This is a genomic window from Bradyrhizobium sp. WSM4872 (genome assembly GCF_055811715.1).
Map to the genome: position 1 here is coordinate 1 of NZ_JBVVPT010000043.1, position 45,421 is coordinate 45,421.

General features: G+C 64.1%; 45 protein-coding genes. 25 read left to right on the top strand and 20 right to left on the bottom strand.

The features are described 5' to 3' along the window. Positions 1-201: 201 nt before the first annotated feature. Together AC0L3C_RS33765 and AC0L3C_RS33770 are read right to left on the bottom strand one after the other, a co-directional pair. Complete coding sequence (locus tag AC0L3C_RS33765) at positions 202-1,260, bottom strand: YeiH family protein (RefSeq protein ID WP_473410155.1); 1,059 nt, start codon at positions 1,258-1,260, stop codon at positions 202-204. 149 nt (positions 1,261-1,409) lie between these two features. Beyond that, positions 1,410-1,628 carry a hypothetical protein gene (locus AC0L3C_RS33770; RefSeq protein WP_473263225.1) on the bottom strand — a complete coding sequence of 73 codons (219 nt, stop codon included), beginning with the start codon at positions 1,626-1,628 and terminating at the stop codon, positions 1,410-1,412. Positions 1,629-1,829: 201 nt separating this feature from the next. Here AC0L3C_RS33770 and AC0L3C_RS33775 point away from each other — a divergent pair, with 201 nt between their 5' ends. Then, positions 1,830-2,465 (top strand): DsbA family protein, encoded by a 636-nt coding sequence (locus tag AC0L3C_RS33775; RefSeq protein WP_473277785.1) that lies wholly within the window; start codon positions 1,830-1,832, stop codon positions 2,463-2,465. Positions 2,466-2,474: 9 nt separating this feature from the next. Here the strand turns inward: AC0L3C_RS33775 and ald are convergent, their stop codons facing one another. Further along, positions 2,475-3,590: an alanine dehydrogenase gene (gene ald, locus AC0L3C_RS33780; RefSeq protein ID WP_473410156.1), complete on the bottom strand. Its 1,116-nt coding sequence runs from the start codon at positions 3,588-3,590 to the stop codon at positions 2,475-2,477. 134 nt (positions 3,591-3,724) lie between these two features. On the opposite strand from ald, the gene AC0L3C_RS33785 reads away from it, so the two are divergent. From AC0L3C_RS33785 to AC0L3C_RS33800, 4 genes are all read left to right on the top strand, one after another. Beyond that, positions 3,725-4,204, top strand: a complete 480-nt coding sequence (locus AC0L3C_RS33785; protein ID WP_473263222.1) for an Lrp/AsnC family transcriptional regulator — start codon at positions 3,725-3,727, stop codon at positions 4,202-4,204. 149 nt (positions 4,205-4,353) lie between these two features. Continuing rightward, positions 4,354-4,845 (top strand): (2Fe-2S)-binding protein, encoded by a 492-nt coding sequence (locus AC0L3C_RS33790; protein WP_473410157.1) that lies wholly within the window; start codon positions 4,354-4,356, stop codon positions 4,843-4,845. Beyond that, positions 4,842-5,858 (top strand): FAD binding domain-containing protein, encoded by a 1,017-nt coding sequence (locus AC0L3C_RS33795; RefSeq protein ID WP_473410158.1) that lies wholly within the window; start codon positions 4,842-4,844, stop codon positions 5,856-5,858. The genes AC0L3C_RS33790 and AC0L3C_RS33795 overlap by 4 nt, the downstream gene beginning before the upstream one ends. A gap of 7 nt (positions 5,859-5,865) precedes the next feature. Continuing rightward, a complete protein-coding gene (locus AC0L3C_RS33800; protein WP_473410159.1) occupies positions 5,866-8,070 on the top strand; it encodes a xanthine dehydrogenase family protein molybdopterin-binding subunit in 2,205 nt (734 codons plus the stop codon). Between the two features lie 52 nt (positions 8,071-8,122). Here the strand turns inward: AC0L3C_RS33800 and AC0L3C_RS33805 are convergent, their stop codons facing one another. Together AC0L3C_RS33805 and AC0L3C_RS33810 are read right to left on the bottom strand one after the other, a co-directional pair. Further along, a complete protein-coding gene (locus AC0L3C_RS33805) occupies positions 8,123-8,335 on the bottom strand; it encodes a hypothetical protein (RefSeq protein ID WP_007608382.1) in 213 nt (70 codons plus the stop codon). A 155-nt stretch (positions 8,336-8,490) separates the two neighbouring features. Next, on the bottom strand, positions 8,491-9,540 hold the full coding sequence (locus AC0L3C_RS33810) for a hydroxyacid dehydrogenase (protein WP_473410160.1): 1,050 nt from the start codon (positions 9,538-9,540) through the stop codon (positions 8,491-8,493). A 266-nt stretch (positions 9,541-9,806) separates the two neighbouring features. Here AC0L3C_RS33810 and AC0L3C_RS33815 point away from each other — a divergent pair, with 266 nt between their 5' ends. The 3 genes from AC0L3C_RS33815 (at position 9,807) to AC0L3C_RS33825 (ending at position 11,441) form a co-directional block, all read left to right on the top strand. Next, entirely contained in the window at positions 9,807-10,373 is a 567-nt protein-coding gene (locus tag AC0L3C_RS33815) for a thiamine pyrophosphate-binding protein (protein ID WP_473410161.1), read from the top strand. Between the two features lie 11 nt (positions 10,374-10,384). Further along, the gene (locus tag AC0L3C_RS33820; RefSeq protein ID WP_473410162.1) at positions 10,385-10,987 is read left to right on the top strand and encodes a thiamine pyrophosphate-dependent enzyme; all 603 of its coding nucleotides are present in this window, start codon (positions 10,385-10,387) and stop codon (positions 10,985-10,987) included. Between the two features lie 76 nt (positions 10,988-11,063). Beyond that, on the top strand, positions 11,064-11,441 hold the full coding sequence (locus AC0L3C_RS33825; RefSeq protein ID WP_473410163.1) for a VanZ family protein: 378 nt from the start codon (positions 11,064-11,066) through the stop codon (positions 11,439-11,441). A 43-nt stretch (positions 11,442-11,484) separates the two neighbouring features. On the opposite strand, the gene AC0L3C_RS33830 is transcribed toward AC0L3C_RS33825, so the two are convergent. The 11 genes from AC0L3C_RS33830 to AC0L3C_RS33880 all read right to left on the bottom strand — a co-directional run bounded on the left by AC0L3C_RS33830 (position 11,485) and on the right by AC0L3C_RS33880 (position 24,451). Further along, on the bottom strand, positions 11,485-11,868 hold the full coding sequence (locus tag AC0L3C_RS33830; protein WP_007593296.1) for a DUF1236 domain-containing protein: 384 nt from the start codon (positions 11,866-11,868) through the stop codon (positions 11,485-11,487). 114 nt (positions 11,869-11,982) lie between these two features. Next, complete coding sequence (locus AC0L3C_RS33835; RefSeq protein ID WP_473277774.1) at positions 11,983-12,870, bottom strand: 2-hydroxy-3-oxopropionate reductase; 888 nt, start codon at positions 12,868-12,870, stop codon at positions 11,983-11,985. Positions 12,871-12,882: 12 nt separating this feature from the next. Further along, positions 12,883-13,668: a hydroxypyruvate isomerase gene (gene hyi / locus AC0L3C_RS33840; protein ID WP_473263213.1), complete on the bottom strand. Its 786-nt coding sequence runs from the start codon at positions 13,666-13,668 to the stop codon at positions 12,883-12,885. 12 nt (positions 13,669-13,680) lie between these two features. Beyond that, positions 13,681-15,471: a glyoxylate carboligase gene (gcl, locus tag AC0L3C_RS33845; protein WP_473263212.1), complete on the bottom strand. Its 1,791-nt coding sequence runs from the start codon at positions 15,469-15,471 to the stop codon at positions 13,681-13,683. A 153-nt stretch (positions 15,472-15,624) separates the two neighbouring features. Next, positions 15,625-17,427 (bottom strand): adenine deaminase, encoded by a 1,803-nt coding sequence (locus tag AC0L3C_RS33850; protein WP_473410164.1) that lies wholly within the window; start codon positions 17,425-17,427, stop codon positions 15,625-15,627. An 84-nt stretch (positions 17,428-17,511) separates the two neighbouring features. Continuing rightward, positions 17,512-18,312 (bottom strand): NYN domain-containing protein, encoded by an 801-nt coding sequence (locus AC0L3C_RS33855; protein ID WP_473263210.1) that lies wholly within the window; start codon positions 18,310-18,312, stop codon positions 17,512-17,514. A 52-nt stretch (positions 18,313-18,364) separates the two neighbouring features. Continuing rightward, positions 18,365-19,864 carry a tripartite tricarboxylate transporter permease gene (locus AC0L3C_RS33860; protein WP_247359822.1) on the bottom strand — a complete coding sequence of 500 codons (1,500 nt, stop codon included), beginning with the start codon at positions 19,862-19,864 and terminating at the stop codon, positions 18,365-18,367. Further along, positions 19,864-20,349, bottom strand: coding sequence for a tripartite tricarboxylate transporter TctB family protein (locus AC0L3C_RS33865; protein ID WP_473263209.1), 486 nt, complete (start codon positions 20,347-20,349; stop codon positions 19,864-19,866). The genes AC0L3C_RS33860 and AC0L3C_RS33865 overlap by 1 nt, the downstream gene beginning before the upstream one ends. Next, the gene (locus tag AC0L3C_RS33870) at positions 20,346-21,314 is read right to left on the bottom strand and encodes a Bug family tripartite tricarboxylate transporter substrate binding protein (RefSeq protein ID WP_473277770.1); all 969 of its coding nucleotides are present in this window, start codon (positions 21,312-21,314) and stop codon (positions 20,346-20,348) included. Before AC0L3C_RS33870 ends, AC0L3C_RS33865 begins: the two co-directional genes overlap by 4 nt. A 104-nt stretch (positions 21,315-21,418) precedes the next feature. Beyond that, positions 21,419-22,261 carry an IclR family transcriptional regulator gene (locus AC0L3C_RS33875; protein ID WP_473410165.1) on the bottom strand — a complete coding sequence of 281 codons (843 nt, stop codon included), beginning with the start codon at positions 22,259-22,261 and terminating at the stop codon, positions 21,419-21,421. 60 nt (positions 22,262-22,321) lie between these two features. After that, on the bottom strand, positions 22,322-24,451 hold the full coding sequence (locus AC0L3C_RS33880) for an acetate--CoA ligase family protein (RefSeq protein WP_473410166.1): 2,130 nt from the start codon (positions 24,449-24,451) through the stop codon (positions 22,322-22,324). A 348-nt stretch (positions 24,452-24,799) separates the two neighbouring features. Here AC0L3C_RS33880 and AC0L3C_RS33885 point away from each other — a divergent pair, with 348 nt between their 5' ends. From AC0L3C_RS33885 to AC0L3C_RS33900, 4 genes are all read left to right on the top strand, one after another. Then, on the top strand, positions 24,800-25,492 hold the full coding sequence (locus AC0L3C_RS33885) for a GntR family transcriptional regulator (protein WP_162496371.1): 693 nt from the start codon (positions 24,800-24,802) through the stop codon (positions 25,490-25,492). Between the two features lie 79 nt (positions 25,493-25,571). Beyond that, on the top strand, positions 25,572-27,305 hold the full coding sequence (gene oxc, locus AC0L3C_RS33890; RefSeq protein WP_473263205.1) for an oxalyl-CoA decarboxylase: 1,734 nt from the start codon (positions 25,572-25,574) through the stop codon (positions 27,303-27,305). 63 nt (positions 27,306-27,368) lie between these two features. After that, complete coding sequence (gene frc, locus AC0L3C_RS33895; protein ID WP_007608365.1) at positions 27,369-28,646, top strand: formyl-CoA transferase; 1,278 nt, start codon at positions 27,369-27,371, stop codon at positions 28,644-28,646. A gap of 375 nt (positions 28,647-29,021) precedes the next feature. Next, positions 29,022-29,204: a hypothetical protein gene (locus tag AC0L3C_RS33900; protein WP_007608360.1), complete on the top strand. Its 183-nt coding sequence runs from the start codon at positions 29,022-29,024 to the stop codon at positions 29,202-29,204. A gap of 66 nt (positions 29,205-29,270) precedes the next feature. On the opposite strand, the gene AC0L3C_RS33905 is transcribed toward AC0L3C_RS33900, so the two are convergent. From AC0L3C_RS33905 to AC0L3C_RS33915, 3 genes are all read right to left on the bottom strand, one after another. Further along, the gene (locus tag AC0L3C_RS33905; protein WP_473263204.1) at positions 29,271-29,495 is read right to left on the bottom strand and encodes a hypothetical protein; all 225 of its coding nucleotides are present in this window, start codon (positions 29,493-29,495) and stop codon (positions 29,271-29,273) included. Between the two features lie 54 nt (positions 29,496-29,549). Continuing rightward, positions 29,550-29,792: a hypothetical protein gene (locus tag AC0L3C_RS33910; RefSeq protein WP_027516998.1), complete on the bottom strand. Its 243-nt coding sequence runs from the start codon at positions 29,790-29,792 to the stop codon at positions 29,550-29,552. Between the two features lie 98 nt (positions 29,793-29,890). Then, positions 29,891-30,100, bottom strand: coding sequence for a cold-shock protein (locus AC0L3C_RS33915; protein ID WP_007593324.1), 210 nt, complete (start codon positions 30,098-30,100; stop codon positions 29,891-29,893). Between the two features lie 580 nt (positions 30,101-30,680). Between AC0L3C_RS33915 and pcaB the strand changes: the two genes are divergently transcribed. The 3 genes from pcaB (at position 30,681) to AC0L3C_RS33930 (ending at position 33,763) form a co-directional block, all read left to right on the top strand. Next, positions 30,681-32,060 (top strand): 3-carboxy-cis,cis-muconate cycloisomerase, encoded by a 1,380-nt coding sequence (pcaB, locus tag AC0L3C_RS33920; protein WP_473263203.1) that lies wholly within the window; start codon positions 30,681-30,683, stop codon positions 32,058-32,060. 6 nt (positions 32,061-32,066) lie between these two features. Then, complete coding sequence (locus tag AC0L3C_RS33925) at positions 32,067-33,056, top strand: Bug family tripartite tricarboxylate transporter substrate binding protein (protein ID WP_473263202.1); 990 nt, start codon at positions 32,067-32,069, stop codon at positions 33,054-33,056. A 263-nt stretch (positions 33,057-33,319) separates the two neighbouring features. After that, positions 33,320-33,763 carry an SRPBCC family protein gene (locus AC0L3C_RS33930; RefSeq protein WP_473263201.1) on the top strand — a complete coding sequence of 148 codons (444 nt, stop codon included), beginning with the start codon at positions 33,320-33,322 and terminating at the stop codon, positions 33,761-33,763. A 217-nt stretch (positions 33,764-33,980) separates the two neighbouring features. Here the strand turns inward: AC0L3C_RS33930 and AC0L3C_RS33935 are convergent, their stop codons facing one another. Further along, complete coding sequence (locus AC0L3C_RS33935) at positions 33,981-35,312, bottom strand: Hsp70 family protein (RefSeq protein WP_473263200.1); 1,332 nt, start codon at positions 35,310-35,312, stop codon at positions 33,981-33,983. 279 nt (positions 35,313-35,591) lie between these two features. On the opposite strand from AC0L3C_RS33935, the gene AC0L3C_RS33940 reads away from it, so the two are divergent. The 10 genes from AC0L3C_RS33940 to AC0L3C_RS33985 all read left to right on the top strand — a co-directional run bounded on the left by AC0L3C_RS33940 (position 35,592) and on the right by AC0L3C_RS33985 (position 44,920). Then, a complete protein-coding gene (locus AC0L3C_RS33940; protein WP_473263199.1) occupies positions 35,592-35,729 on the top strand; it encodes a hypothetical protein in 138 nt (45 codons plus the stop codon). Between the two features lie 244 nt (positions 35,730-35,973). Next, entirely contained in the window at positions 35,974-37,260 is a 1,287-nt protein-coding gene (gene oxlT, locus AC0L3C_RS33945; RefSeq protein ID WP_473263198.1) for an oxalate/formate MFS antiporter, read from the top strand. A gap of 255 nt (positions 37,261-37,515) precedes the next feature. Continuing rightward, entirely contained in the window at positions 37,516-38,838 is a 1,323-nt protein-coding gene (gene oxlT, locus AC0L3C_RS33950) for an oxalate/formate MFS antiporter (RefSeq protein WP_473263197.1), read from the top strand. 176 nt (positions 38,839-39,014) lie between these two features. Further along, entirely contained in the window at positions 39,015-39,440 is a 426-nt protein-coding gene (locus tag AC0L3C_RS33955; protein ID WP_007593342.1) for a CBS domain-containing protein, read from the top strand. A 104-nt stretch (positions 39,441-39,544) separates the two neighbouring features. Continuing rightward, the gene (locus AC0L3C_RS33960; RefSeq protein WP_473410167.1) at positions 39,545-40,564 is read left to right on the top strand and encodes a 2-dehydropantoate 2-reductase; all 1,020 of its coding nucleotides are present in this window, start codon (positions 39,545-39,547) and stop codon (positions 40,562-40,564) included. Beyond that, positions 40,561-41,349: a fumarylacetoacetate hydrolase family protein gene (locus AC0L3C_RS33965; protein WP_473410168.1), complete on the top strand. Its 789-nt coding sequence runs from the start codon at positions 40,561-40,563 to the stop codon at positions 41,347-41,349. Before AC0L3C_RS33960 ends, AC0L3C_RS33965 begins: the two co-directional genes overlap by 4 nt. A 229-nt stretch (positions 41,350-41,578) precedes the next feature. Then, positions 41,579-42,985 (top strand): hypothetical protein, encoded by a 1,407-nt coding sequence (locus AC0L3C_RS33970; RefSeq protein ID WP_473410169.1) that lies wholly within the window; start codon positions 41,579-41,581, stop codon positions 42,983-42,985. A gap of 129 nt (positions 42,986-43,114) precedes the next feature. Next, positions 43,115-43,828, top strand: a complete 714-nt coding sequence (locus AC0L3C_RS33975; RefSeq protein ID WP_473263192.1) for a hypothetical protein — start codon at positions 43,115-43,117, stop codon at positions 43,826-43,828. A 171-nt stretch (positions 43,829-43,999) separates the two neighbouring features. Then, positions 44,000-44,200 carry a hypothetical protein gene (locus AC0L3C_RS33980; RefSeq protein ID WP_007608336.1) on the top strand — a complete coding sequence of 67 codons (201 nt, stop codon included), beginning with the start codon at positions 44,000-44,002 and terminating at the stop codon, positions 44,198-44,200. Positions 44,201-44,269: 69 nt separating this feature from the next. Then, on the top strand, positions 44,270-44,920 hold the full coding sequence (locus AC0L3C_RS33985; protein ID WP_473410170.1) for a hypothetical protein: 651 nt from the start codon (positions 44,270-44,272) through the stop codon (positions 44,918-44,920). The last annotated feature ends 501 nt before the right edge of the window (positions 44,921-45,421 follow it).

The window sequence follows — 45,421 nt, forward strand, 5'->3', positions numbered from 1 at the left end:
CTTGGCCGGTGGCCACCGGCCAAGGCGCTAAGTCACTTCCATCGCACAAATGCTGGCCGTGCAGATACAAGGGGTATGCGTCCGCGCGCTCCCTGCTACAGATTGACTCGCGGATAGAACCCCTCACCCGTCTCGCCGCTGCGCGGCGAGCCACCCTCCCACAAGGGGAGAGGGTGCACTGCCATCGCCGCGCGATTGCTTCTACTTGAACCAGTGCACCAGCGCGATGCTGATGCCGAGCAGCAGCAGCAGCGACAACGTCACGGCCGCCGTCACCCGCCCCCCGACATTGGCAAGCACCTTCACATCGACACCCAGGCCCAGCGCCGCCATCGACACCACCGTGAGAAAGCTGGTGATCTTCGTCACCGGACCGACCACCGTGCCTGGCACGATCTCGAGGGATCGCAGGGTCGCCAGCGCAAGGAAGCCGAGGATGAACCAGGGGACCAGGCGGAAAAAGCCGACACTGGTCTTCTTGGCCTCGTTGTGCCAGCGCGAGGCCGTCAGCGAGAGGCCGACGACCACCGGCCCGAGCATCAGCACGCGCATCAGCTTGACGAGCGTGCCGATCTGCGTCGAGACGAGCCCGGCCGGCACCGTCGCGGCCAGCACCTGCGGCACGGCATAGACGGTGAGGCCTGCGAGGATGCCGTATTGCGTGGCCGATAGCTGCAGCAGCGGGATCAGCAGCGGCAGGCCGAGCACCATCATCACGCCGAGGATCGCGGTGAAGGAGATCGAGGATGCGATCTCGTCATTGTTGGCGCCGATGATCGGCGCCACCGCGGCAATCGCCGAATTACCGCAGATCGAGTTGCCGCAGGCGATCAGGATCGAGAGCCGCGTTGAGAGACCGAGCAGGCGGCTGATGCCGAAGGAGACGCTGAGCGCGATCACGACGATGGCTGCGATCGAGGCCAACAGCGCGACGCCGGACGCCGCGATAGCAGCAAAGCTGATCGAGGCCCCCAGCAGCATGACGGCGACTTCGAGCAGTTGCTTGGCGCTGAAGGCGATGCCGGACTGCCAGCGCGGCGCGGGCTTCCAGAAGCTGCGCACGGCCATGCCGAGCAAGATCGCCATCACCAGCGCCTCGACATAGGGATGCTCGAAGACGCCCAATTCCGCCCGTTCGAGCAGGGCCGAAACACCGGCCACGGCGATACAGAGGAGGATCCCGGGAATCAGCGCGACGATGCGGCCAGTGGCCGTGGTCGGCTTGGCGTCGGCCGGGCTGGATGCTTGATTCTGCGACACAAATCTCTCCCCAAGGAGAAGGATTTATACGCAGCGCCATCCGATTGGGAAATAAGTTTTCGACATATCAGGGCAGAGGGAAGTTCTATCCTCGGCCCGGAATAATCTGGCTCTGAAGGTCAGGCGCCCTTTAGAAGATCAGGCGCGCCTTAGAAGATAAGATCCTTGGCCAGCGAGGCGACACGGCTGAAGCCGTCATAGACGCCGGGCTCGAAGAAGGCCGCGCGCGCCAGCACGATGCCGGCGACCAGCGACCAGAACAGGCCAGTGCCGACCCGCAGCAGCAGCTTTGACCCGCGCGAGCGCGGCTGGGTGTCCGTTGCGGACACCAATTGCTCGCCGAAGGGCTCAAACCTGGTGCGTTCCATAGCAGTCAATCCATCAATTTCTGATGGAAATGTCGTCGTTTCGGCCCCAAACAGCAATGGAAGCGATTGGCTTTTTTGCCTCCCGGAGGGGAAACTCCTTCCGCCGAACGGACCCGAGGCAATAGTTTTCTTCTTCCGGCCTATCTGAGCACCCGCGCCCCGGTTAGCAGGTCCCGCTGCGCGTATGAAAGGAATCTGCCTATGCCAAACCCCCGCGTGCGCATCTACACGGATTACAAGAGCCCCTACGCGTTCGTCGCCAACAAGCGCCTGTTCGAACTGCAGGAGACGCACGGCGTCGAGCTCGAATGGCTGCCCTATACGCTACGCGTCGCCGAATTCATGGGGACGGTCGAGGAGCGCACGCCGCATTTCTGGCGCAAGGTGCGCTATGCCTATATGGACGCACGGCGCTATGCCAATGCGCAGGGGCTCGTCATGAAAGGGCCCCGGCGGATCTACGACGCGTTCTATTCCAGCGTCGGCATGCTATTCGCCCAACAGCACGGCTTCTTCCGTCCGTATCACGACACGGTCTTTCGTCGGTTCTGGAGCCATGAGCTGGAGATCGACGATCTCGCCGCAATCGCCGACGTCATCACGTCGTGCGGTGGCTCAGCCGGTCAGTTCAAAGCCTACGTCCATGGCCCCGCACGCGCCGAACACGACCGCATCATCGACGAGGCCGAAGCGCTCGGCGTGTTCGGCGTGCCGACCATGGTGTTCAACGGCGAGCTGTTCTGGGGCGGCGACCGCATCGACATGCTGATCGAACGCATCGAGAAGCCTGAGACGATCGAGGCCGCGCTCGGCAGCCGCCATCGCAAGCCGGTATGAGCAGCAACGCTACGCCGCCAGACCGCTCCCCACCGGAGCAAACTCCAGCCCGAGGCTTTCGGCCACCGCTTTGTTGGTGATGCGGCCGCGATGCACATTCAGCCCGTTCCGCAGATGTGGATTTTCCAGCACCGCCGCGAAACCCTTGTTCGCGAGCATCAAGCCGAACGGCAGCGTCGCGTTGTTCAGCGCCTGGCTCGACGTCACCGGCACCGCGCCCGGCATATTAGCCACGCAATAATGCACGATGCCGTCAACCAGATAGGTCGGATCGACATGCGTGGTCGGGTGCGAGGTCTCGAAGCAGCCGCCCTGATCAATCGCGACGTCGACCAGCACGGCGCCCGGTCGCATCGACGTCAGCATCGCACGCGTGACGAGCCGGGGCGCACTCGCGCCCGGCACCAGCACCGCGCCGATCACGACGTCGGCAGCGAACACCTCCTCCTCGACCGACTCGATGGTGGAGAAGCGGGTGCGCACGCGCCCGGCAAAGAGATCATCGAGTTCGCGCAGGCGGGGGATCGAGCGGTCCATCACGGTGACCTCGGCGCCAAGGCCGGCGGCCATGCGCGCGGCTTGCGTTCCCACCACGCCGCCGCCGAGCACGACGACCCGCGCCGGCTGCACGCCGGGAACGCCGCCCAGCAGCAGCCCGCGGCCGCCAGCCGATCGCTTGAGCGCGGCGCCGGCGGCCTCGATGGCGAGGCGGCCGGCGACTTCGCTCATCGGCGCAAGCAGGGGGAGGCGACCGGCCGCGTCGGTGACGGTTTCGTAGGCGATCGCAGTACAGCCGGAGGCGAGCAAACCCCTGGCCTGTTCGGGATCCGGCGCGAGATGGAGATAAGTGAACAGGATCTGGCTGTCGCGGAGCTGGGCCCATTCGCTTTTCTGGGGCTCCTTCACCTTCACGATCATGTCGCACTTCACGAAGATGTCGCGCGCGCTGTCGGCAATGGTGGCCCCTGCCCGCCTATAGACTTCGTCGGAGGCGCCGATGCCGCCACCCGCGCCCGTCTCGACCGTCGCCTCGTGCCCCGCCGCGACATATTCGCGGACCGCACCCGGGGTGAGCCCGACGCGATATTCCTGCACTTTGATTTCCTTAGGCACACCGACGCGCATCCCGGGCCTCCCTTTGATTCACCTCATGATCGTAGCGACGTGCCCGGTTTGGTTTCGTGCAAATATCCGCTAGCTTTGGCCTCGCCGCGCCGGTTTCCGGCGCTCAAACGCCCTTTCACGCTGGAAACGAAACCTTGGCCCTCGACCGGAAAGATCTCGCCATTCTCGCGGAACTCACGACCAATGCGCGGGCCAGCCACACCGAGCTCGCCAACAAGGTTGGGCTGTCCAGCACCGCGCTCGCGCGGCGGCAGAAGGCGCTCGAGGACGACGGCTACATCCAGGCCTATCAGGCCGCGCTCGACCTCGCGCAGTTCGGCCTCACCACCACGGTGCTGGTCCGCATCGCGCTGGAAAGCCAGAGTGACGAGGCGTTGAAGGCGTTCGAGGCGGAGGTGGTGAAATGCCCGTCCGTCGTGCGCTGCTTCCTGATGTCGGGGACCGACGACTACATCCTGATCGTGCTCGCCCGCGACATCCAGGATTTCGAGCGCATCCACCGCACCGAGCTGTCGCGCCTGCCGCGCGTTGCGCGGGTGCAATCCAGCTTCGCGCTGCGCGAGGTCGTCAACCGCGCGGTGCCGAATGTGGTGTTCGGCGAAGCAAAGCGCTGATCGCCGCCTCTCGGAAAGGCGAACTGCCTGCAAGGACTCAAAAGGAACCAACCGGCCGGTGGTCCGTTGGGCGCTATCGGCCGGCGAAGGCGTGCCCCAGCGTCAACACGGCTGACGTCCGGCACGGTCGCCGTCGCAGGGAGCAGGACATGGGCGATGTCACGCATCAGATTTCCGAACGAATCCCGATCCATCTTGTCGTCAACGGCGTCAGTCACACGCTGGATCTCGTGCCATGGACAACGCTGCTCGACGCCTTGCGGGACCATCTTGCACTGAGCGGCACCAAGAAGGGCTGCGATCATGGTCAGTGCGGCGCCTGCACGGTGCTGGTGGACGGCCGGCGCATCAATTCCTGCATGACGCTCGCGGTCATGAAGGATGGTGCCGAGATCACAACCATCGAAGGCCTTGCCAAAGACGGCCCGCTGCATCCCCTCCAACGGGCTTTCATTGACCATGACGCCTTCCAGTGCGGCTATTGCACGCCGGGACAGATATGTTCGGCGGCCGGACTGCTCGCCGAAGGCCGTGCCAAAGATACCGACGAGATCCGGGAGTTGATGAGCGGAAACCTCTGCCGCTGCGGCGCCTATCCGAACATCGTCGCCGCCATCCAGCAGGCAATGGGTCAACCATGAACAATTTCCAGTACGCCCGGGCCAATGATGTCGCCGACGCGATCCGCCTGCTCGCCGCCGATCCCGGCGCCAAGCTGATTGCCGGCGGCACCAATCTGATCGACCTGATGAAAGAGAATGTCGAACGCCCCACTCGGCTGATCGACATTTCCCGCCTGCCGCTGCGCAAGGTCGAGGAGACACCCGGCAGGTCCTTGCGCATCGGCGCCCTGGTGCCGAACTCGGACCTCGCCTACCATCCATTGATCGAGCAGCGCTATCCCCTGCTCGCCAGCGCCATCTTGGCCGGCGCCTCGGCGCAATTGCGCAACATGGCCTCCGTTGGCGGCAATCTGATGCAGCGAACGCGCTGCGCTTACTTCTATGACACGGCCACGCCCTGCAACAAGCGACATCCCGGCAGCGGTTGCTCGGCGATGGACGGCCTCAACCGCAACCATGCGATCCTGGGCACGAGCGCCGCCTGCATCGCGACCAATCCATCCGACATGAGCGTGGCGCTTGCCGCGCTCGATGCGCTCGTGCACATCGCGGGTCCCTCCGGCGAACGCACCATCGCGCTGACCGATTTCCATCGGCTGCCCGGCGACAAGCCTCATGTCGATACCAATCTCGGCACCGGCGAGATCATCACGGCGATCGAGCTGCCGCCGCGCGGCTTTGCTCGAAACTACAGCTACCTGAAAATTCGCGACCGCATGTCCTATGCTTTTGCTCTGGTCTCGGTTGCCGCCGCGCTCGAATTGCAGGGCAACGCGATCAGCGGGGCACGCGTGGCGCTCGGCGGCGTGGCTCACAAGCCCTGGCGCAGCCTCGAAGCCGAAGCGGCGTTGCGCGGCCAGGCCGCGACGCCCGATCACTTCTCACACGCCGCGGATCTCTTGCTCCAGGGAGCAACGGCCCGCTCACATAACGGCTTCAAGGTCGAACTCGCACGCCGCGCCATCGTGCGGACGCTGACACAGGCGGCGAACGCCACGCCGCAATCCCAGGCCCACAAGAAGATCGCGTGAGGACCCTATGAACGCTTATGTGGGAACGCCGACGTCGCGTGTCGACGGACGGGCCAAGGTCACCGGGGCCGCCAAATACGCCGGCGAATTCCCGGCCGACAGGCTCCTCCATGGCTTCGTCGTCGAGGCCACCATTCCATGCGGGCGCATTGCCCGCCTCGACACCGATGCGGCGCTGCAGGTCGAGGGCGTGCTCGACGTGCTCACGCATGCGAACCGCCCGCCGCTCGCGGACAAGGACGAGGCCTGGAAGGACGAGGTGGCGCCCGAAGAAGGCTCGCCTTTCCGTCCGCTTTACGATGACACGATCAAGTTCAACGGCCAGCCGATCGCACTGGTCGTCGCGGAGGACTGGGAGACCGCGAAATTCGCCGCGACGCTCGTGCGGGTCGAATATGAGCAGCATGGTTTTGCGACCGACCTCGAAGGCGAGCGCAGCAACGCTGCCGAAAAGGACAAGCCGCACAAGCCGCGGGGAGACGCCGCAGCCGCCCTTGCGGGAGCTGATGTGCGCCATGAGGCGGACTACGTGATACCGACCGAGCATCACAACCCGATGGAGCTATATGCGACCACGGCGGTCTGGGACAGCAATGGCAAGCTCACGATCTATGACAAGACGCAGGGCGTCCAGAACGTCCACAAATTTCTATGCGGTGTGTTCGACAAGAAGTCGGATGACATTCGTGTAGTCTCGCCATACGTCGGCGGCGCCTTCGGTTCCGGCCTGCGGCCGCAATATCAGGTGGTGCTGGCAACGCTCGGCGCGCTCGCGCTGAAGCGGTCCGTTCGCGTCGTGCTGACGCGGCAGCAGATGTACGGGCTCGGCTACCGGCCGATGACCATCGAGCGCGTCTCGCTCGGCGCAAAATCCGACGGTACGCTCGACGCGGTCGCGCACGAGGCCATTGCCGTCACCTCGCGCTACGAGGATTTTGCCCGCAACGATACCGGCTGGGCCGAACAGCTCTACAAGACCCCGAACAGCCGCTTCTCCCACAAGCTGGTGCACCTTGACGTCTCCACGCCGTGCGACATGCGCGCACCGGGCGCGGCGTCGGGCGTCTGCGCGCTCGAATGCGCGATGGACGAGCTCGCCGTGGCACTCAAGCTCGACCCCATCGAACTGCGGCTGAAGTGCTACTCGGATCGCGACCAGAGCGAAAACCTGCCCTACACCAGCAAGCAGTTGCGCGAATGCTACGCGCGCGGCGCGGACGCTTTCGGCTGGAGCAGACGCAATCCCGCACCGCGCTCGATGCGCGACGGCAAGGATCTTGTCGGCTGGGGCATGGCGACAGGCGTGTGGGAAGCACTGCAGATGCCGGTCGCCGTCCGTATCGTGCTGACATCGAACGGACATGCCGAGGTGTCATGTGCAGCATCCGACATCGGCACCGGCACCTACACCATTGTCGCACAGGTCGCAGCCGATGCGCTCGGCCTTCCGATCGAGAACATCAGCGTCAGGCTCGCAGATTCCAGTCTGCCGCAGGCGCCTGTCGAGGGCGGCTCCTGGATGGCCGCCTCGAGCGCACATGCGGTGCTCGCAGCCGCCGAGGAAGTGCGCAAGGAGCTGTTAGCTCTGGCCGGGAAGATGCCAGGCTCGCCGCTCGCCGGCGCCGAGCTTGCCCATACGGTGCTGACCGACGGCAGCATTGCCAGCGCCAGCGACAACAGCCGCGCGGTCTCGATCGCCGACGCGATGTGCCATGGCGGCGTCGAACGTATCGAGAAGGAAAAGCTCAACCAGTTCGGCGAGGACAAGAAGCACGCGCGCAACACCCATTCGGCCGTCTTTGCCGAGGTCAAGGTGGACGAAGAGCTAGGCGTCATTCGCGTCACGCGCGTGGTCAGCGCCGTCGCGGCCGGGCGGATTCTCAACACCAAGACGGGTCGCAGCCAGATCATGGGCGGCGTGGTCTGGGGGATCGGGATGGCCCTGCACGAGGAGACGGTGATGGATCACCGCTTCGGCCGGATCATGAACGCCAACATCGCCGAGTACCACATTCCCGTGAATGCGGATGTTCACGACATCGACGTGATCTTCGTCGACGAGCCGGACAATCGTATCAACAAGCTCGGCATCAAGGGGCTGGGCGAGATCGGCATCGTCGGCGTCCCCGCCGCGATCGCGAACGCCGTCTATCATGCCACCGGCAAACGCATCCGCCGCTTCCCGATCACACTGGACAAGCTACTCGACTGAGATGGTGCAGCGGTCCGCTCGGCGCCGGCGGCACCTCGCGGCGCCCGGCCGCTCACGATGGAAAGTCAGCCGGTCTGACCTGGATGCGGTCGGCATGCAACGACCAGTGGTGCAACGCCTGGTCCTCGCAAAACCTCGCCTTCGCCCGCTCTCTGGCTTCGTCCTCGTCGGAAGCGTCGATCTCGAGCGTGCCCTGGCACACCTCGATCTGCCGGCCGTACTGGCCGAGCACGTCCTTCATGAACCTGACCACATAAGTTGACATGGGACCTCCTGCCTGCCCCGGCGGCGCTCACTCTAATCCCATTTAGACGGAATCCGGGAGGGAGATTTTGACGCGGATCAAAGTCGGGCGCGGTTCCCCCCGCCGATCATTAGGCGGCAGGAGCGCCGCCCACGGAAGGACAAAGCGACAGCCGACTACGCCGGCGTCACACCAAACGCCTGCTTGAATCGCTCCGCATAGCGTGGCCAGACCTCGGGATTGATGATGCGCGGCGGGCGCTTGCCGTCGAGCGTCTGCAGCACTTGCTCGGCGGCGATCCGGCCCATGTTCTGCCGCGCCTCGATCGTGACGCCCGCGGTATGCGGGCTCGCCAGCACGTTGTCGAGCTGGAGCAACGGATGCTCCGGCGGCGGCGGCTCCTTGGACCAGACGTCGAGACCGGCGCCCGCAATGCGCTTGTCACGCAACGCCTGGAGCAGCGCATCTTCATCGTGGATGAAGCCACGCGCCGTGGTGATAAAGTACGCATGCGGCTGCATCAGCCCAAACTCGCGCACGCTGATCATATTGCGGCTGCCCTTGTCGAGCGGACAGGAGATCGAGACGAAGTCGGCGCGGCGCAAGAGCTCGTCGAGCTCGACCTTCTCGCCGCCCCGCTCGGCCATTACCTCGGCCGTCAGGTACGGATCGTAGGCCAGCACCTTCATGCCGAACAGGCCCTTGCACAACGCGGCGATGCGGCGACCGACATTGCCGAGGCCGATGATGCCGACGGTCTTGTGCTCGATCTCGTTGCCGACGAGTTCGTTGCGGTTGACGTTGGATTCCCTGCGGAGCTTGCGATCGGACTGGATGATGCGCTTGGACAGCGTCAGCATCATCGCCAGCGCATGCTCGGCGACCGAGTGGGCGTTGCCGCCGGACTGGTTCACGACCAGCACGCCGGCATCGGTGCATGCCTCGACGTCGACAGGATCGAATCCCGCGCCGTTGCTGGAGACGAGCAGCAGGTTCGGCGCGCGCTTCAGGAAGGCAGCATCGACATGGAAGTGCGGGGCCAGTTCGTCACGGGCGGCGCCGATCTGGTAGACGTGAGCCGCTTCGATGATCGGCGCGAAATAATCCTCGGGGCTCTCGTTCTCGATGCGATCGAGCCGAACGTCGGGCCGCGCCTTCAAGATGTCGATGTAGATCGGGTTGGCCAGATATTTGACGTAGAAGACGCGCTTGCTGTTGACGGACATCAGGACCCTTCCGGCTCTCTCCAGGAGATCCGCAGGGCCAGCGCTTCGCGCGCTCCTGTCATGCGTTCCTCCGTTCTCTTGTTGTTACCGCTTATGACACGGCGGCACCGGCCGCGGCAGGCCGTCTGGCGCAGATCACGGTGCAGCCCGGACATGTTGACAATCCCGCTGCCTGCGTCAAGTTCGGCAGACCGCCGCGACGGCCAAGACGATGGCAGACAATGGCAAAAGACCAAGAAAGCATGCGCGGCCGAAGGGAGAACGCAATGCCGATTGCGGAGCAACAGACCTCGTCCGAGGCGGCGCAGACCTCCAGTGACAAGAGCTGGCACGGCATCGTCCTGCAAACCCTGAAGCGGAACGAGATCAGCCTCGTCCCTTACGTGCCCGACCGCGTGCTGACGCCGCTGATTAAGAACCTGCACGCCGATCCCTTCTTCGCCACCTTTGCCACTGCCCGCGAGGAGGAGGCCGTCGGCATCGTCTCGGGCGCCTGGATGGGCGGACGGCGGGGCGCGGTGCTGATGCAGACCTCGGGCTTTGCGACGCTCGCCAACGTGCTGGCCTCGCTCGCGGTGCCCTACCAGATTCCGCTGATCATGTTCGTGTCTGAGCGCGGCACGCTCGGCGAGTTCAACTACGGCCAGGCACTGGTCTGCCGCACCATGCGTCCGGTGCTGGATTCGCTGGCGCTGGAGCATCACACCATCACCCGGCTCGACGAGCTCGAATTCATTGCCGACCGTTCGATCAAGCAGGCCGTCACGACGCAGGCGCCGGTGGCCCTGATCCTCAACCCGCTGCTCACGGGCGGCAAGGTGTTCGACAAGTGAGGCCGGCCCAAATGAATACAGACGTGCGCAACACCAAAGTGATGAACCGCTTCGACGTCACCTCGCGCCTGATCGCGAAACTCGAGCACGAGGAAGCCGTGATCGGCGGCATCGGCAACACCAATTTCGACCTCTGGGCCGCCGGCCACCGTCCGCAGAATTTCTACATGCTCGGCAGCATGGGGCTCGCCTTCCCGATCGGGCTGGGCGTGGCGCTGGCGCAGCCGGACCGGCGCGTCTTTGCGCTCGAAGGCGACGGCTCGCTGCTGATGCAGCTTGGCGCGCTCTCGACGATTGCGGCGTTGAAGCCGAAGAACCTCGCGATGATCGTGATGGACAACGGCATCTATCAGATCACCGGCGCGCAGCCGACACCGGCCGCGAACGTGGCTGACGTCGTCGCCATCGCGACCGGCTCCGGGCTTGCCAACAGCGCCTGGGCCGCGGACGAGGAGGATTTCGAGCGTCTGGTCGAGGAAGCCATGTCGGCTGGCGAGCCGAGCCTGATCGCCGTTCGTATCGATGACAAGCCCGGCGTCGGCGCCACTCGACGCGATCCCGTACAAATCCGGGAACGCTTCATGCACGGCCTTGGCGTGCGGGAGCCACTTTAACGTTTCGTCATTAACTACACGGCGATCTGATCCTGGCGCCTCGGCAGGCTGCTGCAATCCGTGCTAAGCGGTTCGGATGTCCATTTTGGTTCGCTCCTCTGCCTGGCTGCTTGCCGCCGCCGTCGCCTTTGCAACCCTCGGCCCGCCCGGCCTGCGGCCCCATTCCGACCTCGGCCAGGACGGCGAACATGCCCTCGCCTTCGTCCTGGTGGGACTAGCCTTCGGCCTCGCCTATCCGCGCCGCCGCCTGTCGGCCGCAGCGATCGCGGTGGTGCTGATCGGCCTGCTCGAACTGATGCAATTCTGGGCACCGGGACGGCATGCGCGGCTGGAGGACTTTCTGGTCGATGCCGGCACCACCTGCATCGGCTTCGCGCTCGCGGCCGTCGCCGATTGGGTTGTAACGCGGTTTCGCGCAAGCTCGGCCCTCTCGAGCCAAGGCCCCGCGGAGTGACGCTCCGCAGGGCCCGTGTCTTCAAAGCTCACGCTCCGAGCGATCAGTCGATGATCTTGACGACGCGGCGCGTGCGCGGCTCCACGATCACGCGGCGATCGTTCACGACCGCATAGCGATATTCGGTGTAGTTCGGCACGGGCCGCAGCACCACGGTCGGCGGCAATGGCTCGCCGACCACGACGCGCTCGTGAACCACGACGGAATCATCGCGCGGAATTCCGCCGAGGATCGCATTCGGGATTTCCAGACCAGCGCCGACCGCCGCACCGACGGTACCGCCGACCATCGCGCCGACCGGACCGCCGATGTCGCCGCCCGCGCGTGCACCGTTCCTGGCGCCTTCTTCGGTCGTCGACTGAGCAAAGGCCGCACTCGACGCCAGCAGCGACGCGGCAGCCAACGAAATCGCAAGACGGGTTTTCATGTGCTTATGTCTCCAGTGATTATTGTGCGCCTTCAACCGCGGGGCCGGATCATTGTTCCGGTTCCCGCCGGATCTAGGCAGAACTACAAGTGGAGACTGTTACCCGGTAACAGTTCAGGCTGCGGCGATCTCGTGCCCCGCCATCAGTTCCAGCGCGCGCACCATCGCCGAATGATCCCAGCCCTTGCCGCCATGCGCGGTGCAGGACGAGAACAATTGCTGCGCCACTGCCGTGCTCGGCAGCGACAGGCCGAGCGCGCGGGCGCCTTCAAGCGCGAGGTTGAGATCCTTCTGGTGCAGCTCGATGCGGAAGCCGGGATCGAAATTGCGCTTCACCATGCGCTCGCCATGCACTTCGAGAATCCGCGAAGACGCAAAGCCGCCCATCAGGGCCTGCCGCACCAGCGCCGGATCCGCACCGGCTTTCGACGCGAACAGCAGCGCTTCGCTGACCGCCTCGATCGTCAACGCGACGATGATCTGGTTGGCGACCTTCGTCGTCTGGCCGTCGCCATTGGCGCCGACGCGGGTGACATTCTTTCCCATCCTGTCGAAGATCGGCTTCATGGTGTTGAAGGCGCGCTCGGGGCCACCGACCATGATGGTGAGGCTTGCCGCCTTGGCACCGACCTCCCCGCCTGACACCGGTGCGTCGAGATAATCCGCGCCGAGCGCCTCGATCTTCTTCGCAAACTCCTTGGTCGCCAGCGGCGAGATCGAGCTCATGTCGACCACGATCTTGCCCTTGGAAATGCCGCCCGCGACGCCGTCCTTGCCGAACAGCACGGCCTCCACATGCGGCGTATCCGGCACCATGATGATGACCGCATCCGCCTCCTCTGCCACGTGCTTGCTTGACTTGCAGTCAACGCCGCCGACGGCGATCAGCTCGGGTGCGACCGGCCCGACATCATGCAGGAGAACGCGATGGCCTGCGGCCAGAAGATGGCCGGCCATCGGCCGTCCCATGGTGCCAAGTCCGATAAAGCCGATGTCGATCATGTCAAAGTTTCCTCAGGTCTCGAAAGTCTGCGCGGCGTGCCAGGACAGGCCTTCCAGCGTCGTGGTGCGCGGCTTGTATTCGCAACCGATCCAGCCGCGATAGCCGATCGCGTCGAGATGGCGGAACAGGAAGGGATAGTTGATCTCGCCGGTGCCGGGCTCGTGGCGGCCGGGATTGTCGGCGAGCTGGATGTGCGCGATCTGCGGCAGATATTCCTGCATGGTACGGGCGAGATCGCCCTCCATGATCTGCATGTGATAGATGTCATACTGGACGAACAGATTGTTGGAGCGCACCTCGGAGATCAGCTGCACGGCCTGCTCGGTGCCGTTGAGAAAGAAGCCGGGAATGTCGAGCGTATTGATCGGCTCGACCAGAAGCTTGATGTTCTCGCGCGCCAGGGTCGAAGCCGCAAAGCGCAGATTCCCGACCAGCGTTTCGTTGAGCTCGCGCGGGTCGGCATCGACAGGCGCGATGCCGACGAGACAGTTGAGCTGCTCGCAATCGAGCGCCTTGGCATAGTCGATGGCGCGAAACACGCCGTCCCTGAACTCGCTGATACGATCAGGCAGGATCGCGATGCCGCGCTCGCCTGCCGCCCAATTGCCGGCCGGCAGATTATGCAGCACCTGTGTCAGCCCATGGCTGTCGAGTTGCTCGCGTAGCTGCGCCTTGTCGAATTCATAGGGAAAGAGGTACTCGACCCCGCCGAAGCCCGCTGCTTTGGCCGCTGCGAAGCGGTCCACGAACGGCATTTCGTTGAAGAGCATGGTGAGGTTGGCTGCGAATTTCGGCATGACGCTATCTCCCTATTCCGCCGGCTGCAGCACGCCGGGCCGCGCGGTCGCGACCTCGTCGAGCGGCAGATCCAGCACCTCCTCGAATTCGACGATGTTGTCGATCTCGGTGCCCATCGCGATGTTGGTGACACGTTCGAGGATAAACTCGACTACGACAGGCACGCGGTGCTTCGCGATCAATTCGCGCGCAGTCGCGAACGCGGCCTGCGAGTCCTTGGGGTCGGTGACGCGGATCGCCTTACAGCCGAGCCCCTCGGCCACGGCGACATGGTCGACGCCGTAGCCGCCGAGCTCCGGTGCGTTGATGTTCTCGAACGAGAGCTGGACGTGGTAGTCCATGTCGAAACCGCGCTGGGCCTGGCGGATCAGGCCGAGATAGGAATTGTTCACGACGACGTGGATGTAGGGCAGATTGAACTGTGCGCCGACCGCGAGCTCCTCAATCAGGAACTGGAAGTCGTAATCGCCGGACAGCGCGACGATCTCGCGATCCGGGCACGCGGCGCGCACGCCGAGCGCCGCGGGTAGCGTCCAGCCGAGCGGTCCCGCCTGCCCGGCATTGATCCAGTTGCGCGGCTTGTAGACGCCCAGGAACTGCGCGCCGGCGATCTGCGACAGGCCGATCACGGAGACGTAGCAGGTGTCACGGCCAAAGGCCTTGGTCATCTCCTCGTAGACGCGTTGCGGCTTGATCGGGACATTGTCGAAATGGCTCTTGCGCAACATTGTCTTCTTGCGGTCGCGGCAGGCGGCGGGCCACGCTTGGCGCTCGCGCAACCTGCCGGACCGGCGCCACTCTCTGGAGACGGCGACGAACAGTTCGAGCGCCGCCTTCGCGTCCGAGACGATGCCGAGATCGGGATTGAACACGCGCCCGATCTGCGTCGGCTCGATGTCGACATGCACGAAGGTGCGACCCTTAGTGTAGGTCTCGACCGAGCCCGTGTGGCGGTTTGCCCAGCGGTTGCCGATGCCGAGCACGAAATCGGATTCGAGCATGGTGGCATTGCCGTAACGATGGCTGGTCTGAAGACCGACCATGCCGGCCATCAACACGTGGTCGTCGGGAATAGCCCCCCACCCCATCAGCGTCGGCACGACCGGCACGTTAGCGATCTCGGCGAATTCCACCAGCAAATCCGAGGCGTCGGCATTGATCACGCCGCCGCCTGCCACGATCAGCGGCCGTTCAGCCGCATTGAGCATCTCCAGCGCTTTCTCGACTTGCTTGCGCGTGGCGGTAGGCTTGTAGACCGGCAGCGGCTCATAGGTCTCGTCGTCGAACTCGATCTCGGCGAGTTGCACGTCGAGCGGTATGTCGATCAGCACCGGTCCCGGCCTCCCTGAGCGCATCACATGAAACGCCTGGCTGAACACGCGCGGCACCAGCGCGGGCTCGCGCACCGTCACCGCCCATTTGGTCACGGGCTTTGCGATCGACTCGATATCGACCGCCTGGAAATCCTCCTTGTAGAGTCGCGCGCGCGGCGCCTGCCCGGTGATGCAGAGGATCGGGATGGAATCGGCGATCGCCGAATAGAGCCCGGTGATCATGTCGGTGCCCGCCGGCCCCGAGGTTCCGATGCAGACGCCGATATTGCCGGCCTTGGCCCGCGTATAGCCCTCGGCCATGTGCGAGGCGCCCTCGACATGCCGCGCCAGGATATGGCGGATCGAGCCGCGCTTCTTCAGCGCCGAGTAAAGCGGATTGATCGCGGCCCCGGGAACGCCGAAGGCAGTCGAGATGCCTTCCTTCTCCAGAATTCGCACGGCAGCATCGATGGCTCGCATCTTCGCCATATCGGACCTCGCTTGAGTTGCATTGGCTCGAGCGAGATCATCAGGCCCGCGAGGGCTGCACTCAACGAGATCGATTTTATTTTCCACGATGCGGCAGCCGCGGAAAAATCGCGGCAGCTTCAGTAAGTTAGGGCGAGACACGCGTGAAAGCGATCACTCGAACAGGGGCGCCAGCTCCATCTGCGGCACCAGCACGAGGCCCTTGTCGGTGATACGAATTTCCGGAATGACCGATAGCGGAATCAAATTGAAGCCCATGTAGGGGATGGTGCAGCCGGCTTCCGCCCATTCCTTCTTCAGCACCTTGACCTCTTCGGCCACCTCGGTGACGCGCTTGTCGGACAAGAGCCCAGCGATTGGCAGCGGCACCAGCGCCCTCACCTTGCCCTCGGCGACGAGGCAGACGGCGCCCTGTTGCTCCTTGATGGCGGCCACCGCGACCTGCATGTCGGGCTCGTTGGTGCCGGCAACGATGATGTTGTGGCTGTCGTGCCCGACGCTGGAGGCGACCGCGCCGCGCTTGAGGCCAAAGTCCTTCAACAGGCCATAGGCGACATTGCCGGCCGATTTGCCATGGCGCTCGACCACCGTGACAAAGCACAGGCCGTAGCGCGCAAACAATTCCGGCCAATCCTTGGCCGGCTCGATCGCGATCTTCTCATGGATCAGCATGATGCCGGGCAACGCGGTCTTGATGGCGTTGACGGTGCAGGGCTTCGCCGGCAGCTCCGGCGTCAGCTTCAGCTTCTCCGGCAGCTTCACAGTCGCGTAGGCCGCCTGCGGGTATTGATAGCGCTGCGACAGCGCCTGATCGAGCTTCGGCGTGATCTTGCGGTTCTCGACCACGAGCTCGCCGCCATACCAGGTGCATTGCGGCTTCAAATTGTCGTCCATCAGCACCAGATCGGCGCGGCGCCCGCCACCGAGCCCGCCGATATCGCTGTCCATGCCGAAGCGCGTCGCGCCATGCAGCGAGCCCATCGACCAGGCCTGCTCCGGGGACATCCCCGCCTTCACGGCTTCGCGCACCACCCAGTCTAGCCCAAACAGCAGGAGATCGTCGGCATCGCGATCGTCGGTGCACACGGCCGTGCGCTTGTGCGAAGCGCCGAGCTCGGTGATGGTGCGGATCGCCTGCGGCAGCGAGTGCCACGGTGTGGTCGGCGGTCCCCCGCGCAGGAAGACCCAGACCCCGGCATCGAGCAGATCGTCGGCGATGTCGCGCTCGATCGCCTCATGGGTGTCGGTCACGCCGCTCGCCGCATAGGCCGCAACGAACTCGCGGCCATAAACATGACCGGATACCGGCCGCCCGCGCTTCAGGGCGGCGGCGAGGATGGCGTGGCTTCGCTCGTTGCCCATGGTGACAGGCACAAAGTCCATCTTCTCGCCGAGCCCGACAGCCTCCGGCCAGCGGTCGAACAGGCCGGCGATCTTCTCGGGCGTGAGGTCGCCGCCCGCGGTCTCGAGTGCGGCTGAGGTGGCCGGCACCGTGCTTGGCACAGTCAAAAAGATCGACAACGGCGCCTCGCGCGCGTCCTCCAGCATCGCCTCGACGCCGGCGACGTCCATGACGTTGCCGATCTCGTGGCTGTCGCAGAAGATCGCGGTAGTGCCGTTGAGCAGCGCGGCCTCGGCATAGGCGCAGGCCGTCACCATCGAGGATTCGATGTGGATGTGCGGATCAACCAGGCCCGGCGCGACAATGCCGCCAGCCGCGTCGTAAACCGGCACGTTGCTGAAGACTTTCTTCGCAGCACCGGCCGGCTTCACCGCAGCAACGCGGCCGCCGGTGATCCAGACCTCGCGGCTCGCGTGGATACGCTCCGAATAGGTCGAGAGCACCCGCGCGCCGGTGACGACGAGATCCGGCGCGAGACGCGCCGAGGCCACATCGGCGAGACGCCGGGTCATCGAATGCAACGGTGCGACGGCGAAGCGGGTAAGTCTGGTCATCGGACCCTCGCGTGGCGTTATGGCCCTGCGATGGTTACGCCCTGCGCCAGACCGGGCAAGCGCAAATATAACGGCACGCCCTGCTTACGCTTTAGGCGGCGAAGCGCCTGCCGCCCCCGACCTCACGGGTCGGCGCGAGTTCCGTCGTCTCGGGGCCGCTGCGGCAGCGGGTTTGACCCGAATCCGCATCGACCTCCCGTTCTGCTCGTCGATCTCGAACGCATTCGTCTTGCGTACGAGGTCACTCAGTTTGCGGAAGCCGAACGTTCTCGGATCGAAGTCGGACGCGAGATTGGCGAGCTGGCGGCCGACTTCTCCAAGTGTCACCCAGCCGTCCTCGCTCTCCATCTGGGTGATGACCTTCTTGATGATGGGAGTTGCGGCATCGAGCGGCTGAAGCGAGGTCGATCGCGAGGCGGCGTCCTGGGTATTCGCCGGGGCGGCCAGCAGGTTCTCCGTGTAGACGAACCTTCGGCAGGCTTGCCGAAAACTTTCCGGCGTTTTGTGCTCGCCGAACCCAAAGACATCAACGCCCTGCTCCCGGATCCGGGCGGCGAGACGGGTAAAATCGCTGTCCGACGACACCAGGCAAAAGCCGTCGAACCGGCCGCTGTGAAGCAGGTCCATCGCGTCGATGACCAGGGTGATGTCGGACGCATTCTTTCCCGTTGTGTAGGCGAACTGCTGCTGCGGGATGATGGCGTGTTTGGACAGGATGTCGGCCCACCCCCTGGACCGCGCATTGGAGAAATCGCCGTAGATGCGGCGAACGCTGGCCTCGCCGATCTTGGCAATCTCCTCGAACAGTCCATCGGCGATCTTTGCCGAAGCGTTGTCCGCGTCGATCAGGACAGCGAGACGGGGCGAACGGAGCTCTGACGGCATGACTTTTCCCACGAGATGAACATAGCATTACAAAACACTCGCGTCGGGATGGCTAGTCCTCGTTCGCCTTGAAGCGTCCCATCCCTTTCAGCACGAAGGGTGCCAGCAGCGCGATCAACGCCAGCGCAAGCAGCGTCGCCGAGATCGGGCTCTGGAGCAGCGTCATGGGATCACCGAGACTGATCGCGAGCGCGCGCCGCAGCTGGCTCTCGGCGATCGGGCCGAGGATCAGGCCGACGACGACGGGCGCGATCGGAAAATCGAACCGCCGCATCAGAAAGCCGAGCACGCCGAAGCCGGCCAGCATCGACAGTTCGACCACGGACGGCTTTGCGGCGATGGTGCCCATGGTCGCGAACACGAGGATGCCGGCATAGAGCCACGGCTGCGGGATCGCCAGCAGCCGCACCCACAGGCCAACCAGCGGCAGATTGAGCACCAGCAGCATGCAATTGGCGATGAACAGGCTCGCGATCAGGCCCCACACGAGGTCGGGCCGCTCGGCGAACAGCAGTGGCCCCGGGTTGAGGCCGTATTGCTGAAAGCCCGCCAGCATCATCGCGGCCGTCGCCGAGGTCGGCAATCCCAGCGTCAGGAGCGGCACCAGCGTGCCCGCAGCCGAAGCGTTGTTGGCGGCCTCCGGTCCCGCGACGCCTTCGATCGCGCCCTTGCCGAATTCTTCCGGGTATTTGGTCAGCCGCTTCTCGCAGGAATAGGACAAAAAGGTCGGGATCTCCGCGCCGCCGGCGGGCAGCGCACCGATCGGGAAGCCGAACATGGTGCCGCGCAGCCACGGCTTCCACGATCGCTTCCAGTCTTCCTTGGTCATCCACAGCGAGCCGCGCACCGGCTCGAGCTTCTCCTCGGTGTGGTGGCGGCGCGATGCGACGTAGAGCGCCTCACCCACCGCGAACAGGCCGACCGCGAGCGTCGTCACCTCGACGCCGTCGAGCAGCTCGGGCACGCCGAACGCAAGCCGCGCCTGCCCCGTCAGCTTGTCGATGCCGACGAGCCCCAACGTCAGACCAATGAACAGGCTGGTCAGGCCGCGGATCGGAGAATCGCCGAAGGTCGCCGACACCGTGACGAAGGCGACGCACATCAGCGCGAAATAATCCTCCGGGCCAAAGCGCACGGCGAAATCGACCAGCCATGGCGCGAGAAAGGCAAGCCCGATGGTCGCGATGGTGCCCGCGACGAAGGAGCCGATCGCGGAGGTCGCGAGCGCCGGCCCGCCGCGGCCGGCCTTGGCCATCTTGTTGCCTTCGAGCGCCGTCGCCATCGAGGCGCTCTCGCCGGGCGTGTTGATCAGGATAGCCGTGGTCGATCCGCCATACATGCCGCCGTAATAGATGCCGGCAAACATGATCAGCGAACCGCCGGGATCGAGCTTGTACGTGACCGGCAGCAGCAGCGCGACCGTCAGCGCTGGGCCGATGCCGGGCAGAACGCCCACGGCCGTGCCGAGGAACACGCCGATCAGGGCGTAGAGGAGATTCATCGGCTGGACGGCGACCGCCATGCCGTGGGCCAGCGCCGCGAAAGTTTCCATCACAGCAGTCGCTCCAGGGGGCCGGCGGGAAGGCTCAACGTCAACAACCGGTCGAACGCGAGGTAAATGAGGGTCGACATCACGAGGGCGATGGCGGAATCGACCAGGACGGCCCGGCGCCCAAATGCCGCCGAGGTCGTGACGAACAGCGCCGACGTCGCCAGGATGAAGCCGCCGCCGAAGCCGATGATGCCGATCAGCAGCGCAAGGCCCGCGAGGATCAAGACCACAGGCACGGGATCGGCGCTCTCGCGCGCCGGCAAATGACCGCGCAGCGCGTCGATGAAATTGCCGATCGCGAGCAGCGCGAGGCCGGAGGCGATCACGACCGGCATGGCTTCCGGCCCCATCCCGTACATCGTGGTCGATTGCAGGCCGCGCGCGTCCCAGACCAGTACCGCGGCAAGTAGCGCGAGCGACGCGGCGATGACGATGCCGGCGCGATCGACGCGCCGCGGTGGCTGGGCTGGATCACCTGAGGTCATGATTTGACCAGGCCGACTGATCTCAGCACGTCGGTGACGCGCACGGTTTCCTTTTTCAGGAAGTCGGCGAAGGCGTCGCCGCCGAGATAGGCATCCTCCCAGCCCTTCTGCTTGAGGATGTCCTTCCAGGCGTCCGACTTCACCATCTTCTCGACCGCGTCGCTCAGCGTCTTGCGCTGCTCCGGCGTGATTCCGGGAGGCGCGACCACCGAACGCCAGTTGGCGATCACGAGGTCGATGCCCTGCTCCTTGAAGGTCGGAATGTCGCTCCCTGGGATGCGTTTTTCCGAGGTCACGCCGATCGCGCGCAGCTTGCCGGACTTGATCTGCCCGTCATATTCGCTGAGACCGGAAATGCCGGCAGTGACCTTCGCGCCGAGAATGGCGGCGAGCGATTCGCCGCCGCCCGAGAACGGGATGTAGTTGATCTTCTTCGCGTCGGCGCCAACGGCGCCGGCGAACAATGCCGCCATCACATGATCGACGCCGCCGGCTGAGCCGCCGGCGAAGGTCACCTTGGCGATGTCGGCCTTCACGGCTGCGGCCAGATCCTGCGCGGTCTTGATCGGCGAATTCGCCGGCACCACGATCACCTGGATTTCCTCGGTGAGGCGCGCGATCGGCGTCACCTGCTCGAGCGTGACGGGTGATTTGTTCATGGCGAGCGCGCCCACCATGACGAAGCCGTTGACCATCAGCTGGTTGCCGTCACCCTTGGCGCCGTTGACGAACTGCGCAATGCCGACGCTGCCGCCGGCGCCGGGAACGTTGGTGACCTGCACGCTGCGCGCAACGCCCGCTGCAACCAGCGCCTGCTGCATCGAGCGCGCGGTCTGGTCCCAGCCACCGCCCGGCGCCGCCGGTGCCATCAGCTTGAGCTCGAGCTGCTGGGCAAAGGCCGGCGTGGCTGCCGCAAGGGTCAGCGCGACGGCTGCGCCGACGAGGCGCGCGGAAAGTTGAAACATGGGGACGTCTCCGGGCTCATGCGAACGTTTGCCGCATCGTGTCGTTTGGTCGCATATCAGCCAAAACGGCCGACACTGTCCAGTGACATACCCCGGGTTTGTGATTAGCGGAGCGTCGGAACTGCCCCGCCGAGCGCGGCCGTCAGTTCGGCAGCAACATCCCGGACGATCTGCCCGATTTCCGGTAGTCGCTGATCGGTCAGCCGGCTGGTCATGCCGGACACGGAAATCGCCGCGAGCGGCTCGGCGCAGGCGTTGTAGACCACCGCGGCAACGCAGCGCAGGCCCATGCAGGCCTCTTCATCATCCAGCGCGAAGCCTTGCTTGCGGATCTTTTCGAGTTCCTTGAACAGGTCGCTCGGTCGCACGATGGATTTCTCGGTCAGGCGTGGCATGCCGTGATGGCGGATGACGGCGCCGACGTCCTCGTCGGAATAGGTCGCGAGCACCGCCTTGCCGACGCCCGACGTCACCATCGGGACGCGGCCGCCGACTTGGGTCAGCGAGCGCATGATCTCGCGGCTCTCCATGCGGGTCAGCACGATGATGAACTCGTCGTCGACCATGGCAAGATTGGCCGTCTCGCGGGTGAGATCACGCAGCTTGCGCAAATAGGGGATGGCCTGGGCGCTGAAATTGCGCCGGCGGGCAAAGCTCGCGCCGACGGTGAAGCTGCGCACACCGACATGCCATTTGGATTCAGCGCGGTCGAACTGCACGAAGCGGCGGCTTTCCAGCGTCGCGAGCAGGCGGTGCACGGTCGAGGCGGAGAGCCCGGTGCGCACGGCGAGATCGCTGAGGCGATAGCCTTCGTCGTCCTCGGACAGCGTCTCGAGGATCGACAACGCGCGGTCGACGGACTGCACGCCGCCGTCACGCGCCTCGTGGTCGGCCTCCGATGGCGACCGGGGCTCGAGAGATTTACGCCGGATCACGTTCCTGCTCATCGCGACCTGACTGTTTTCACCACTCCCCGCGCGCGGGGAGTGGTGAAGGGGATCGTCGTCTCAGAGCAGCCCTGCCCCGCGCGCCCATTTGTACTTGGCACCGAGGACCTCGACCGGCAGTTCGGTCGAGTATGCATACGCCGGAATGCCGTTCTGGTAGAGATATTCGGCGGCCTCCTCGACCTCGACGTCGCCGGCAAGCGAGGCGACGATCGGCTTCACGAAGCCCTTGGCCTCCATCTCCTTCTTCACCTCGACCATGTTGCGTGCGAACACCATCGGCGGCGTGACGATGGTGTGCCAGTAGCCGAGGATCAGCGAATGGATGCGCTCGTCCGTCAGGCCGAGCTTCACCGTGTTGACATAGGTGATCGGCGGCTCGCCACCGGTGATGTCCACGGGATTTCCGGCCGCGCCAAACGGCGGGATGAACTTGCGGAACGCCGCATCCAGATCCGCCGGCATCGACATCAGCGACAGGCCGTTGTCGACGCAGGAGTCCGACAGCAGCACGCCCGAGCCGCCGGCACCGGTGATGATCAGCACGTTCTCGCCCTTCGGCGTCGGCAGCACCGGCACGCCGCGCGCGAATTCGAGCAGTTGCCGCAAGCTACGGGCGCGGATCACGCCGGACTGCGCCAGGACGTCCTCGTAGATCTTGTCGTTACCGGCGAGCGCGCCGGTATGCGACGAGGCCGCCTTCGCACCGGCCGAGGTGCGGCCGGCCTTGAGCACGATGACCGGCTTTTTCTTGGAGACGCGCTTTGCCGCTTCCGCAAAGGCGCGGCCGTCCTTGAGGTCTTCGCAGTGCTGCGCGATCAGGTTGGTGTTCGGGTCCTGCTCGAAGAAGGCGAGCAGATCGTCCTCGTCGATGTCGGACTTGTTGCCGAGACCGACGATTGCCGACACGCCCATCTTGGCCGAACGGGAGAAGCCGATGATGGCCATGCCGATGCCGCCCGACTGCGAGGACAGCGCCGCGTGGCCCTTGACGTCATAGGCGGTGCAGAAGGTCGCGCAGAGATTGGCAGGCGTATAATAGAAGCCGTAGATGTTCGGTCCCATCAGGCGGATGTCGTATTTCTTGCCAACTTCGACGATCTCGGCCTGGAGCTCCGGCGCGCCGGCTTCCGCGAAGCCCGACGGGATCAGAACTGCGCCTGGAATTTTCTTCTCGCCGCATTCGGTGAGCGCCGCGGCCACGAACTTCGCGGGAATGGCGAACACGGCGGTGTCGATTGCGCCCGGCACGTCCTTGACGCTCTTATACGCCTTGTAGCCGAGGATCTCGGCGGCCTTGGGATGAATCGGGTAGATGTCGCCCTTGTAGCCGCCGTTGATGAGGTTCTTCATCACGGAATTGCCGATCTTGCCGTCTTCGGCCGAAGCGCCGACCACGGCAACCGCCTTCGGCTGCATGATGCGGCTCATGGCCGCGACGATCTCTTCGGTCGGGCGCGGCTTCGGCTTGGGCACGTAAGCGAAGTCGACGACGATGCGGACATCGGCCGCGATCGCGTCCTTGGCCGTCGCGAACACCGGGTTGAGATCGAGCTCGACGATCTCGGGGAAATCGGTGACGAGCTGCGAGACCTTGACGATGACATCCGCAAGCGCGGTGCGGTTCACCGGCTCGCCGCCGCGAACGCCCTTCAAAATCTCATGCGCCTGGATGCCGTCGAGCATCGACAGCGCATCTTGCTTGGTCGCGGGCGCGAGGCGGAAGGTGATGTCCTTCAGGACTTCGACCAGCACGCCGCCGAGGCCGAAGGCAACCAGCTTGCCGAACGATGCATCGGTGATCGACCCGACGATCACTTCGGTGCCGCCGGCCAGCATCTGCTGCACCTGGACACCCTCGATCTTGGCGTCGGACTTGTACTTCCTGGCGTTCGAGAGGATCGTCTCGTAGGCCTTCTCGGCGTCTTCGGCCGTCTTGAGGCCGACGATGACGCCGCCGGCTTCGGTCTTGTGGAGAATGTCCGGCGAGACGATCTTCATCACCACCGGGAAGCCCATCGAGGCGGCCATCTTGCCGGCCTCGCCGGCCGACTTCGCCACACCTTCCTTCGGCACCGCAATGCCGTAGGCGTCGCAGACCAGCTTGCCTTCCGGCGCGGTCAGGCTGGTGCGCTTGTCCGCCTTGACCTGGTCAAGCACCTTGCGGACGGCATCTTTGGAATTGGACATGTGGCTCTCCCTTGACCTTGGTTCTTGCGTTCTCAAAGCGCGCGCGTGTTGCGGCTGCCCGTTATGCTTTCCATTCGCCGCGCTCTGTTCCATGTCGCGGAACGGAGTGGCATAAAGCCGAGGTTACTCCGCCGGCTTGGATCAAAAATGGCTGGCGATGGCATTTGGTATGCCAGAAGCCAACTTGTCAAGCTGCAGCGCACCTTAGAACGCTGCAAAAAATAGGCAGCTTGACATTCTGGTATTTGGTATGCCAAAAACTTTCCCGTTAATAATCCTGTAAAAGACGACTCCCACTGGAGGAGATTCGTCGTGTCACTGCGGAAACCAACCAAGGCGTTGCCGAACATGGCCGAGGCAGATATCGCAATCGTTCGTATTGCCCCGGAGAGTAGCTTCAAGAACAAGGCGTATGACGCCTTGAAGGAAGCCATCCTCAAGATGGACATCTACTCGACGCCCGAGCCGGTGATGCTCGACGAGCGCGCGTTGTCCGAGCGCCTCGGCGTGAGCCGCACGCCGATCCGCGAGGCCATCGCGATGCTCGAGCAGGACGGTTTCGTGAAGACGGTTCCGCGCCGCGGCATCATGGTGGTACGACGGACCAAGAGCGAGATTGTCGACATGATCCGCGCCTGGGCGGCGCTGGAGAGCATGGCAGCTCGCCTCATCACTGCCACAGCGCGCAAGAAAGACATCACGGCGCTGCGCGACTACTTCAAGGAATTTGGCAAGGATCGCCTGCCCGAGGATCACGTCGAGGAATATTCGCGGGCCAATATCGCCTTCCACCAGGCGCTGATCTCGCTGTCGGAATCACCGGTGCTGGTCGATCTCACCAACGACCTGCTGCTGCACGTGCGCGGCTATCGGCAGTTGACCATCGGACGCAAGGACCGCACCGCGACTTCGCTCCCAGAGCATCTCGGCATGATCGAAGCCCTGGAGGCGCGCGATACCGAGCTCGCCGAGAAGCGCGCCCGCGATCACACCCTTGGCCTTGCCGCTTACGTCGAAGCGCATGGTCAGGAACTCTTCTAGCCAGCAACGTTCACCAGAAGGGCGAGGCATCGCCCCCAAAAGCCTGAAGCGGCATCTTGAGACCAGGGAGACAAGGCCCATGCTGAATACCGCGACCAAGTCCGAAGCACCGGGCACCGAGCAGGAACTGACGGATGGTTTTCATCTCGTCATCGACGCGCTCAAGCTGAACGGCATCAATACCATCTATAATGTGCCGGGCATTCCGATCACGGATTTGGGCCGCATGGCGCAGGCGGCCGGTATTCGCATGATTTCGTTCCGCCACGAGCAGAACGCCGGTTATGCGGCGGGCATCGCCGGCTATCTCACCAAGAAGCCCGGCATCTGCCTCACCGTCTCCGCGCCCGGCTTCCTCAACGGTCTCACCGCGCTCGCGCACGCCACCACCAACTGCTACCCGATGATCCTGATCTCGGGCTCCTCCGAGCGCGAGATCGTCGACCTCCAGCAGGGCGACTACGAAGAGATGGACCAGCTCGCGATCGCCAAGCCGCTATGCAAGGCGGCCTATCGCGTGCTGCACGCCCAGGACATCGGCATCGGTCTTGCCCGTGCCATCCGTGCCGCCGTCTCCGGCCGTCCGGGCGGCGTCTATCTCGACCTGCCGGCAAAACTGTTCGGCCAGGTGATGAACGCCGATGCCGGCCGGAAGTCGCTGGTCAAGGTGATCGACGCTGCTCCCGCACAGATTCCCTCGCCCGCTTCGATCAAGCGCGCGCTTGATGTCTTGAAGAGCGCTAAACGTCCGCTCATCATCCTCGGCAAGGGCGCGGCCTACGCGCAGGCCGACGAGGAGATCAAAACCTTCGTCGAGAAGAGCGGTATTCCCTTCCTGCCGATGAGCATGGCCAAGGGCCTCCTCTCCGACACCCATCCGCAGTGCGCAGGCGCTGCACGCTCGACGGTGCTGAAAGAATCCGACGTCGTGCTGCTGATCGGCGCCCGGCTGAACTGGCTGCTCTCGCACGGCAAAGGCAAGAACTGGGGCGAAGCGCCCAAGAAGTTCATCCAGGTCGACATCGAGCCCAGGGAGATGGACTCGAACGTCGAGATCGTCGCGCCCGTCGTCGGCGACATCGGCTCGGTCGTCTCCGCCTTCAACCAGGCGATGGCTTCGGGCTGGACCGCCCCGCCGGTTGAATGGACCAAGGCGATTTCGACCAAGCGCGAAGAGAACGTCGCCAAGATGGCGCCGAAGCTCATGAACAACAAATCGCCGATGGACTATCACGGCGCGCTCGGCGTGCTGAAGAACGTCATCAAGGATCATCCCGAGGCGATCCTCGTCAACGAGGGCGCCAACACGCTCGATCTCGCCCGCGGCGTCATCGACATGTACAAGCCGCGCAAGCGTCTCGACGTCGGGACCTGGGGCGTGATGGGCATCGGCATGGGCCAGGCGATCGCGGCTACGCTCGAGACCGGCCATCCCGTGCTCGCGGTCGAAGGCGACTCGGCCTTCGGCTTCTCCGGCATGGAAGTGGAGACCATCTGCCGCTACAATTTGCCGATCTGCGTCGTCATCTTCAACAATGACGGCATCTATCGCGGCACCGACGTCAACAGCGTCAATTCCGATCCGGCGACGACGGTGTTCGTCAAGGGCGCCCGCTACGACAAGATGATGGAAGCCTTCGGCGGCATCGGCGTCAACGCCACCTCGCCGGACGAGCTCAAGCGCGCCGTCAACGAAGCGATGGCCTCGGGCAAGCCGACGCTCATCAACGCCGTGATCGATCCGGCCGCCGGTTCCGAGAGCGGCCGCATCGGCAACCTCAATCCGCAGAGCGTTCTGCAGAAGAAGAAGTAAGCATCCCCTTCAACCCATAAGGTCCCTGCGGGTGCAGGGTAGATCAGAGTACGGAGCAACACGATGACAAAAGCGCTCGAGGGCGTTCGCATTCTCGACTTCACCCACGTCCAGTCCGGGCCGACCTGCACGCAGTTGCTCGCATGGTTCGGCGCTGACGTGATCAAGGTGGAACGCCCGGGTGTGGGTGACATCACCCGCGGCCAGCTGCAGGACATCCCGAACGTGGACAGCCTGTATTTCACCATGCTCAACCACAACAAGCGCTCGATCACGCTCGACACCAAGAACCCCAAGGGCAAGGAAGTCCTCACCGAACTGATCAAGAAGTGCGACGTGCTGGTCGAGAACTTCGGCCCCGGCGTGCTCGACCGCATGGGCTTCCCCTGGGAGAAGATCCAGGCGATCAACCCGAAGATGATCGTCGCCTCGATCAAGGGCTTTGGTCCCGGACCGTATGAAGACTGCAAGGTCTATGAGAACGTCGCACAGTGCACCGGCGGCGCCGCCTCCACCACCGGCTTCCGCGACGGCCTGCCGCTCGTCACCGGCGCGCAGATCGGCGACAGCGGCACCGGTCTGCATCTGGCGCTCGGCATTGTCACCGCGCTTTATCAGCGCACCCATTCCGGCAAGGGCCAGAAGGTGACGGCCGCGATGCAGGACGGCGTGCTCAATCTGGCGCGCGTCAAGCTGCGCGACCAGCAGCGCCTCGCCCATGGTCCGCTCAAGGAATACAGCCAGTTCGGCGAAGGCATTCCGTTCGGCGATGCCGTGCCGCGTGCCGGCAACGATTCCGGCGGCGGCCAGCCTGGCCGCATCCTGAAGTGCAAGGGCTGGGAGACCGATCCCAACGCCTACATCTACTTCATCACCCAGGCCCCTGTCTGGGAGAAGATTTGCGACGTGATCGGGGAGCCCTCCTGGAAGACCGATCCGAACTACGCCAAGCCGGCCGTCCGCCTGCCGCGCCTGAACGAGATTTTCGGCCGCATCGAACAGTGGACCATGACGAAGACGAAGTTCGAGGCGATGGAAATCCTCAACAAGGACGACATCCCGTGCGGACCGATCCTGTCGATGAAGGAGATCGCCGAGGACCAGTCGCTGCGCGCGACCGGCACCGTGGTCGAGGTCGACCACCCCACCCGCGGCAAGTACATCTCGGTCGGCAACCCGATCAAGCTGTCGGACTCCCCGAGCGAGGTGGAGCGCTCCCCGCTGCTCGGCGAGCACACCGACGAGATCCTGCGCACCGTGCTTGGCTTCTCGGACCATCAGGTCGCCGATATCCACAAGTCCGGCGCGCTCGATCCGCCGCAAAAGCAGGCCGCGGAGTAAGCGGCCTTATCTCACGACCCGAAAGGCCGCCGGCTTCGGCGGCCTTTTTGTTGGCGCGCAAAGTGGCTGCATCGCACGATCGGCACGCTTGCCGCGCCGCGAAGGCTGGATTAAACATTGGTTCGCGAGGAACAGACGCGGTGGCCGGCCGTTGCTCCCTCGACCGGCGTGCTCCCGGGAATGCGAGCATGCCCGAAATGCCAGCATGCCATCTCCACAGCGAGTGCAGCACGCCTCGCAAAGAACCTGCCCCACGCTGAAGAACTGGTTGCCTTCGCTTGCGAGGGTGGCAAGTCGGCCCTTCAGTTCAGGCACGGGCGGCGTCGCGTCCGGCGCTCGCCAGGACCACGCTCGTTGATCAAATTGAGAGCTCAAATGTCGAAAGATCAATCCTCTGATCGCGCCAAGCGTGAAGCCAACAAGGCGTTCAAGCCGGCGACAACGCAGAAGCCGATCAATGACTATGCGAAGGACCAGAACTCCTTCAACGAGAATCGCGAACGGCTAAAAGCGGAGCGATTGGCCCGGGAGGCGAAGCCGGGAAGCGGCTCCGAATAAGAGCGTCGGTCCCAGACTCCGACCGCGGATTGCGCTGAAGGCGCGGCACCGAACTCTGCGCCTGCCCTACAGCATCGAAAGCACGATGATTCCGTCTTCGACTGCACCAGAAGCGAGCTGCGCCCGCGCCATGCGCTCGAACTCGGTCCGGTTCTTGCGAAGATAACTGAAAGCCTGCTTCTGCGTCAGGAACGTCGTCGCAAGACGGCACATCTGTCGGCCCGCGCCAAGCGCGAGAAAGAAGGTGATGGTGCCACCGCCATCCGACTTGATTCTAGGCACGACCCGCACTCTTTGGCATGTGATCGGCCCTCTCCGAATTGTCGTCGCCGCAACGGAAGGCAGCTATGGCGTCACCTTCTTCTTGCGCTTCGTTGGAGTGGCCGCGGGCAACGATGCCTGAAGGGCGGCGTCGGCCGCTTCCTTGGCTTCGCGCAGCTCTCGAAGCCGCGCCATGTTCTTGCGAACATCGACGGCTTGCTTTCCAACATCCACCATCGCCCGAGCGCCTTCCTCAGCGGCCAAACGCTGACGATTAGAACGCGCGATGCTTTCGGGTGACGGTTCGGCCGGTCTCTTGGCGCTCATTATTCACCCTGCTCTGCAACGGACAAAAACCCGCTCAATCCGGAGATCGAGCGGGTGGCATGGCCGTTTCAGTACATCCGTGAAACGGCACCAAGGCTTTAGGCCAGCGAGAGATTCTCAGCGCTGACCTTGCCCCGCATCTTGTCGGTCTTGAGCTCGAAGTTGACCTTTTGGCCTTCAGCGAGACCTGCAAGACCAGCCCGCTCGACCGCGCTGATGTGAACGAACACATCGTTGCCGCCGTCGTTCGGCTGAATGAATCCAAAGCCCTTCTGGCCGTTAAACCACTTCACAGTACCTGTCGTCATTTTCTTCTCCAAAGCGCATACGCGCAGGTTCCGCGTGATCGTCACGCAGAACAAATTCTATTCGTCGATGTCTATGGAAAAGGAGCCCGCGGGCGCATTCAACAAGGCACAGCGGCTGAACGAACAGCCTCAACGTATACCTCATCCTCGCCATTTGCAAGGCTTGACCGAATTTAACGCCTCGGGCCCCGGCGGTAGGTAGGGGACGCCGCGCTATCCAGCGCTCATCAATCGCCGCAACTGCTCTCGGCAACGACCTGCAACCCAACATGACACGGGCGCGATATCCGAATTTCGAGTGTTGGGGGCGCTCTACGGCGTTCTCCAATTCAGAACGCATGTATCGCAATAATGCATTTTTACAAAACGAGGGGGTAACCTAGGCTTGATCGATACCAAGCCGTACGGCGCGCAATGGAGCGCGACGACGGAGGGACCGATGCTGACTGATGCGGCTATTTTTTAATCAGACATCGCCATGCGCCCGCAAGGTAAGAGTCGCCATTCATGAGCTCGGATTGAGGCTTGCCGGCTCGTTTGAACGCGCACGCGTTCGGTCATCCATGATGGCGACCCGGCCATGCTGAGTTTCGAGCCCGGAACGGTCTTCAGCAGCCGTCACCTCGCCGATATTTTCAGCACCGCCCCGATGCGCACCATTTTCGGTGAGCGCAATTCCCTTGACTCCATGCTCCTGGTCGAGGTCGCGCTGGCGAAGGTACAAGGGCAGCTCGGTGTGATTCCTGTCGAGGCTGCTGCTGCGATCGCCTCCGCTGCACGTACTGAACTACTCGACCTCGACGAATTGGCCGCGGGCACTTTGCGCGCCGGCTTGCCGGTCGTGAATTTGGTCGAGCAGTTGATCCGGCTTACCGGCAACCCCCATGGCGAATTCGTCCATTGGGGTGCCACGAGTCAGGACATCATGGACACCGCGCTCGTGATGCAGATACGCGACGCGCTCGAGCTCATCCACCGCGACCTGGAGCGCCTGATATCCACGCTTGCGGATCTGGCGCGTACTCACCGCGATACGCCCATGGTCGGCAGGACCAAACTTCAACACGCGATTCCGATAACCTTCGGATTCAAGGTTTCCGTCTGGCTGTCGGGCCTGCTGCGCCACAGGCAACGTCTCGCCGAACTCAAACCAAGAGTCCTCCAGGTCCAATTCGGCGGTGCGGTCGGCACTTTCGCATCGCTTGGCGACGATGGCGACCGCGTCCGCGCTGCGCTAGCCAGCGAACTCGGACTCGGCGAGCCCTTGGTGGCATGGCACGCCGCGCGCGATGGTTTGGCCGAGACGGTTTGCCTGCTTGGGCTGATCTCCGCGACCCTGAGCAAGATCGCGACCGATGTCGTGTTGATGGCGCAGACTGAGGTCGGGGAAGTGCTGGAGCCAGGCGGCCAGGGCCACGGCGCCTCCAGCACCATGCCGCACAAGCGCAACCCGATCATCTGCGAGCAGATTCTCAGCACCGGACTGTCGTTGCGCCGGCTCGCGAGCGCCATGCTCGACGCTTCGGTCCACGACCATGAACGGGCGACGGGACCGTGGCAGGCCGAATGGTCGCTGCTGCCGGAAGCGTTCGTGCTGGTCTCCCGGGCCATGGACAACGCTGTTCGCCTCTGCAGCGGACTGGTCGTCAGGCCCGATGCGATGCAGGCCAATCTCGGTCGGACACAGGGTCTCATCGCCGCAGAGGCCGTCATGATGGCGCTGGCTCCCCACGTCGGGCGCCATCATGCGCACGAAATGGTGAGTGCGGCATGCACGCACGCCATCGCCTCGGGCCTGACACTAGCCCAGAGCCTTTCGCGCGATCCAGCCGTGACGGCGCACATCGCGCCCCATGAGATCGAGGCGGCTGCGGATCCGGCCCGATACATCGGCCTGTCCGGCCGTGAGGTCGATCGTGTTCTCGCGGCGGTGCAAGGCGACGCCATTGATGCGGAGTGAGGCCATATGATTTTGAAGCGCAAGCGCATGGGCCTCGTCGCAGCTGCGGTGCTGGCAATGTTGAATGCGGCACAGGCCGAGTCGCCGTTCCCGTCACGGCCGATCACGTTGGTCGTCCCGTTCGCGGCCGGCGGCCCGAATGACGTGATGAGCCGGATCGTGTCCGAACACATGTCGCGAAAACTCGGGCAGCCGATCATTGTCGAGAACATCGCCGGGGCGGGCGGCACGACCGGCTCAACGCGCGTCGCGAAAAGCGCGCCCGACGGTTATACGCTGGTCAGCGGTCACGTCGGCACGCATGCGGCATCGGTCGCGCTATATCCGAATCTCCGTTACGACCCGCTGGTTGATTTCACGCCGATTGGCCTGGTCGCGGAAACGCCGATCCTCATCGTCGCTCGCCGCGACCTTGGCGCGGACAGCATGGCGTCGTTCATCGCGATCGCCAAGGCGCGTGGCCCGGACCTCACCTTGGCCCATGCGGGCGTCGGTTCGATCAGCCACATCAGCTGTCTGCTGTTCACCTCCGTGATCGGATTCAAGCCGGTGGAGGTGCCTTATCGCGGATCAGCGCTGGCGATGACCGACCTGATCGCGGGCCGCAGCGACTTCAGCTGCGGACTGTTGGGTGACGTTCTTCCCTTCCTGGGTGACAACAATCTGCGTTTTCTGACCGTATCGGCCGCCGCACGGGTTCCGCAATTGCCGGACACACCGACGGCCCGGGAAGCCGGGCTTCCACGGTTTGTGGCATCGAGCTGGTTCGCGTTCTACCTGCCGAAAGGCGCCCCTGACGCCATTCGCGACCGGTTCTCGGATGCGCTTCGCGCGGCGCTCGACGATGACGGCGTGCGGAGACGGCTTGAACTGGTAGGCTTGATCCTGCCACCGCCGGACCAGCGAGGCCCCGAATCTCTCAAGCGGCGGATGACCGAAGAGATCGCGCGCTGGCAGGACATTGTCAAAACCGCGCAGATTCGCCTCGATCAATAAGTGCAACCGATGCAGTCGAGCGCGTGATCGCCGGCCAGCTCTCGCCGCCGGCGCATCAGTCGCAGGCGGGCGGAACAATCCGACGATCCCCGGCTACAATCTCGCATTCGCCATGACGCCGCACGACGTGGCGGCGGTGTGCCAATCATCCATCAAAAAAATTCGAGACGCCCTGTCGGATCGGCGGTATCCGATCCGTCATCTAGACATGAATGGGCAATAGACGCTGACGTCGAGCCCGGCGATTCATGAGGAAGATGATCATGCCCAGCACTGTGCGCCTGCACCGCGTTTTGACGACCAGCCCTGAGAAAGTCTATCGCGCCTTCCTGGAGGCGGATGCGCTGGCGAAATGGCTTCCGCCGAACGGCTTCACCTGCACCGTGCATCATTTCGAGCCGAAGGTCGGGGGCACGTTCAAGATGTCGTTCCGTAACTTCACGACGGGCAACAGCCACGCCTTCGGCGGCGAATATCTCGAGCTCGTCCCCGGCGAACGTCTCCGCTACACTGACAGGTTCGACGACCCCCATCTGCCGGGCGAGATCCAGGTGACCGTGATCCTGAAGAAAGTATCCGTCGGCACCGAGCTGGATATCACGCAGGCCGGCATCCCCGACGTCATCCCGCCGGAGGCTTGTTATCTCGGCTGGCAGGAATCGCTGCGCAATCTGGCGAAGCTCGTCGAGCCTGAGATCAAGCAATAGCGTCTGCAGCGGAGCGAGCGCCTCGTCCTTCGAGACGACCGCTCCGCGGTCTCCTCAGGATGAGGCTAGCGGCAACAGGGCTCGTCAAGACTGCAGCCACATACTCCGACCTCATCCTGAGGGCCCGCCAAAGGCGGACGTCTCGAAGGATGGGCCGCCAAACGGCCGCCTAGTGCGATGGCCAGCTCACGAACGATCGAGTGTCATCTCAGCGAGCCTACGCCCCTGCCTTCGGCGCAACCCCGCCGCTTGCGGTCCAGCGGTCGGGGTCCGGGCTGTGCCCGATCAAAGCAAGGCCGTAGGCGATCGACTCGAACTGGTCGCCCGACATCAGCCGTTCGTTGCCGAACCGCTCTGCGAACAGTCTTCGGACAGCCGGCACGAAGGACGTGCCGCCGGTCAAAAACACCTTCTCGACCTCGCGCGCGGTGATGCCGGCTTCGCCCAGCACCTTGTCGACGGTGGCCCCGAGCCTCGCGACGTCGTCGGCAATCCAAGCTTCGAAATTCTTCCGCGTGATGGTCGAGCCGATGTCAACCCCACCGCCCCTGAAGCGGAACTCCACCTGGTCCTGCGCCGACAAAGCGACCTTGGCGTCGGACACCGCGCGGTACAACGAAAAGCCGAGGTCGAGATCGACGATGGTGATGAAATCCTCGAGCAGAGCCGGCTTCACCGCGGTGCGCGCAAGCTCCCGGAGTTCGCGCAGGTCGCCGTTGCTCTTCATCATCGCGAGCTGATGCCAGCGCGCGAGGTTGGTGTAGTGGCCGGTGGGGATTGGCAGCACCTTGTCGAACGAGCGGAAGCTCGAGCCCTTGCCCAGCCGCGGCGAGACGACGTGATCGACGATGCGGTAATCGAAGGTGTCGCCCGCAATCCCGATGCCGGCATGGCCGAGCGGCTCGGCGCGCAAGGCGCCGCCGGCACGCGAGAACCGCATCACCGAGAAATCGCTGGTGCCGCCGCCGAAATCCGCAACCAGCACGGTCGCATCGCGCTCGAGCCGGCGGGCGAAGGCGAACGCTGCGCCCACGGGCTCGTAGACATAGCGGGCGTGGCCGGCGCCAAGGCGCTCGAACGCGGCCCGGTAGCGCTGCATCGCCAGCGCCTCGTCGGGATTGCCGCCGGCGAAGCGGACGGGGCGACCGACCGTAATGGTGGACGTCTCGAAGCCGAATTTATCGCCGCCATGGCGCGCCAGCGTCCGCAGGAACGCCGCCAAAATATCCTCGAACTTGTAGCGCTGCCGGAACACCTGGGTGGTGTTGAAGCTGGAGCTCGCGGCAAAGGTCTTGAACGACTGGAGGAAGCGGTAGACATGCCGTCCTTCGAGGAACTGCTCGATCGCCCACGGACCACCTTCGGCCTGGGCGCCGGCTCCCGGCCGGTCCTCCCAGAAGCACAGCGCCGACACGAAGACGCTGTGGCGCTGTCCGCCATGGTCGAAGCGGATGGCCTCGACCCGGCGGTCGTCCGCCGCAAGGGCCACGACCGTGTTGCTGGTCCCAAAATCGATGCCGATCGAGACGGCGGGCGAGGCGCTCGACATGAACCACTCTGACAGATGATTGGAAGAGGGCAGACCACTAGCGGCTTCGTGCACCGCTGCCAAGGCTCCGATTTTGGACATTGGCGGTCAAATGATTCAGTTTCGGCGGGTTTTGGGCACGTCGCACTCAAATCAACCGATTTAACGGATTGTTATGCTGCAATGCGAAGAGCTAAATGCTGCCATGCAATGGCATGCATGGACATTGGCATCTGGTATACATAGATTGCCCTTCGAAATGAGACAGCAGCACTGACCGTCTCAAGAAAGGGATTTCCGATGTCCAAGACCGCTTCCGTCGCTCTCACGCCCTCCTCCTCGCTGTTCGCCCGCCTGATGGCCACGATCGACCGCCTCCTGATGGCGAGCGCCAAGATCTCGAATCACAATGGGGACCTGCCACGCTTCGGCCTGTAAGCGGGCCCATCCCGCGCCGCCGCGCAGCGGCACGGTTTAAACCGGTTCGCATACTACTTTTGATGAATGGCCCCGGATGACGGGGCCATTTCTACTTGTGCCGTCCTGAGTCACAGCCGCAACCGGGCAAGGTCCTGCGGCATTTGCGCACGGTGACCGGACCAGCGCTTGAAGCTTGGCATAATGCATACAAGAATGCCGTTCCAGCGCTCGCAGAAAAATGAGAGGCGCCACGGGAGGCTTTATGACGGACATGGTGCAAGCAACCGCCCCTACAGCCGCGCGCGTTAGCGACACGTATCGCTGGGCGCAATTGGCGGTTGGCGTCGCGGCGATGGTGATGATCGCCAACTATCAATACGGCTGGACGTTCTTCGTCCCCGACATCCAGAAGAAGTTCGGCTGGGATCGTGCGTCGATCCAATGGGCCTTTACCCTGTTCGTCCTGTTCGAGACCTGGCTCGTGCCGATCGAAGGATGGTTCGTCGACAAATACGGTCCGCGCCTCGTCGTCCTGGTCGGCGGCGTGCTCTGCGCCGCCGGCTGGGCGATCAACGCGCAGGCGACCACGCTCAACGGCTACTATCTCGGCATGATCATTGCGGGCATCGGCGCCGGCGGCGTCTACGGCACCTGCGTCGGCAACGCGCTGAAGTGGTTTCCGGACAAGCGCGGTCTTGCCGCGGGCATCACGGCCGCGGGCTTCGGTGCAGGCTCTGCGCTGACCGTTGCGCCGATCCAGGCCATGATCAAGGACAGCGGTTTCCAGACCACCTTCCTCTATTTCGGCCTCGGACAAGGCATCATCATCTGCATTCTCGCCTTCTTCCTGCTGGCGCCGAAGGCAGGCCAGGTGCCCAGCGTGGTGGCGAACGCCAATCTGCAACAGAGCCGCCGCAACTATCAGCCGACCGAGGTACTGCGCCAGCCGATCTTCTGGCTGATGTACTTCATGTTCGTGATCGTCGGCGCCGGCGGCCTGATGGTGACGGCCAATTTGAAGCCGATCGCGGCCGACTGGAAGATCGACAACGTGCCGGTCACGTTGATGGCGGTGACGATGACCGCGGTGACCTTCGCGGCCACCATCGACCGCGTGCTCAACGGCCTGACGCGTCCATTCTTCGGCTGGATCTCCGACATGATCGGCCGCGAGAACACGATGTTCATCGCCTTCGGCATGGAAGGTATCGGCATCTGGATGCTATACCTCTGGGGCCACGATCCGCTGTGGTTCGTGCTGCTCTCGGGCTTCGTGTTCTTCGCCTGGGGTGAGATCTACTCGCTGTTCCCCTCGACCTGCACCGATACGTTCGGCGCCAAGTTCGCGACCACCAATGCCGGCCTGCTCTACACCGCGAAGGGTACGGCCGCGCTGCTGGTCCCGATCGGCAACTACATGCAGCAGTCGTCTGGCAGTTGGGACAACGTGTTCATCATCGCGGCCGGCGCCAACATCCTGGCCTCGGCGCTGGCGATCGCGGTGCTCAAGCCCTGGCGCAAGGTCGTGGTCGCGCAATCGACCGTCTGACGCACTCCAAAGCGCTTCTCGCGCAAAACGCCCGGCCTCGCGGCCGGGCGTTTTCGTTTTGCGCGAAGCTTCGGCGATCCCGCCGTGGTGCAAACGGAACTCGCATTTTGTCGCCCGCGCGCCAAGATAAGGCTTGCAATCTGGAATATGGTATACCAAGCTCGCCACTGCGCTTGCGACGATAAGCCACAATATTGCGACATCAGGTCATCTTGCGACCGGTGCCGAACCAGACAGGCGCTCGGGAGGTTTTTGATGATTTCCAGCACCGATGGCGCCGTCACGGCCGCGCCTCTTCGCACAGGTTTCCGTTGGCTTCAGCTGGTCATGGGCATCGTCTGTATGGCGATGATCGCCAACCTGCAATACGGCTGGACGCTGTTCGTCGATCCGATCGATCACGCGCACCACTGGGGACGCGCCGCGATCCAGCTCGCCTTCACCATCTTCGTCGTCACCGAAACCTGGCTGGTGCCGATCGAGGCCTGGTTCGTCGACAAATACGGCCCGCGGATCGTCGTCATGTTCGGCGGCGTCATGATCGCGCTGTCGTGGATTCTCAACTCCTATGCCGATAGCCTCACCTTGCTCTACGCGGCCGCGATCATCGGCGGCATGGGCGCGGGCGCGGTGTACGGCACCTGCGTCGGCAACGCGCTGAAATGGTTTCCCGATCGCCGGGGCCTTGCGGCCGGTGCGACCGCCGCCGGCTTCGGCGCAGGCGCTGCACTCACCGTCGTGCCGATCGCGGCCATGATCGCAACGAGCGGCTATCAGCACGCGTTCCTCACCTTCGGGATCGGCCAGGGCGTGATCGTCTTCGTGCTCGCCTTCTTCATCCAGCCGCCGCGCATCTCGATCCCGCCGAAGAAGAAGCAGCTCAATCTGCCGCAGACCAAGATCGACTTCACCCCGCCCCAGGTGCTGCGCGCCCCTATTTTCTGGGTGATGTATCTCGTTTTCGTCATGGTCGCCTCCGGCGGCCTGATGACCGCGGCGCAGATCGCTCCGATCGCGCACGACTTCAAGATCGCCGACACGCCGGTCACGCTCGCCGGCTTCCAGATGGCGGCATTGACGTTTGCGATCTCGCTCGACCGCATCTTCGACGGTTTCGGACGGCCCTTCTTCGGCTTCGTCTCCGACACGATCGGCCGCGAGCACACCATGTTCATCGCCTTCGGCACCGCGGCGCTGATGCTGCTGACGCTGTCCGCCTATGGCCACGTGCCTGTCGTTTTCGTGCTCGCCACCGCGGTCTATTTCGGCGTGTTCGGCGAGATCTACTCGTTGTTCCCGGCGACCTGCGGCGACACCTTCGGCTCGAAATTCGCAACCACCAACAACGGCATGCTCTACACCGCGAAGGGGACGGCGTCCCTGCTCGTTCCGCTGGCCAGCGTGATCTCGGCCACGTATGGCTGGAAGGCCGTGTTCGTGGTCGCGGTCGCCTTGAACGCGACGGCGGCCCTGATGGCGCTGTTCGTGATCAAGCCGATGCGCCGCTCCTTCATCCTCGGCAAGGAAGCCGAGAGCGCCAACGCCGCGACGGGGAACGCCAAGACCGAGACGGCATAACGAACACGCACCTTGCACGGGTGACACAGGGGCGCAGCGATGCGCCCCTTTCTTTTTGGCTGACGGCAAATGTCAGCATTGCTGCCGCAAGATTTTGCGGATCAGCCAAATCGAACGCTTGACGATTGGTATTATGTATACCACACTTGCTTCATCATTCACCCAGGGAGGTTGCAATGCTGGTCGGAGACATTCTGCGCAAGAAGACACCGCGCGTTGTCACGGTGCGAATGAACGAAACGGTGGGTATCGCCGCCAAGCTGATGCGCGCCAACAATATCAGCGCACTGGTGGTGAAGGACGTGGTCCGCTCCGAGGGTAATACCGCGGTCGGCATGTTCACCGAGCGCGACGTCGTGCGCGCCGTTGCCGAGCACGGCGCCAATGCCGTCAACGTCAAGGTCTCGCAGCTCGTCTCGGTGCAGCAGCTCGTGTCCTGCACGTCGAGCGACACGATCGAGCACGTTCGCCATCTCATGAACCGGAATCACATCCGGCACCTGCCTGTCATCGATGATTACAGCCTCGTCTCGGTCATCAGCATGCGTGACATCGCGTCCTTCATGGACGAAGCGATCAACGGCACGCCGCAAGCAGCTTAGAGCGCCTCACTTCCCCTGCGACTACCGGACCCGGCTCGGACCCTTCCGAGCCGGACCGGATCTTTCGTCCCGAAATCCGGCTTCCGCTGCTTCGCGAGGATTCCATGAAGATCTGCATCTACGGCGCCGGCGCAATCGGCGGATATCTCGGGGTTCAGCTCGCGCGCGCGGGCGCCGACGTCAGCCTGGTCGCACGCGGCGCGCACCTTGCCGCGATGCGCGAGCGCGGCCTGACCCTGCTCGCGGGCGAGGAGAAGCACACCGTGCATCCGCGCTGCACCGATGATCCCACCGAGCTCGGCGTGCAGGACTACATCATCATCACGCTGAAGGCGCACTCGATCACCGGCGTGATCGAGACAATGCAGCCGCTGCTCGGACCCCATACCCGCATCGTCACCGCCGTCAACGGCATCCCCTATTGGTACTTCTACAAGCACGGCGGCCAATACGAGAATTCGACGCTGGAGAGCATCGACCCCGGCGGACGGCAGTGGCGCGAAATAGGCGCCGAACGCGCCATCGGCTGCATCGTCTATCCCGCCACCGAGATCGAGGCGCCCGGCGTGATCCGTCACGTCTACGGCAACAACTTTCCGCTCGGCGAGCCCTCCGGCGAGACCACTCCGGACGTGCAACGCCTCGCCGATCTCTTTGTCGCAGCCGGGCTGAAAGCGCCGGTGCTCGATCGCATCCGCGACGAGATCTGGCTCAAGCTGTGGGGCAACGTCTGCTTCAACCCGATCAGCGCACTCACCCATGCAACGCTCGACGTGATCTGCACCGATCCAGCCACCCGCGCGCTGTCGCGCGCGATCATGATGGAGACGCAACGCATCGCCGAGACGTTCGGCGTCAAATTCCGTGTCGACGTCGAGCGCCGCATCGAAGGCGCCCGCAAGGTCGGCGCGCACAAGACCTCGATGCTGCAGGATCTCGAGCGCGGACGCCCGATGGAGATCGACCCGCTCGTCACCGTCGTGCAGGAGATGGGCCGCCTCACCGGCGTCGCCACCCCCGCGCTCGATTCCGTGCTGGCGATGGTCACCCAGCGCGCCCGCATCGCCGGTCTCTACGACGGCATCTCGACGCCATCGGATCCGCGCGCACTGGCGGTGGCATGATGGCTGGCGAGGTCAAACGATGGCTCCGCTTCCGCAAGAGCGGTGCGACCGGCTTCGGCACGCTGAATTCGTCAGGCATCAGCGTGCATGAGGGCGACATGTTCGGCCGCCATGCAGCCACCGGCAAGACGCTGGCGCTGTCGGAGGTCGAACTGCTCGCGCCCTGCGCGCCCAGCAAGATCGTCGCGCTCTGGAACAATTTTCACGCGCTCGCGGCCAAGCTCAACCAGCCCGACCCGCCGGAGCCGCTCTATCTTCTGAAGGCCACCACCAGCATCACGACACCCGGCGCGGTGATCCGCCGTCCCTCTTATTACGACGGCAAGACCACCTATGAAGGCGAGCTCGGCATCGTCATCGGCAAGACCTGTGCGCGGGTGTCGCCGGCGGAAGCGGACGGCTGCATCTTCGGCTACACCTGCGTCAACGACATCACGGCCAACGATATCCTGACCAGCGACCCGACCTTCCCGCAATGGGCGCGGGCCAAGGGCATCGACGACTACGGCCCGTTCGGCCCCGTCATTGCCACCGGTCTCGATCCGGCCAGGCTGGTGGTCCGCACCATCCTCAACGGCGCGGAGCGGCAGAACTATCCGATATCGGACATGATCTTCACCGCGCAGGAGCTGGTCAGCAGGATCTCCCACGACATGACCCTGCTCCCCGGCGACCTCATTGCCGTCGGCACCTCGGTCGGCGTCGGCGTGATGAAAGAGCCGGTGAACACGGTAACCGTCGCGATCGACGGCATCGGCGAATTGACCAACGAGTTTCGGCTGTAGCGCAATCTGTCATTCCGGGCTCGCGCTTCGGAATGACGGCGGAATGAGCCAGCACCGCCCCGCAGAGGGAAACCCGGCAACCTCACACCGCACTCCGCCGATCGGCTGACGCATTCAGCCGTGGATCGTGCGACCGGACCTATCCGGCAAGCCCCCGCCGCCCTTGATCTCGGTTCCGCTCTCCAATAGCAATTATGGCGATAATGTGTGCCGGCGTGAGGAAGTCACGATGTGGCTGTTTTTCCTGGTTGCCTGGTTTGTTCTGCTCGCTGCCATCGCGATCTTCGCCCAGCAGGCGCTCGGTTACGATGTCGGCTACCTGCCCACCTGGTTCGGAGGCCTGCCAGTCCCGCAGCGGTTTGCGACCGGCGCGATCCTGGCCTTGGCGCTGGCACTGATCGGCGCCTCCGCCTGGCTGTTCTCGCGCCAGGACCGGCGCCTCGACACATTGCGCGATCGTCTCAAGAAGACCCGCGAGGACGTCGTCGTCGCCCACGCCCTGCAGAACCACCTCGACGCCACCGTCCAGCACCTGATCGAGAGCGATCCCCGGGAGGCCGTCTCCGCCCTGCACGACAAGCTGGGCGAGACCGAGCAGCGCGCCCTGCTGCAGCGGGGCCGCAACGAATCCACCGACATGCACGACCAGCTCGCCGAAATCCGCCGGCGCCAGCAGGAACTGCGCGACATGGTCGGCAAGGCCGCCGAGCAGCGCCGCGCGGTCGAGCCCGTTTTCACCGAGATCCGCGACCGCCAGAACCAGCTCGAACGCTCGCTGCACGACCTCGAAACCGACGACCGCAAGAACAACCTCGCCGACCGGCTGAAGGACATCGCGCGCGACGTATCGACGCTGCTATCCCGGGTCGGCACGGTCCAGAACACCTTTGCGACCCTGAACCAGTACAAGGAAGATCTGGCGAAGTCCCACGCCGAGCTGGTGCCGCTGCGGGCGTCGGACGCCGGCCTCAATGCCTTGATCGGCGAGCTGGGCCTCAGCCATGAGCGCCTCACCAAGAGCGTCGACGAGCTCGAAACCGGCGGCGAAGCGCCGCTTAGCACCCGCGTCGAGATACTGTCGAAGAACAAGATCGAGATCGAGCAGCGCCTGGCCCGCATCGAGGACAGCTTCCACATCCTCAAAGGTATCGGGCTCGATTTCGAAGAGCTCGGCCAGCGCCGGGCCCAGCTCGAACGCTCGCTCGCCGGTGTCGAGATCGACGCCGAGGGCAATACGCTTGCCGACCGCCAGAATGCGCTGAACGATTTTGTTCTCCAGTCGCGCCAGCGCCTCGGCGCGTTACAGGAAACGCTGGCGACGCTGAACGCCTTCAAGACGGAGCTGTCGAAGTCGCAGGCTGACCTCGTCCCACTGAAGGCGCCCGTGTTCGGCATCGAGGCGATGATCGCGGACGTCGGCACGACGCGCGACCTCCTCGCCAAAACCGTCGGCGAGATCGAGGCGAGCGGCGACCTCAGCCTCGCCTCGCGCGTCGACGCGCTGACCAGGAGCAAACGCGAGGTCGAGGACCGCCTCGCCCGCATCTTCGACAATTTCAACGCGCTCGACGGCTTGCGAAAAGACATCGGCGGCATCTTCTCCACGATCCGGAATAGCCTGAACCGGATCGGGTGAAGGCAGTCCGTAGCGACATCCGGGGCGCGCGATGCGCAAAGACCCCGGATACCGCTTCACTTATCCGAGCTACGATCGAAACAAGCGTCGAGCTCGAACCGCGATCTCTCTCGGCGCGACTAATCCCCCATGCGCTTCATCCTCGGCCTTCTGTCTGGTCTCGTCGGCATGCTGGCCGGCTGGTCCGGACTTGCGATCCTGGTGGCGACGCTCGCGGGGCCGGACCGGGATGGCGGCACCGCCATGGGGGCCTTCTTCCAGATCGGGCCGATCGGCGGTGTCATCGGGTTTATTGTCGGCCTGTGGCTCTTCAGCAGGATCGGCATCGTCAGAGAGAGCGTCTCTCCCTCCGACGCGGAGGTGCCCGGCACCGCAGCGGCCTCCCGCAGCCGCATCTCGTTTCCCTTTGCCGTCACGCTTGTGCTGCTGATTGCGGGGCTCGGCTGGTGGGCGTGGTACGAATTCGTCCGCTCGCCCACCCTCTCGCACGGCTTCATGACGCTCGAGCTCCAGTTCAAGCTGCCAGCCGGCATGACCTTGCCGGCAAGGGAGGACGTGCGGATCGAGGTGCAGGAACGACAGGGATATACCGTGGCCGAGTTGACCAATCGCTGGCATGGTCATGACGGCGATCGTCAGGTGATCCTCACCTCCGCCTCGCTGATGTACAAAACACCCCACCGCCTCGTCACCCTCACTTTGCCCAACCAGCCCCCACAATCGTGGCGGCTCGATCTCTCCTCCGATCCAGATCCGACACCGGGCTATTCGGACTGGCACGTTGCGGAGGGCACGCCGTCCGCAAAGGTCGAGATGAATTTTCGCCTGAGCGCCGACCGCTGAGGAGCGCTCGGCGCCACTCCGAAGCATCTGGACACATCACATCTCGGCGCGCACGGCAGATGCCGCCAACATGTCGCGCGGATGCCGCACTGTGGACGCATTCGGCCGCCCTTCTGTGAGGCGTGTCTGGGGGCACGGCGGTGCCGTGTTTGGACCAAACCTTCTAGGGGTGTGACTGTGAAGAAGATTGTATTTGTTGTGGGTGCTACGCTTGCTCTGGTGACGGTTGCGAATGCTGCGGATCTGCCGCGCCGCCAGCCCGTTCCCGTCTATTCCGAGCAGGCGCCGATCGGCAAGATGCCTATTGGCAAGAGCCCGGTTGGAAAGGCCCCGATCGGCAAGGCGCCCGGCCCCGTCGCGGCGCGCTACTGACGCGCAGCGAAATACGCGCAGAAGCAAAGCTAGACTCTGCGTGAGTGGCCGACAGTCGAGGGGCATAGCGTGACGAACAAACCTGATCGATCCGGACCCTGCATCCTTGCGGGATTCGCGCTCGCGGCCCTGCTCGCGTGCACGACGCCCTCGGCCTCCGCCCACGAAGCGAACAAGCGCGTTGCTGAGGCAAACGCGCTTGCCACGACCGAGACCGCATCACGGCCGGCGCTGCAAACGACGCGGCGCGCAGTCGTGCGCGCGGAGAAAGGTCCGTACTACGTCGATTTCCGCGCCCGCACGGCCGCAAGCTGGGGCCACGCCTTCGTCTGGTACGGCAAGACCAGCGAGCGCGCCGTCGAGGTGGCAGGGCTCACGCCGGCCGGCGACACCTGGGCCTATGTGCTCGGTCACCTCACCTGGGTGCCGGCGGAGACCGGCGCGAGCTACGGCGATCTCGACCCGGACTATTTGACCGCGAACTACCGCGTCTATCTGAACGAAGCCGACGCCAAGCGCGTGTTTGCCTATATCAAGAAATTGCAGGCGAGCTCGCCGGTCTGGAACGCCGAGACCACCAATTGCACCGGCTTCATCGGCGACATCGCCGAGTACATGGGATTGAAGGTCCCCTACCGCTGGCAGCGCCCCGAAAACTTCGTCAACAGCCTCAAGGAAATGAATGGCGGCCGCCAGGTGGTGCGGCTGTCGACGGAATAGCTGAAGCCCTCTTGCCCGTCGGGCAAAACACCCGCAAATTTCCCGCACCGCCTGTCAATCCCCGCCCGCCAAAATATTCCACTTTACCGAAATTCGGATTTGTCGTAGGTACGACACACCCTGACCCGGGACAAGGGGCGGATCGCGATCGTCACGAACCGCGGGTTGGGCAGCGATGGACGCGACGGCGTCGGGCGCGGCGAGCCTTGCAGGGCGGGAAACCGTGAGCACAGGCTTCGCGCCTACGACACGGCGCCGACAGCGTCTTCGCATGGTTTCGGGTGCGAGCACACGCCAGCTCTCGAAGTCCCAGCGAGGACGTGCGCGGACGAACAAGTCGTGTGGTCCTGACGCCCGGGGTCTGTGCGTCAAGTCCTGCAGTGATGTGGCGGTCCAACCGGGCGCGCGCATCAGTCATCTGCATGGCGACGGGGGCAATAGTGCATCGCTCCCCGGGGAGCAACTGTGTTGAAGTAGCCCGGCGATCGGCCGGCCTCAAGG

Coding starts and splice junctions, on each gene's coding strand:
- AC0L3C_RS33770 (WP_473263225.1), bottom strand. CDS start 1,628: ATGGAACGCACCAGGTTTGAGCCCTTCGGCGAGCAATTGGTGTCCGCA.
- AC0L3C_RS33775 (WP_473277785.1), top strand. CDS start 1,830: ATGCCAAACCCCCGCGTGCGCATCTACACGGATTACAAGAGCCCCTAC.
- ald (WP_473410156.1), bottom strand. CDS start 3,590: ATGCGCGTCGGTGTGCCTAAGGAAATCAAAGTGCAGGAATATCGCGTC.
- AC0L3C_RS33790 (WP_473410157.1), top strand. CDS start 4,354: ATGGGCGATGTCACGCATCAGATTTCCGAACGAATCCCGATCCATCTT.
- AC0L3C_RS33795 (WP_473410158.1), top strand. CDS start 4,842: ATGAACAATTTCCAGTACGCCCGGGCCAATGATGTCGCCGACGCGATC.
- AC0L3C_RS33800 (WP_473410159.1), top strand. CDS start 5,866: ATGAACGCTTATGTGGGAACGCCGACGTCGCGTGTCGACGGACGGGCC.
- AC0L3C_RS33805 (WP_007608382.1), bottom strand. CDS start 8,335: ATGTCAACTTATGTGGTCAGGTTCATGAAGGACGTGCTCGGCCAGTAC.
- AC0L3C_RS33810 (WP_473410160.1), bottom strand. CDS start 9,540: ATGTCCGTCAACAGCAAGCGCGTCTTCTACGTCAAATATCTGGCCAAC.
- AC0L3C_RS33815 (WP_473410161.1), top strand. CDS start 9,807: ATGCCGATTGCGGAGCAACAGACCTCGTCCGAGGCGGCGCAGACCTCC.
- AC0L3C_RS33820 (WP_473410162.1), top strand. CDS start 10,385: ATGAATACAGACGTGCGCAACACCAAAGTGATGAACCGCTTCGACGTC.
- AC0L3C_RS33825 (WP_473410163.1), top strand. CDS start 11,064: ATGTCCATTTTGGTTCGCTCCTCTGCCTGGCTGCTTGCCGCCGCCGTC.
- AC0L3C_RS33830 (WP_007593296.1), bottom strand. CDS start 11,868: ATGAAAACCCGTCTTGCGATTTCGTTGGCTGCCGCGTCGCTGCTGGCG.
- AC0L3C_RS33835 (WP_473277774.1), bottom strand. CDS start 12,870: ATGATCGACATCGGCTTTATCGGACTTGGCACCATGGGACGGCCGATG.
- hyi (WP_473263213.1), bottom strand. CDS start 13,668: ATGCCGAAATTCGCAGCCAACCTCACCATGCTCTTCAACGAAATGCCG.
- gcl (WP_473263212.1), bottom strand. CDS start 15,471: ATGGCGAAGATGCGAGCCATCGATGCTGCCGTGCGAATTCTGGAGAAG.
- AC0L3C_RS33850 (WP_473410164.1), bottom strand. CDS start 17,427: ATGACCAGACTTACCCGCTTCGCCGTCGCACCGTTGCATTCGATGACC.
- AC0L3C_RS33855 (WP_473263210.1), bottom strand. CDS start 18,312: ATGCCGTCAGAGCTCCGTTCGCCCCGTCTCGCTGTCCTGATCGACGCG.
- AC0L3C_RS33860 (WP_247359822.1), bottom strand. CDS start 19,864: ATGGAAACTTTCGCGGCGCTGGCCCACGGCATGGCGGTCGCCGTCCAG.
- AC0L3C_RS33865 (WP_473263209.1), bottom strand. CDS start 20,349: ATGACCTCAGGTGATCCAGCCCAGCCACCGCGGCGCGTCGATCGCGCC.
- AC0L3C_RS33870 (WP_473277770.1), bottom strand. CDS start 21,314: ATGTTTCAACTTTCCGCGCGCCTCGTCGGCGCAGCCGTCGCGCTGACC.
- AC0L3C_RS33875 (WP_473410165.1), bottom strand. CDS start 22,261: ATGAGCAGGAACGTGATCCGGCGTAAATCTCTCGAGCCCCGGTCGCCA.
- AC0L3C_RS33880 (WP_473410166.1), bottom strand. CDS start 24,451: ATGTCCAATTCCAAAGATGCCGTCCGCAAGGTGCTTGACCAGGTCAAG.
- AC0L3C_RS33885 (WP_162496371.1), top strand. CDS start 24,800: ATGGCCGAGGCAGATATCGCAATCGTTCGTATTGCCCCGGAGAGTAGC.
- oxc (WP_473263205.1), top strand. CDS start 25,572: ATGCTGAATACCGCGACCAAGTCCGAAGCACCGGGCACCGAGCAGGAA.
- frc (WP_007608365.1), top strand. CDS start 27,369: ATGACAAAAGCGCTCGAGGGCGTTCGCATTCTCGACTTCACCCACGTC.
- AC0L3C_RS33900 (WP_007608360.1), top strand. CDS start 29,022: ATGTCGAAAGATCAATCCTCTGATCGCGCCAAGCGTGAAGCCAACAAG.
- AC0L3C_RS33910 (WP_027516998.1), bottom strand. CDS start 29,792: ATGAGCGCCAAGAGACCGGCCGAACCGTCACCCGAAAGCATCGCGCGT.
- AC0L3C_RS33915 (WP_007593324.1), bottom strand. CDS start 30,100: ATGACGACAGGTACTGTGAAGTGGTTTAACGGCCAGAAGGGCTTTGGA.
- pcaB (WP_473263203.1), top strand. CDS start 30,681: ATGCTGAGTTTCGAGCCCGGAACGGTCTTCAGCAGCCGTCACCTCGCC.
- AC0L3C_RS33925 (WP_473263202.1), top strand. CDS start 32,067: ATGATTTTGAAGCGCAAGCGCATGGGCCTCGTCGCAGCTGCGGTGCTG.
- AC0L3C_RS33930 (WP_473263201.1), top strand. CDS start 33,320: ATGCCCAGCACTGTGCGCCTGCACCGCGTTTTGACGACCAGCCCTGAG.
- AC0L3C_RS33935 (WP_473263200.1), bottom strand. CDS start 35,312: ATGTCGAGCGCCTCGCCCGCCGTCTCGATCGGCATCGATTTTGGGACC.
- AC0L3C_RS33940 (WP_473263199.1), top strand. CDS start 35,592: ATGTCCAAGACCGCTTCCGTCGCTCTCACGCCCTCCTCCTCGCTGTTC.
- oxlT (WP_473263198.1), top strand. CDS start 35,974: ATGACGGACATGGTGCAAGCAACCGCCCCTACAGCCGCGCGCGTTAGC.
- oxlT (WP_473263197.1), top strand. CDS start 37,516: ATGATTTCCAGCACCGATGGCGCCGTCACGGCCGCGCCTCTTCGCACA.
- AC0L3C_RS33955 (WP_007593342.1), top strand. CDS start 39,015: ATGCTGGTCGGAGACATTCTGCGCAAGAAGACACCGCGCGTTGTCACG.
- AC0L3C_RS33960 (WP_473410167.1), top strand. CDS start 39,545: ATGAAGATCTGCATCTACGGCGCCGGCGCAATCGGCGGATATCTCGGG.
- AC0L3C_RS33965 (WP_473410168.1), top strand. CDS start 40,561: ATGATGGCTGGCGAGGTCAAACGATGGCTCCGCTTCCGCAAGAGCGGT.
- AC0L3C_RS33970 (WP_473410169.1), top strand. CDS start 41,579: ATGTGGCTGTTTTTCCTGGTTGCCTGGTTTGTTCTGCTCGCTGCCATC.
- AC0L3C_RS33975 (WP_473263192.1), top strand. CDS start 43,115: ATGCGCTTCATCCTCGGCCTTCTGTCTGGTCTCGTCGGCATGCTGGCC.